Origin of the sequence: Enterobacter sp. NFIX58 (assembly GCF_900110475.1) — a bacterium.
Lineage (GTDB): Bacteria > Pseudomonadota > Gammaproteobacteria > Enterobacterales > Enterobacteriaceae > Enterobacter > Enterobacter quasiroggenkampii.
The window spans coordinates 229,696-282,697 of sequence record NZ_FODW01000001.1; the positions used below are offsets into that span (position 1 = coordinate 229,696).

Genomic DNA, 53,002 nt, shown 5'->3' on the forward strand with positions numbered 1-53,002 from the left:
TCATCGCGTCTGAGTCCATTACGGCCACCGTGCCGGTGGTGCTGGTGAAAGCCTCGGCCCGTATCACGCTCGATACGCCGGAGGTGGTTTGCACCAACAAGCTGACGACCGGCACGCTCGAAGTGAAGAAAGGCGGCATCATGCGCGGAAACATCGAGCACACCGGCGGGACACTGAAATCAAATGGTGTGCAGGTTGATAACCACGACCACGGCGGCGTCGAACGGGGCGGAAGCTGGACGGAGGGCATCAAATGACGGTGCGTTATCTGGGAATGAACAGCCAGACCGGGCTCAGTATCTCTGAGGTTGAGCATATCCGGCAAAGCGTGCGCGACATTCTGGTCACGCCCGTTGGCTCGCGCGTCATGCGCCGTGAATACGGCTCGCTCCTGTCGCAGATGATTGACCAGCCGCAGACCCCGGCGCTGCGCCTGCAGATTATGGCCGCGTGCTACTCCGCGATCCAGAAGTGGGAGCCACGCGTCAGCCTGACGACCATCACCTTTGAACTGTCAGACACCGACGGCGGGCTGTATGTCGATATCACCGGCACGCGCACGGAAACGAGCCTGCCGTTTTCTCTGACCATTCCAATGAGTTAAATCACTATGGCAACTGTTGACCTGAATCAGTTACCCGTTCCCGATGTGGTGGAGGAACTGGACTATGAAACCATACTTAGCGAACGAAAGGCGACGCTCGTCTCGCTGTACCCGGAAGACCAGCAGGAAGCTGTCGCACGTACGCTGACGCTTGAGTCAGAGCCGATTGTGAAGCTGCTGCAGGAAAACGCCTATCGTGAAGTTATCTGGCGTCAGCGTGTGAACGAGGCCGCCCAGGCGGTGACGCTGGCCTATTCAACCGGTCACGACCTTGACGTCGTGGCCGGGAACAACAATACCGAACGCCTGACCATCACCCCGGCTGATGACACCACCATACCGCCAACGCCTGCCGTTATGGAATCAGATGCTGACCTGAGGCTGCGCACACAACAAACTTTTGAAGGATTAAGTGTCGCGGGTCCGGTCGGTGCATATGAGAATCACGGCCGCAGCGCCGACGGGGGGGCGCTGACGTCTCGGTCGCGAGCGAGCGTGGCCGCTGATTGACGGAACGGGCATGATCCACGGCATGTATGTGATCGACAAAGTGACGCATACGCACACCGAGCTATTCAGCGACGGAGCGGCGAGAAAAATCGAGTTTAGCCTTTCGCTTAAGCGGGTCGATAAATCGCTGGCGGCCATTTATGGCGACCTGAAAACGCAGGCCGACAATCTGGTCACGTCTGCCGGTGACTGGCTGGGAGGGCTGACGGGATGATGACGGGTATGAATAATCAGGCCGGGGCGAAGATAGCCCCGGCGTTTATGCTCAAGCTGGATAACGACGATATCACGCAGGATTTGAGTGACCGCCTTATTAGTCTGACCATGACCGACAATCGCGGATTCGAGGCCGACCAGCTCGATATCGAGCTCGATGACACTGACGGTCAGATAGCTTTGCCACCGCGCGGCGGAACGTTGACGCTGTGGTTAGGCTGGCAGGATTCCGCGCTGATAAAAAAAGGGACGTTCACTGTAGACGAAATCGAGCACAGGGGCGCGCCTGATACGCTGACCATCCGGGGGCGAAGCGCCGATTTTCGCGGGACGTTGAACTCACGCCGGGAACAGTCATGGCATGACACCACGCTCGGGCAAATTGTCGAGACGATTGCGGCACGCAATAAACTGTCGGCCAGCGTGGCCGACACGCTGAAAGCCGTCGCAGTGCCTCACATTGACCAGTCGCAGGAATCCGACGCGGTGTTTCTGTCCCGTCTGGCTGACCGGAACGGGGCGGCGGTTTCGGTCAAAGCGGGTAAGCTGTTATTTCTGTGGGCGGGGAGCGGTAAGACGGCCAGCGGGAAGCCCATTCCGCAGATGACGCTAGAGCGCGGTGACGGTGATCGTCATCAGTTTGCCATTGCTGACCGGGAAGCCTACACCGGTGTTACGGCAAAATGGCTGCACACTAAAGACCCGAAACCGCAAAAGCAGAAGGTGAAGCTCAGGCGTAAGCCCAAAGAGAAGCACCTTCGCGCGCTGCAGCACCCGAAAGCGACCAAAGCCCCGGTAAAGGCCAAAGCCAAAAAAGAGGGGGAAGCGCGCGAGGGTGAGTATATGGCCGGTGAGGCTGACAACGTGCTGGAGCTGACGACCATCTACGCGACAAAGGCGCAGGCCATGCGCGCCGCTCAGGCGAAGTGGGACAAACTGCAGCGCGGCGTTGCGTAGTTTTCAATCTCGCTGGCGATTGGCCGGGCAGATTTATTTCCTGAAACGCCAATCGCGGTGAAAGGGTTTAAGCGCGTCATAGACGATCAGGCGTGGATAATCAGCCGGGTGGTGCATAACCTCAACGGGAAAGGCTACACGACGGGCTTAGAGCTTGAGGTTAGGGCCTCTGAAGTTGAATATGAGAGTGAGGAAATTGAATGAAGTTTTTGTTTATCTATTTGTTTTATATTAATAAAGTGAGTAATGTTAACGCACATAAATCGTTTAGAGGTGCACGCCATGTTTCACTGTCCCAAATGCCATCACTCCGCCCATGCGCGCACAAGTCGATACTTCTCTGATACCACAAAGGAGCGTTATCATCAGTGTACAAATATTAACTGCAGTTGCACCTTTGTTACGACTGAGACCCTTTCACGTTTTATCGTTTCACCGAGTGTGGTTGTGCCAGCACCACCTCGCCCAACAACGTCAGGACAGCAGCAGATTCAATGGATGTGACCAGCGAGAAAGCCCCACATAGGCGGGGCTTCAGAATAGCAAACTTCATCGTGTAGATTAAATGACCATGGGGAAGTGACTAGATCTACGTTGTATACATCACCTTGCTATGTTTTGAATAGCTCACCATCGAGCATGTTTAGTCGATCAACAGGTTACTAACTAATAAATTTATGCTAAGAGACTTACATATCACTATTTTTTTTGTTATATATTTAGTTGTCGATGCAAATTAATTTTTTGAGGGCGGTAGCTTTGTATAGTGAGTTTCTTTATGGGGAAAGTATTAAAACATTTTGGTGATAACGCTATATTAAAACTATTCTCCTCTAAATATATATTTATAAAAAAGACATTTCATGTCTTTTGATTTCTATTTACATAAAGGAGTTGGAAGTGAATTATTATTATTCGGAAACATTACAAATTGATAAATACCCAGGGATTCACTTGCTTCAGGACCATATAGGAACAAACTATAGTGTCCCATGGGATGATTTTGGGTATGTGATAACATTTAAATTATATTATGTAAGAGAAAGTGATAAAATAAAAATAGGCAATATGAAAATGCTTTCAAAGGAAAGCGAAAACACATCAAGCTATTTTAAAAAATATGGTGATGAAATCGAATCTAAAGTTATTTCTATTAATAAGTTATTGGATGAAAATAAGCTTGTTTCGATTGGTGAGGATATTGACTATTATAAAAAAATCAATTCTCTCTTTAAACCTGAACAAATAGATTCTATACTAGAGTCTTTATGTGATGCTGGGTATTTTCGCAGGAATCAAGAAAAATACTCTGAATGGGGCGGATACTCAGGAAGTTTAATGAGAGGAAGTTCCTCTGCTGCAATCTTGAAAAAAGGTTATCAGATAGCTGTTGGGAGATATAACCCCACAACTAAATTCGACTTAAATATTGAAAGTCTTGGAGACAGTTTTGACCCTTTAAGTTTTAAATTTGATTTGGATAGGAAGGTAGGTAAATCAAACATTTGCCTTCTGATAGGAAAGAATGGTGTTGGTAAAACACATATATTAAAGAAAATCAGCGAAGTTATAACAGGTGTTACCGATGGTGAAGAGCATCCTCCCTACTTTCATAAGTTAATAGTTATTGCGTATTCTCCATTCGAGGACTTCTATACTGAGAAAGAAATCTTTAATAAACTTACCCTGAAGTATTCTAGGGAAGGTGCCACATCTAATAAAAAAAGCTTAAAGCGGCAGCGTCTGCATGTGAATGAATACTCTTATATTGGATTTAGAAATCAAGAGGGTTTGTTTGAAGCTAAATACCCAGTTGTGAAAAGTGTTGAGTCTATTATTAAAATACTGACTTATGATGAAGAGAATAATTGGTGGAATGAAAACACAAGATTTAGACTACTAAAAGAAACATTATCAATTTCAATAGATTTTGATTCAATATCGATATTAGATAATGACGGAAAGGAGATTATTATAGATGAAAGAATTAAAGTTAATAACATTAAAGGAAGTATAAATCTAGAAAATGGATTGATTTTCAAAAAAGGAGAAGCAATTATTCCACTTAGCTCAGGCCAAAAAATTTACACATATATGCTGCCTGCAATCATATCTGAGCTTGAAGAAGAGAGTTTATTAATCCTTGATGAGCCTGAGCTTTATTTACATCCCGAGTTAGAAGTGGGATTGATAAATATGCTTAAATATATTTTAAACGAAACAAAATCCTTTTCCTTAATTGCAACACACTCATCAATATTGACGCGTGAAGTTGAGCGAAAGGCTGTGACTATATTGCGAAAAATTGAAGGGAATACCAAAGCATATCAATCTTCAGTTGAAACATACGGTGAATCAATTGATGTGATAGTTTCGGAAGTGTTCGATGATGAATATGTAAGAAAGCCTTATCAAAAAGAGATTGACAAGTATTTAGTTCATGACGGCTCATCTATTTCGGAAATAAAAAAATTCATTGGTAATGATGCACTTGCCTATGTGCTTTCGAAATCAGATGATGAAAAGATCTCTGTCGAGGATGAATAATGAAATACTTAGGATCTTTTATAAAAAATCAACCGTGCACATGGCTAGAGGCGGCAATAGAAAGTAAAAAAGAAAATGTTCAAGATCTTGAAGATATTGCTGATGATATAGCGGAACATTATGAGTTATATAATGGTTTTATAACCTCGTTTGATGAGGAGTTATCTGAAAGTTCATTTCTGCAATATTCCGATCTATTAGTTGAGTTTTACGAAAAGTCGCCGAGCAAATTAAATAAATTATTACTTGAAAGAAGAAATGAGCACGAACTTTCTTTTTGCCCTTATTGCGGTAACCCAATGATCCCTGATACTTTAGATCATTTTATTCCTAAAGGAAAATGGCCTGAGTTTTCAATTTTTCCTAACAATCTAGTTCCCCAATGCAGAGGGTGCGCACCAGTAAAAGGTGAGAATTACTATTGTACTAAAAGCAATTCAGCTATGTTTATTCATCCCATTTATTTTGATTTTTTGGAGAATTTCCGTTTTTCTATGAATGTTACATTAAATGGAGATGAAAATGAATTATCTGTGGAGGTTAAATTAAAAAAAGTCATGGCAACACGGATTGAAGATCAAAAAAGAGTTATTCTTCATGCGGAAAAATTGAAAATAAAATCACGTATTATTAATTATTGCAATAAGGATTTTAAACAGTGGAAGCGCAGATTGTCCAATGCCAGATTCGATATTGAAACGGCGTTGCAACAACGCTTATCGGAAGTTCCTCAATCTGAAATTGGTAAAGATTGGCAGAGTGCCTTTTATTTTGCTCTATTACAAAACCAAGATATTATTCTTTACTTGAATTCTTTGTGCCCTGTAGATAATCCTCATCAACAATTCGATAACGTGGAAGATTTAGATTTTTAATAATTAATTAAAATTTTTATTAGCTCTATGAAAATGATAGGCTAGAAATGTCATGACGATGGTCGTTAGTCTCTGAAAAAAACAACTATCATCCCTTAAAAGGCCGCACCTAATTAGGCAAACTAGTTTAATCAGTTAAAAAATAAGCCCCGAAAAGCGGGCTTCTTCTTTCGATGTGGTCAATCAGTGGACATGAACTAAAACAAATCCTTTTATTTCATTACGTTGAGTCATATAAAAAAGCTCCTGCGGGAGTCTTTTTTATTCTGTTTGACAATCCCTCATCATTTAGTTGTATAGTACAACTAAATGATGAGGACACAACATGCACAGCGAAACTCCGGTAGTCAGTGTTATTCGACGTTCCTCGCGCCTGATGGTGCGAGAGTTAGGATTTATGGGGTCTACCCTGGCCTCAACGAATTACTCGCCTTCGGCCGTCCATACTCTGGTCGAAATTGCTTTACGCAAAGAGATGACGGCGAGCCAGCTGGTGCAACTGCTGGGCCTGGAAAAGTCCAGCGTCAGCCGGATGCTGGCTCGCCTGATTGCCGCCGGCGAACTCGAGGAAGTCATTTCTGTTGAGGATGCGAGAGCAAAGAGCCTCAGGCTGACCGCGAAAGGTCACGAGACGGTCAGCAAAATTAATGCCTTCAGCAATGAGCGCGTGGTCACAGCAATAAAGCGTCTTGCTCCTGCCCAGCAGCAGACCATCTCTGAGGGGCTCTCCCTTTATGCCAACGCGCTGCTGGCATGCCGCGAGGCGGGCAACGATATGCAGCCCGACGAGCTGAAGATAGTGCAGGGGTATATCCCCGGCATGATTGGCCGTATCGCGGAGATGCATGGCAGCTATTATTCGCGGGAACATAACTTTGGTCGCTTCTTCGAGGCCAAAGTGGCTTCAGGGCTGGCCGAGTTCAGTGAAAGACTGGAGAAGCCCTGTAACCAGATTTGGCTGGCAGTACTCAACAACAAAATTGTCGGCTCGGTGGCAATCGATGGCGAGGATCTGGCGCCGGGTGAAGCCCATCTTCGCTGGTTTATTCTTGATGATGGCTGCCGGGGACACGGCGTGGGGAAAAAACTGCTGAATGAAGCGATGCGGTTCTGCGACAGTGTCGGTTTTTCTGCCGTGCACCTCTGGACATTCAATAAGCTGACCGCCGCCCGGCGTCTGTACGAGTCGTTTGGGTTTACGCTGGTAAAAGAGTGGGAAGGCGACCAGTGGGGGAGCCTGATTACAGAGCAGCAGTTTACCCGGTACAGAGGCGCGTAATCGCCGCCATAAAAAAGGCTCCTTTCGGAGCCGCTTTGGTATCAGAACACTTTCTTGTACGGTCTGACCGTCACTTTTGCATACACACCCGCTGCAACGTACGGGTCTGCGTCAGCCCAGGCCTGAGCAGCTTCCTGGGATTCAAATTCAGCAATAACCGTGGAGCCTGCAAAACCGGCAGCACCCGGATCGTTGCTGTCTACTGCGGGCATGGGGCCAGCGGTCAGTAATCGGCCTTCATCCTGAAGCAACTGCAAACGTGCCAGATGCGCAGGGCGCACAGACTGGCGTTTTTCGAGCGAATCAGCAACATCTTCTGAGTAAATCACGTAAAACACGGCGAAGCTCCTTAACCGGTAAAAGTGTCAGTTACGTTATGTGAAAGGGCAATCGACTGCAATGTAAAATAAAAACAATGTTAATACCCTGATCTGAATGCGCCTTTTTTGGCCTCTCAGGCGCTAAAGTTGCGCCAGAGCAAAGTGTCTTATTGAATATGATTGCTATTTGCATTTAAAATCAGGGTTCGGTTTTTTAACGTTGATGACTATGACTTCGATGACCCTTGATTTACCTCGCCGCTTTCCCTGGCCGACGCTGCTTTCTGTCGTGATTCACGGTGCCGTTGTGGCGGGTCTGCTGTATACCTCGGTTCATCAGGTTATTGAAATGCCCGCGCCCGCGCAGCCGATTTCCGTGACGATGGTCTCGCCAGCGGATCTTGAACCGCCGCAGGTTGCCCCTCCGCCGCCACAGCCGATGGCTGAACCGGAGCCAGAACCCGAACCCGTTCCGGAGCCACCGAAGGAAGCTCCGGTGGTGATCCACAAACCTGAACCGAAGCCAAAACCTAAGCCGAAGCCAAAGCCGGTGAAGAAGGTCGAGGAGCGTCCGAAACGCGAGGAACGTCCGGTTGAACCGCGCGCGACCCAGCCGGTCGAAAATGCAGCGCCTTCACGTCCGGTGATGAACAATACGGCAACGACGTCAAAGCCAACGGTTACCGCGCCAGCGGGCCCGCGAGCCGTAAGCCGCAATCAGCCTCAGTATCCGGCGCGAGCTCAGGCCTTGCGTATTGAAGGCCGCGTACGGGTGAAGTTTGATGTCACTGCGGATGGCCGCGTGGATAACGTGGAAATCTTATCTGCGCAACCTTCTAATATGTTTGAGCGCGAAGTGAAATCTGCCATGCGCAGATGGCGCTATGAGCCAGGCAAGCCGGGTAGCGGATTGATCGTCAATATTGTTTTCCGCCTGAACGGCGGGGCGCAGATGGAATAAAAAAAGCCTCCGAAAGGAGGCTTTTTTTTTGCCTGTCGATCAGGCCTGTGGAAGTTGACGAGGTTTACCCTCGCTGTCCACGGCGACATAAATAAACAGCGCTTCAGTGGCCTTATAACGTTGCCCAATCGGCTCAGAAGAGACTTTCTTCACCCAGACTTCGATGTTGATGGAAATGGAGGTATTACCGCGTTTCACGCAGCGCGCGTAGCAGCAAACCACATCACCCACCGCAACCGGGCGCAGGAAGGTCATGCCGTCCACTCTCACGGTGACCACGCGCCCGTGGGCAATCTCTTTTGCCAGAATTGCGCCGCCCATATCCATCTGCGACATCAGCCAGCCGCCAAAAATATCGCCATTGGCATTGGTGTCAGCGGGCATTGCCAGTGTGCGTAAAACCAGTTCGCCCTGAGGGGCGTTAGTTGTTGTCATTGTTTTAACTCGTAACGGAAGACTTCAGGCGGGATGCTACTATGATTCGCGTGCGGAGAGAATAGACCAGAACGCCCGTCGTTGACGTTCTGGTCAGTCAGTAATCAGTGGTTGTCGTCCTGCGGCATATGACGATAGATGTATACACCACTTAACAGCGTGAAAATAAGCGTCAGCGCAGTCAGGCCAAAGACCTTAAAGTTGACCCAGATATCCTGCGGCAGCCAGAAGGCGATATAGATATTAGCGAGACCGCAGAGAATAAAGAAGATTGCCCAGGCAGTATTCAGACGCGACCAGACTACCTGCGGCAGCGTGAGTTCTTTACCTAACATGCTCTGGATAAGGGGCTTTTTCATGAACCATTGGCTGAACAGTAATGCTGCTGCAAACAATGCATAAATAACAGTCACCTTCCACTTAATAAATTCAACATCATGCAAGGCAATGGTCAATCCACCGAACACCGCCACTAGGATGAACGTAATAAGCGCCATTTTTTCGACTTTGCGATAGCGAATCCAGCTATAGATCAGCACAACGGCGGTCACAACGATTAATGCTTTTGTTGCAGCAAAAATGTCGTACAACTTATAGACAGCGAAAAACACCGCGAGTGGTAAAAAATCAAGAAACTGCTTCATTCTGTGATTCCATCTTCTAGGCGGGGCGGGAGACATCGATGCCCCCCGCCTCGGGATTACTGACGAATTAACATATACAGGCGGAACAGATAGACGAGCAGTACCGCTGAAATGAGATTGCTCAGCGTATTCGCCACCACGGCGCCAACATTAGGCGTTAAAACCGCAAAATTCGGCGCAAACAATAACAGCAGCGTTTTGGCCAGCAGCCAGCCGATCACGGCGGGCGCCACCAGACGCATATTAGCCCATGCCAGTCTGATGCTGTTGCGCATCGCGGTAAAAATACCCATTTTATCCTGCACGACCATCACCGGGGCAAATGAGAGCACGATAGCCAGTAATACGCCCGGCACCACAACCAGCATAATCCCCATCTGCACCAGCAGGGTGGTCAAAAAGATCAGGATAAACAGCTTAGGTAAAACCGGCGCGCTGGCACCAATCGCCCGTAAGGCGCTGACCCGGTGACCCGCCGATACCAGCTGAATCATCAGCAAAACGCCGCCCGCCAGAACCGCATTACCAATCAGGCCTGAGAACGTGGACGCGGCAGAAGCGCGCAGCAGAATTTGCTGCTGCTCCGGCGTCATGTTTTGCACCAGCTCAAACAACCCCACGCTACCCGCAAGATGGTCGCCCTGGCTCAGGCTGGCAATCTGTTCTTCACTCGGTGAGAACGCATGACCCAGCACCACCGTGATAAAGGCGCAAAGCAACGCGATCAGTAAAAAGGTAATGAACTGATTGCGGAAAAAGTTTCCCGTGTCACGGTAGACAGACTTCGCCGTGATAGACATGCACTCTCCTTGAGTATTGCAGGTGTTAATTAGCCGGCAATTGTACACCGGATGCACCTGCTGTGGCAGCATCAAGGCTTGTATGGAAAAGCATATCTTTGTAAAGCGGCGGTAATCCAACGCGGGCGCGGGCGCGGTTACAGGCTTCGTTGACCTGCCCATCTTCCCCCGACATGGCAAATTCCCGGCACGGGCTGGGGCGATCCTCATAGATGGAACAGCGGGTCGCGACCCCAGGCTCACCCTGTAGCGCCACACAGCGGGCCTGCTTTTGGTTCGTGCCGCTCATGCAGCGCAGAAAGGGGGTTAACGGCTCGGTAAGATGAACCGGAACGGTACCGCCGCCATCGCTGGCTTCGGCCCAGTAGAAAGAGACTCGAAAATACGCACAACAGGCTCCACACGTCATGCACGGGTTAATATCACTCATAGCACACCTGCAAAAGAAGAACGCATCAAATCAACTTGTGAGAGCGATAAATTATCCAGCCGCCAGAGGAAGAGCAAGAGGGGGAAAAGGGAAAATTTTGTAACCGTGAAATGCCAAAAATTGACATGGAAACAACTTATTGGTTTTGGATGCGTAACAAAAAATTAATCCAGATCAATGAATGTTAAGTTACTGGTTTTAATGTGATCTGTGGCAGATCACTTATTACCCTTTTGTGAGTATATTCTCATCCGCGATTAAAACCACAACGATGGAGCGGATATGAAAAAATTAGCGGTGGCAGCCCTTGTATTAAGCAGTCTCTCTGGCGGCGCGTATGCGCATGAAGCAGGCGAATTCTTTATTCGTGCCGGTTCGGCTACGGTTCGCCCAACTGAAGGATCGGATAACGTGCTGGGAATGGGCGGTTTTAACGTCAGTAATAACACCCAGTTAGGTTTAACCTTTACCTGGATGGCGACGGATAACGTGGGCGTTGAGCTTCTGGCCGCAACGCCGTTCCGTCATCGCGTCGGTTTAGGACCAACCGGTGATATCGCCACGGTTCACCATTTACCGCCAACGCTGATGGCGCAATGGTACTTTGGCGACTCAAGCAGCAAGGTGCGTCCATATATTGGCGCCGGTGTGAACTACACCACCTTCTTTGATGAGAAATTTAACGATACCGGTAAAGAGGCAGGTCTGACGGACCTCAGCCTGAAAGATTCGTGGGGCATGGCGGGACAGGTCGGTCTGGATTACCTGATTAACCGCGACTGGCTGATCAACGCCTCGGTCTGGTATATGGATATTGATACGGACGTACGCTTCAAGGCGGGCGGCCAGCAGCAAAGTATCAATACTCGCCTGGATCCGTGGGTGTTTATGTTCTCTGCGGGTTATCGTTTCTGATCCCACGTCAAACTGGCCACAGGGTGGCCAGTTTGCTTTGCTCACTTCAAAACGACGGATAAACCGGCCGCTCATCAAGCTTTACGCAGTGCCTCAGGATCGTTTCCCCATCATATAAATAGCTGAAAGCGTCGCTGGACAGGGAATGGAAGAGAATATCGCCGTTGGCAAACGGGATAATTTCGGTGTCACCCGCACGTTTATGTCCCGCGCCGGTTTCAAAATGACCGTGCCACCGTTCCTGGGTATGGTCATAAACGTGCAGAATAACCTCGACAAGTCCTCTTTGCGGACAATTAAGGCGCAGGAAGGTAGAAGAGAAATTCAGGGACAGCGCATGGAAGGGAATCAATAAGGCGAAAACCAGTAAAGCTCGTAAATACATCAAACCGCGAAAACCTCCTTCAAAAGGGAAATGAGATTTTACTTAAGTCAAAAATCACGTTTTTGCCGTGGATCAAGATGTCTTATAATTCAATACGATAAAGGCCCCTGACGGGGCCCTTAACGATCATTTTTGAATCAGATAGCGAATGGTTGGGCCATCCTGCTGGATATCCAGCACCGTATAACCGTGGTTTTTCGCATCCAGCGGTATGTTGTTGATGGACTGCGGGCAGTCGCTGACTACCTCCAGAATTTCACCTTTCTTAAGCTGCGGCAGCGCTTCAAGCGTAGCCACCGCCGGATATGGACAGGGCTCGCCAACCATATCCAGACGATAATCAGGCACAATCTCTTTCATGCTGCATTCTCCTGCGTTTCTGTTTTAACGCTCGCACGGCGGAAGAAACGTCTTTCCTGTGCGACGACCAGTAAAAAAGCGACCAACAGCAGGGCGTAGGTGACGAGCAGTCCGCCGAGAGGCCCGAAGGTTTTCAGCAGGTTGACCTTATCCCAGTTGGTGGCCAGGACGGGAGACACGTCATCCCAGTAGTACGCCAGGATCGTCGAGCCAATCACATTTCCCAGACCCACCCACCAGTAGTGCACCTGGCCTTCGACGGCGCGATACATCCAGCCGGTTTCACACCCGCCAGCCAGCACGATCCCGAAGCCGAACAGCAGGCCGCCAATGACCGCGTTAGGACCGGCCCACATGATTTTTGGTTCGACGCCCAGTTGAACATAGCTGAAGATGCCGATGGCGCTGACCGCCATCCCGGCGATAATCGCCTTCGCCATCATCGTGCGCCCGGTGATCCACATATCGCGAAACGCGGAGGTAAAGCAGATCTGCGCGCGTTCAATGAGCAGACCAAAACCCACACCGAACAGCATCGCCAGACCGAGCTTAGGTTGGTTCAGGGCGGTGCAGAGCGCCCATGCCACCATGGCGAAAAAGACCAGCATCCCGAGGCGGAAACGGCGGCGGGCCTGAGAGGGCTTCTGGGTTAACGGAGATGCTGCGCTGACTTTTGTCATTTTCACTGGAATACGAAACAGCGGCAGCAGGGTGAATTTTGCGCCAAAGTAAGAGCCGATGGCCGTGGCGACGGCAAAGAACCAGGCGTGAAGCGAAAACTGCGGGATCCCGGTAAAGAAGGCGGCAAGGTTACACCCCATCGCCAGACGCGCGCCGAATCCGGCAATCATGCCGCCGACAACCGCCTGCACAATGCGGATCCGGCTTTTGGGCATACGCAACTTAACGTTGTTTGCCCACAGCGCGGCAGCGAAGCAGCCGCCGAACATGCCGATGATCATCATCCCGTCAATACGGGTGAGCGGCGTACCGTCGAGGTGGATGAGCTTAAAGTATCCCCACTCTTCGGCGTGCACGCCTGCGAGCTGCAGCAGCTGTCCACCCCAGCGGGTAAACTCGCCGGTCACGGCCCAGAAGGTACCGGTAATGCCAAAATAATAAGTAGAGAGAATGCCTGCCGCGATAACGGCCGGAACGGGTGACCAGAACTTAACCAGGTAAGCCTGTTTGAAGGATTGCCATGACATGAATAAGCCTCTGAACTCAGAAGGTGTATGTTGTTTTAAAGGGCTGGAATATATAACTTTTTTCCCTTCTCCAAAACCTCTCCAAAACTTTTCTCCAAAATACCTACCTTTTTTATGACCTCCATCAGTAATTAATCCGATCCCCAAGAGCACCGCAGCGAAAAATTAAATTGCAAGTTTGGTCCATTCCTTCCCGCGATCGTCGTTGTATCTGTCAGTGGTTGACTGTGTTTTATGGCCCAGCAAAATTTTCGTATCGATCCCCTGGGCGCGGTAAAGTCTTTCGGACAATGAACGCTGTTCGTGAAACGTTGTTGGTGTTTTTCCTGCTGGCGGTACGATACCGGCTGCATCACGTGCCGCGGCAAACTCTTTAGAAACCAAAATCAGATTCACAGGTTTTGCCTTAGTTTTCATCTTCCCGTGCAAGAGGTAGGGGCTGACAAACCTATCCCTACACTTCCGTATTACATCCTCAAGAGATAAGCCAATGGCTTCACAACGAAGGTTCAGCGGCAATGCAATACGGGCCCCCGTTTTGCTTTGCTCGATGTACAGATAGCCGTCCTTAATGTCTGAAAATTTCATGTTCGCAATATCCTCCCGGCGCTGACCAGTGACTAAAGCAAGCAGCATCGCTTTATGCGAGTACCGATCCTCCGGTATTTGCTCCAGTATTTTTTTCCATTCGTCCAGAGAGAGGCGCGCACGTGTAACCTTCACCGAAGGTTTTTTTGTTGCTGCTGGTGGATTCCATCCAGGAGGGACCTCTCCGGCATGTTGTGCTTCAGTGAAAATATCCACCCACACCACCCGGTTGCAGAGGGCGCTGCTGGCATGTCCTGCGTCCAGGTATTCATCCAGTAACACAGCAAAATCCTTTACCTCCAGACTCTTCATTGGCCGCGAGCCAAGCCGCCTGGAAAGCAACTCTGCCATGCGTTTTTTTTCTTTAAAGCGTTTCAGCGATAGCGAGCCAGCATCCAGACTTTGTTTCTGAATCTTCAGATAACGTTCTATCCATGTTTTGAGGCTGATCCCGCGCTGCGCTGCTGCTTTAGGACTTTCATCAATTTGACGCAAATAATGTTCGGCTTCTGCTGCTGCAATTCTCTGATTTGCTGTTATGGCTATTTTTTCCGCTTTCTCCCTGTCGGTGCCCAGACCATGGAACTTACCCGTTAAAGGGTTTTTATACTGGTAGTAGGTTTTTGCTGTGCGACGATCAAACCGGGCATACAGCCCGGAAATTGATACATTATTTTTTCGTGGCCTTGGTGACATCGCTAAGGATCTCCCGCAATATTTCGTCGTCGTCACTGTGAATTTCTGGTTCGACTCCCGTCGCTCCTGGTCCGATATAAATTGCTTGTTCGTCGATACACCAGCGATTTCCAATTTTAATCGGTCTCGGTTGTATGTATCCCAGTTTCCCGTGTTTCACCAGGCATGTGATTGTTATGGGGAAGTGCAATCTGCGAGCTTTCCAGTCCCGCAGCGGTATCAGACTTTGTTCACTCATAGCTATCACTCTCGATAGCCAGCTGCAATCATACGTGCGGCAGCTGGCGAATATTGAATCTCACGAATCAGCCAACCCTGGCAGGCGGCGAAGATGGCGGGCTCGGGTCATGGCCGTCGCCACATAACTACGGCTCCGGTTGACGACTTCGACCGTCACTTTTTGTTCGCCGATACGCACTGTGTAAATCGTCTGGGTGTAACGACGTCCATGCTCGCCATATTTCTCAAAATGGCATTTGAGCGCGGCGGCGCATGCTGGCCCGCCGATGCAGTCTCCCTTGCTACGGTTAATCAGACGCACAGGAGCCTTCCTGATGGTTGATCACGCTGAGGGCAAGCCCGGCGGCCATAGCCGGTAGTTCCTCATACTGATTGCAATATGCCGGGTTGGAACATAAGCCCTGCAGCGCTGCAATGGTCAGCTGTTGCAGGTAGGTAACCGACGATTGCTGAACGTTTGTTTCTGGTGCTGCCATGGGCTCGGCTTTAGGTTTTGCCATGACTGATGGCTTATCGAGTACAACCTGTTTTGGTGGTTCCGGGCGGCGGTATTCAACAATCGCATCGAGGGCAATTTTTTGGCGCACACTGATATCGTCGGACCAGCTATCCAGCATCGTGGTTGTCACGTCGTGGATTTCCTCGTCGGAGAACTCAGGAGACAGGCAGAATTCCGTGGTTGTGATATCTGCCAGTAGAAGCGGGATAACATCAGAAACCCGCAGGCCGGTGCATGCCACCACGCCCTCTGCCTCTTCTTTCCCCATGATGTCGGCGCGTCCCGAAATAAGGTCATTAAGAGCATGCAAAATCGCAAAGTCGCGATCATTTGGTACTGGTGGCACTTCCTGTTTTTCGACTTCATTTGAGGAGGGGGTATTTATCAGAGCATCAACAGAGAAGACGCCGCCGCCCAGGTTCTCCACTCGTGGCTGTTCACTTGCTTGCTTTTCTGAGGCTGAACTCTGAGCGAATGCATCGTTGAGTTCTTTGTCGAGCTGCGCAGCTTTTGCCGGGCAAACTGCTGGTAGATCAGTTTTGACCGGTACAGTCGATTCGGTTTCATCATTTTCTTTTTTCTCAGCATTAGTACGAGGTTTAGGGCGGCAGGCTATATCAACCGTTTTCTGGTCCGGGTTCGCATGGTCACGTTCAACCAGCTCGCGATTGATGTATTCACGCAAGGCAACAGGATCCATCCAAATGTCCTCCGGAGCGGATTTAATCAGGGCGATAATGGCCGCACGGGAATAGTCCAGAATGCCTGGGGTGCTGCGCAGTTTTTTCCACCACGCTGTGAAACGGGTGTCCTGTTCTGCTTCGGCCATGGCTTTCGCTGGAATCATGTATTTATTCGGGATCCAGTAAATGTCGATCTCGTCGTACATGCTCAGAATGGCAACAGCCACTTCGATACGCAGCGTAGAGAGGTTATGAACCAGATCCGGGCTGCGGTCTGTCTTGTTACCACCGCCCAGCGTGGAGCCGGTGTCTGTAAGGTTTTCTTCTGTGGTGGTAGACAGAGGACGCTTATCAACTGGTGTGTCGATCCATTTAGCGATCTGCTTTTTAATGTCCGGCCACTGTGCAGATTCTTTGATGTTCTCACGTAACCAGGAGAGTAATTGCGCCTGGCGTTCCGGCGCCAGTTCAAGCGCGCGTCGCTCTTTTGCCAGTGCTTCTGCAAGCTCGCGGGCAAAGCTGGGTTCATCGTCATTCTTCAAATCGACGATCTGGCCATACTGCGCTGTAGTGATTCCCGGGACCGGGCCGAACAGTGCCAGACAAGCCGCACGGGATGCTTGGTCGAGCTGCGCAACGATTTTAATTTCTTCCAGAGTCTTGTTGTCCTCCCATTCTTCCTTTACATCAGCTTCTGGCTGTGGCGCCGCAGCTGGTTCACCAGCATTCACATTCCATACGGCCACACTGTCGAAAAACTCAGATGAGAAGACGTCAAAATCAGGGCAGGGAAGACCTTCGCGGTGCTCCCAGATTTTCACCTTGAAGTAATCATCAATATGTTCAGGATGTTCTGCCGCCAGCTTGCCGAAAATAACGGCTTCAGCGATGGCTTTTGTGGCCGCATTAACTGCGGTGGCAAGTGGTTTTAAATCGGGATGTTTTTTTAATGCTTTATCTTTTGGGAAGTAAGCACCACCAAATACTTTTAACTCAACAGACATAATAACCTCGTTTAATATTTGAAAAATGATGTTGAATGAAATGGCCTGCGGATGCCGCGTTTTACCTTTCTTAAAGCGTCACGCTTTTCTCTTTTTTCATTGCATTGCTTACATAAATAAATCGTCCGCTTAAATGGATATATGTCTGTTTTCCTTTCGTGCATTTCCGGTTTTTTATATTCGTGGCAGCAAACAGCGCAATGACAAATGATGTCGTCCATATCAATTGAGTTGTTGGCGCTTATGGTCGTAATAGGACATGCCACAAGAGTTCCGCGCTTCTGCGAAATTCACAGACAGCAAGCTAATATGTTTAACAGCGCAGGCTGGGCAATCGAACTTCCCGAGTACGTAGCCACCATTAATCACAACGGTAACAGGGCCAGAGGATGACAAATGAACCACGCCTGAAATAGCACCGTTAACATTAAAGGTTGCAAGATCTTTATTTACGATTGTCAGGCTCAATTCTACGGTAGTAATAGTTGCTTTCATTTTATGATCCTTAATTTAAGGTGTGAAAATCCCTGCCGTGTAAGGCACGTTTTTTATCGTGTATAATTAAATGACAGTCAGGTTGTTGCGTTTATATCGACGCTATTAACCTTCAGAGTTCAGGGTTGCCTTTTTGAGCCAGCAAATAACAAAGTTGTCGAAGTTTTATTTCAAACCAGTTAAGGCGGACTGCCTGTTGCCGTGATGGTTGACGATTAAAGTCTGTCATAATGAATCCTCTATGAAGGTTATTAACAGCCATCTACAATATTCGATTGCTCACAACTGGAAGCACACTCCGCCAGCTAACAAACCAATCCCCATTAGTGAAAGGGTGGAATGCGCTTCCATATTGTGCGCCTGTCTTTTAACCACATCAGGCTCGGTGGTATGCTGGAGTTCTCACACAGCCAGCAAGGAAACTTACATGCGCGGAGTCGTAGTACATCATGAGCACCGCATTGGTTACATCGTTATCCGTGACCAAATCGGAGAATTCACAGTCGCTGAGTTGCTCGGTGGGTATGATGTTGAAAGGGGTCACGTCATTACCGGCAATCTTCACAGCCTTGGCAGTGAAACTTTTTACAATGAGACGGAGAGTGAAGAGCTCGATGTCATTGTTCAGAATCACGGCATGTCTGAGCAGCAGTCGATTCAGATGCTCCGAAATACTCGCTAATCCATTTGCGAAATAGAGCGCAGCTTTTCAGCGTTGCGTTGCAGTATTCAACGGAGATCACATGGCCTTGTGTTAAATGAGGCTTAATCTCTTCGTTTATCTGCAACCCTCGCTTGGCTGCCAGCTCCAGGCGCGCAATCTTTTCTAAAAGCGCTTCTAACTTCTCATCCATCGGTGTTCTCCACTTCACACTGGGGAATCATCCCGGTCTCCTTTTCCCTGGGCGGCTACTTCATGGGCATCCTGCCTGTTCGCTTTGTTCACCCTTATCGCCGGGTAGGCGGAACGTTTACCTGTCGCACCTGTTGTGCTTCGATGAGTAGAGAATACAACATAAAGTAGAAGTGTCAACACTAGAAGTAGAAATTGAAGAGGTTGGTGCTACTTGTGGTAGTGGTTGAGGGCGTAAAAAAACCCGGCATGTGCCGGGTTCTTAGGGATTTTTTTACTTCTGCGGGGTGTTGGCATACTTCAGAAAGAAATCATATAGCTGTTTATACCGCATTTCGAAAGCCAGTAGCATGTTCTTGGCTTCAACACTTGGGAACTGCCGATACACTCGAACCAGCCGCTTTTCGTCTTCGCTTAAATCCCTGAATTCCCCATTGCTGTCAGCGTCGGGTTCTGTCGCGGGGAAGACCGAAAAATCAGTTTCAGAAAGCTTAGCAGGCGTACTCTCACCTTCGCCGTAGTCAAGCCATGCCGCTTGGACATTTAGCCAGTCAGCTATCTTATGCAGTTTCTCATCGCGTGGCTTAGCCGTGCCCAGCGTATAACGACGAGCCATTTCGTATGTGACATCGCAAGCCTGGCTTAAATCCTTTACGGAACGGCGCTGTCTGCGCATTTCTTCGGTCAGCCGGTTAGCGAAATCCTGATGTTTATTCGCTTTTTCTACCATAGGTAGAAGAGTAAGGCACGGCGCGTTTATAGTCATTTCTATTTTTCGTAGTTGTATTTTCTACTTTATGTAGTATATTCCAATCATCGACTCATTCAGGAGAACACGATGACTACTTCATACAAGAACATAACTGAAAAGGCAGTGAGGTCGATTGGCTCTGTTTCGACCGTCGCCCGGAAATTCAACTTTAAGTCCTCACAGTCAGTTGCCAACTGGATTATCCGAAACCGAGTTCCAAGTGAGCGAGTGATAAAGCTCTGTGAATTTGGCGGTTGGACTGTAACCCCGCACGAGTTACGTCCTGATTTGCATCCAACCCCTACCAGTGGAATTCCTGTTCAGGATATCCCACGCGCGCAGAAGGAGTCTGACTGATGGAAATCAAAAAGCTGGCATGCGAGCTGGAGTCCTGGGCGCAGGAAAAAGGCTGGAAGACGGTCACGCAGCTGATAACTCCGCATCACTTTGGCCATCTGCTCCAGCCGCTGGACAACGTGACGGATCCTGACGAATACGCGCGCCGACTGCATAACAACAAGCAGATTATTCAGCGGGCATTTCGGAATGATACCCCGAACTATATTAAGCAGGCGCAAGCGCTGAGCTATGCCATCCGCACCGCCATTGATAACGAACTGGAGCAGAAGGACTGCATGCTCTACCGGGCTGCCAAGGTTAACAAAGAGTGCATCGAAGCCACCAACGCGGTATTCACCGGCAAACCGCAACCGGTTATCAGGCGGGAGACTCTGGAAGCGATCGATGCGCTGGCGCAGCTGGCTGGCGTGAAAGTCCAGATCATGAACAGCCATCGTGCGGCATAAGGGTCAGTGAAGCCATGAATCCATCTGACATCATTCGCGGGTTCGGTCGTCCGGTTGCGTATTACCCGGCGCTGGCCGAACACCTGGGCGGCGTAAGTGCCACCGTTCTGTTTTGCCAGATGACCTACTGGATGGACAAGCTCACCTCCGATCTGGGTGTGCATAAAACTTCAGAGGAAATCCAGGCGGAAACCGGGCTGAGCTACGAAGAGCAACTGACTGCACGGAAAAAGCTGAAACGCCTTGGGGTCCTGGTAGAAACCCACAAGCGGCTTGAGCATCGGATTTACTTCAAAGTTAATTTTGAGCGCGTGGATCAGGTACTAACGCAAGTCGTTGATAACAAACCAAATGGGCAAAACCCATTTCGGGAGAAAGGGAAAGCCCAATCCGGGAACAAGGGAATGCCTTGTTCGGGAACTGGGGAAAGCCCAGCCCGCGGAGACGGCAAAGCCCATTTCGATCCTACAGAGATTACTACAGAGACTACTACAGAGAATAAAAACACTTCTTGTCCGTACGCTTCGCTGTCGGACGAACAGCTGACCAAAGACGCGTTTTTAAATCGTCATCCAGAGGCCGTGGTTGCCCATGCAGGAAAGCGGCAGTGGGGAAGCAAGGAAGATCTGACCTGCGCTCAGTGGATGTGGCGCCGCATCGTCAAGCTTTATGAAAAAGCAGCTGAGACAGACGGGGAACTGGCGCGCCCTAAAGAGCCTAACTGGACAGCATGGTCCAACGAAATCCGGTTGATGTGTGCCGTTGACGGCAGGACACATAAGCAAATTTGCGAAATGTTTTCGCGAGTACAGCGTGATCCGTTCTGGTGCCGGAACGTGATGTCACCATCAAAACTGCGCGAAAAATGGGATGACCTGGTTCTTCGCCTCCCATCGCCGGGCACGGGGCAATACCAGGCTGGTGGTCGGGATATTAATCACATTTCCTGCCCGGATAACACTGTTCCGCCAGGATTCAGGGGGTAAGCATGCAAAACGCAGGTTCGATTCTCGATCGCCTTCGCCGTGTGATTCCGGCAGGCATTGAACCCAAATTCAAAAACGCAGCTGAGCTGATGGCCTGGCAGCGCGAAGAAGGGCAAAAGCGCGCAGCGGAGATCGACAAGATCAACCAGCAGGCGCGGGCAGAGAAAATTTTCGGGCGATCCGGAATCCAGAACCTGCACCGCAGCTGCAGCTTCGCGAATTACACGGTTGAGGGCGACGGCCAGCGGCATGCTCTGAGTTTGGCAAAGAGCTATGCGCAAAATTTTGGTACCGGGTTCGCCAGTTTCGTTTTCACCGGAAAGCCTGGTACCGGGAAAAACCACCTTTCAGCGGCGATCGGAAATTATCTGCTGAAACAGGGCCGAACGGTTCTGATTGTGACGGTGCCGGATCTGGCCCTGCGCGCCCGGGCCTGCTACGACGAAGGGCAGTCTGAAGCCGCGCTGCTGGACGACCTCTGCAAAGTGGATCTGCTGGTGCTCGACGAAGTCGGCATTCAGCGCGACAGCCGCGGTGAGAAAGTTTTATTGAACCAGATTATAGATCGCCGCCTGGCCGCAATGCGCCCGGTTGGCGTTCTGACCAACCTGAATTACAACGCGCTGGTAGAAACCCTGGGTGAAAGGGTTATTGACCGCCTGCGCATGGATAACGGCATTTGGGTGAATTTTGATTGGGAGAGCTATCGCGGAAACGTTAGCCACCTGAGACCTGTTAAGTGAATTTTGAGGAGAAAATTATGGAATCCGTAATCGACGCACTGAAAGCAATGGGTAAAGCAACCTACGTCGATGTAGCAGCCCGTCTGGATATCGAGCCGGTAGAGGCACTGAAAATGCTTCGCGAGCAGAAGGAAGAAGGGTTGTGTGATTTCTTCGATGGATCATGGTCGGTCGGTACCGCGAAGGAGCATAAGCCGAAGCGTATCAGACCCAAGCAGCCATCGCCGCTTGTGGAGAGAGTATTGGCAGCAATGCAGGGCCAGGGAGCTATGAGTGCTAATCAGGTCGCAGAAAAGCTGGGCAAAGGTTCCCGAGCCCTGAATGCATCGCTTGGTGCGATGTGCAAGGACGGTCTGGTTCTGCGCCATGTGGACGGTAAAAACATCACCTGGAGCCTGGCGGGTGAATCGGCAATACAGCCAGAGCAGCAGGAGCCCGCAGCAGCAGAATTCAAGGCCGCATCGGCTCCGGAAAGCAAAACCCTGGAAGAAATTATTGGGGATATCCCGGCTTTCGCCAGCCGTCCGGATGATCTGATTATTCCGTCATCGCGCTATATCTCGACCGAAATCCGCCGCACGAAAGCGAAGCTGGCAAACCTGCAGCGTCTGCAGAGTGCCGTTCGCGAGCTGCGCCGCCACAAACATCTGCTGGAGGGGCTGGGGAATGACTGATTTGCCGAAATGCCCTGAATGCGGAATGGCTCCTTCACTGAGGGTTCGCAGCCGGGGGATGAACTGGGGTTCGGCAGAGGTCCGCTGTTCTAACGGTTGCCCAGGAGTCCGCGCGGGATTTTCGTTCCCGCCTGATGGAGAGGCAGCGGCCCGGCAGCTGCTTCAAGAAAAATGGAAAGAGTTAGTGGAGGCCAAGTGAGCAACATCGACAAAAGCGCATTACGCAAGGCTGCGATGCATGCAAAGACGACGGATGACTGGGGCTGTGATGCTGATAACTTCCACGACAAAGCGACGCCTGATGCTGTGCTGGCGCTGTTGGATGAGCTGGAAGCCAAAGAAGAGCAGCGTGCTAATTGGTTCCAGATGGCGCAGAAATTAGGCGATGATTTGGATGCCGCAGAGAAGCAGATTTCTGAGCTGGAAAACGACGAAGTACGCCAACAGCTGGCTAACGCAGAGCATCAGCTGCACATGGCAGAACTGGCGAAGCGCAACCTGAGGGCCAGCCGTAAAGCTCAGTTCAGGAAACGGAAAGCAGCTGAGCTGAGGATTGCAGAGCTGGAGGCGCGAGAAGTGAAATTGCCTGAGCGCTACGAAATTGAAATGCAACCATTGCCTGCGCCAAACGGAGAATGGTATTCACGCGATGACGTATTGTCGTCCCTAGCCTCTGCTGGCATCCGCATCTGCGGGGGAGAGTGATATGTCTGAGCAAACAATCCTCGATATGTGCTGCGGTTCCCGCATGTTCTGGTTTAACAAACGCGATACACGCACGCTCTTCGCTGATATCCGCAGCGAAGAGCATGAATTATGCGACGGCCGCCGCTTGATAATCCATCCTGATTTGATTGCTGACTTCCGCGCGCTGCCGTTCGCAGATGCGTCGTTTCCGGTTGTTGTGTTTGATCCTCCACATCTTGAGCGTGTCGGTCAAACGGCATGGATGGGGAAAAAATATGGTCGATTGAACAAAAAAACATGGCGTTCAGACCTGCGCGCCGGTTTCAAGGAGGCGTTCCGAGTGTTGCGGCCACACGGTGTTCTCATTTTCAAATGGAATGAAACGCAAATCCCGGTGAGCCAGATTTTGGAGCTTACTGACGAGAAACCTGCGATCGGCCAGCGTACCGGGAAGAACGACAAAACCCACTGGATTATTTTCGTGAAGGAGCCTACAACACACTTGCATGAGGTGAAACAGTGTATCTGATGGAGCTGTTATCAGGGGCTATATAGCTGGTGGTTTTAATCCTGCTGGTGATGCTGGCTATGAGAAGAATTGATTACTGATTAAGCACTTACCAGCTTCGGCGGGTTTTTTGCGCCCAAAATCTTGACCCTCGTTTTTTTGGTGTTACTGTATAAATATACAGTTGATTGTCAGGGGGTGGTTATTATGGGTTTTCCATCACCAGCAGCAGACTATGCAGTACAGACTATCACTATCGCCAGCCTTTACGGCTATGACGGCAACTGCCGCACCATCGAAACATCAGCCGGGTACGCGATCATAAACGTCGCCAGAAAGCCGGAAATGGGTGATACCGTCCTGATTTCGTTCTGCGACAGTCTGGACTTCGCAAAAGTCCAGGTGAAAGCGCTGATCACTCAGGATGGAGAGGCTATTGAGGGCGATGCGCTGGATGATGCAACCGTAATGGGAGTGGTAACGCACCTCCTGAATCGTGTTACAGATACCGACAATCGGCCTGTGATTTAAAAGGCTGGATCTGATTCCTGTGTCTTGAAAGCAGATCGGTTACACAGACCAATTATGGCTAATTGGTCTATCTAACCTATTAGGCGTTCGCGAGAAGGGCTGCTTCAGAAACGTTCAATGCGCAGGGAGAAAAGGGCCGACCCCGGCGTTTCGGGGATGACTGAATTGAATAGGATTTTGCGTTATGAATGAGCAAGAATTAATAGCTGCCGTTCGCCCCGCTGGACGTTATGAGGTAGTGACCAATGACGATGGTTCTTTTATCGTGATACCTATCCCGCTCGAAGCAATATTGATTACCCGCGAATCTCTCCTGCAACATCCTGAGCGCTTCCGCAACCCTGACAACTGATTTATAATAATCAAGCTGGCCTGAACAACCAGCTCCTGTCGCACCATCACCGGAGAAAAGTGATGGCGCAAAGAACTACCCCGATTTACTTACGCCGCTCGTCTATGTGCGGTGTTTCTGCTTATGCTGGTGGTCCAGCATGAAGAAAGCAGATAGCCTCCATCTTTCGCGTGTGGCCGCACTGGGCTGCATCGTGTGCAGAAACCATAACCTGGGCGAGACGCCCGCGGAAATTCACCATATCCGAACCGGGCAGGGCACAAGCCAGCGCGCTGACCATCAAAAATCAATTCCCCTGTGCCATATGAATCATCGCAACGGCGGTTATGGTGTGGCGATTCATGCTGGCCGCCGCACCTGGGAAATGAAGCACGGCACAGAAGCTGAGCTGCTGGTGCAGGTGCTCTATCTGCTGGGCGAGGGCGCCGATGCCTAAATACATCATCACCCCAGTCGGAAAACCCCGCATGACCCGCTCTGATAAGTGGAAGCAGCGCGCGCCGGTGATGCGTTATCGCATGTTCTGCGATGAAGCCCGCCTTCATGGAATCCAGGTGCCGGAGAGCGGCGCCCATATCACCTTCGTTCTGCCAATGCCGCCGAGCTGGAGCAAGAAAAAGCGCGAATCTATGGACGGCCAGCCCCATCAGCAAAAGCCCGATCTGGACAACTTAACAAAATCTCTTTTGGACGCCTTGTTTGAGGATGACTCCAACATATGGGACGCCCGGACATCAAAAATATGGGGCGAAACCGGAATGATAATTATCGAAAACATTGGAGAGAAAAATGCGTGACATGTATGACGTAATGGACCGCTGGGGAGCATGGGCTGCAGCTGATAGCAGTGGAGTCGACTGGCAACCAATAGCTGCTGGTTTTAAAGGTCTACTGCCGCACGGTAAGAAATCGCGCCTGCAATGTGATGATGATGAAGGGATCATGATTGATGGTTGTGTCACGCGCCTGAAGAAGTATAAGCCAGAAGAATATGAGCTGATCATGGCTCATTTTGTAATTGGTATCTCGCTGCGTGCTATAGCGAAGAAGAGGAAATGTTCAGATGGGACAATAAGGAAAGAATTACAGACAGCTCTTGGATTTATTGATGGATGTCTTGCAATGCTACTTTTCTAATTTTTTACCAGTATAATGATACAAGGACACCCCCATATGTCTGACATAGTATGGTAGATCTGTTGCGGGGTGTTTAGATACTGACTTAAAACGAAGTGGAGTAGTCTCTGCCTCCAGAGAAACATCATGAACATTCGCAGAGAGATAGTTTTTCCAGTCGTTAAATTTGACAGCAGATTTATCTGCTTTAATATAAATCAGCATTCCTCCATGGTCATCTCGGTATGTACCTGTACCATATCGCTCAGTAAGCTGTATCCACCCATCATGGATATATTTTGGGCCATCCCATAGTTTAGCTTCACCGATCCATTCGAATTTACCACGTTGATGTTTCACTAAAATATCAACGTGTCCACCATGTTGTGTATCATGCTCAGCATCATACAGGCGACCTTTTAAAAACGTTATAATACAGGAGGTTAGTTCATCCTCCCCCCATTTTTTATCTTGGTAAAAATGTTTGTTGTTTTCTAAATCCTGAATGGCATCATCTAAATCAATATATAACTGATTAACAAAAATTTCTTTTGTGGCTGCAAGTTTTCTTTGAATCATACCACGAAAATCTGAATCGAATTTCATTAATGATTCAATATCAGCCAGGCTGAAATCATGTTCAACCATGGAGGGATTCCAAAAAATTGGACGGCGTGAAATAGGGGTAAAGATATTGGTTGAAATCATCGACCAACTCACCCGTTTCAGGGTGGTAAAATTTACCCGTATCTAAAGCATGTGAAATTAAGTCATCATCTACAGCCATTGGCTCTTCCAAGGTATCATCAATATACTGAAAGTGCATATTCAAAAGATGAGCTTTATAACTCGAAAAATAATCGGCAGCCTTAATTATAAGCACATATTCTTCCGGTGTGGTTATATCAAGCCCAGTACCATTAATTAGGGTTTTATAAGTAAAATGTTTTACCTTGCGAGCATCCTCACTTGTTAAAAAGAGAAAAAGCGTGCGACAAACATAACGAGCAGGATCTTTAAAATCCTGTTCGATCTGCCTAAAAATGTCGCACATCTCTATCTTTTTCATTTTACTCCTGCTTGCTTTGCCTTTTTAGCTTCACAAGATTTAACCGATTCCAGAATTCTTTCAACAATAAAAACAATGGAGTCAATATTGTTGCAATTGCTGGCAATTGCTTCATACAACCGCTGTTTTGGGTTGTCAAGCATTGTACGCTTGCCGGGTAATGTTAGTTCGACAGACAAGATTTGTGAAGCGCTTTGCTTAAGATCCCAAATCTTACCCAGCTTAAACTTTGTGAGAATCGGACTGGCAGCTTCACCTCCATGGTGATAACTGTCACGTCGCAAACACTGTTGGCTAGGCTTTAGCTTTAATGAGCTTGTGTTGCCATCGGCTGTGATGAACGAAACGTGAGAAACACGACCATCAATCTTTTCGTATAAATCCTGTATGGAGCCAAAAAGTTCTATGGGTTTGTTCAAATTTATTCCGGCATGCTCCTTCACGAATTTATGTACTAAATGCTGTTGATATTGGGATTCTGAGCGAGGCAAAACTGACAAATCAACCGTCTGTATGAGTAACTTTTCGGATGGAAGGAGCATTACGCTGTTAAAACACTGTGTTACTTGCCGAGTTTTGCATTTTATCTCCCCTCCGTTGGCGCGCAACTCCATTCCAGCATCGCTAAGATGGGTCTGATCAAGCTCAATAACCTCAGTGTAGTATGCTTTGGAAACCAGAACTGCAGTTTCAATTTGCTTTTCATTGATGATATCGAGTTTTAACTCAGCAAAATGTATGTCGGTATCCGCGGCCAAAAGCTCTTCTTTTGAAAGAGGAGCCGGATAGGCTTTAAGAAAGCTACTTTCGTCTTTTTTTAACAAGCTAAAAGCTGACTGAATCTTTGCGACATCGTTATCCTCAAGACGGTACATAGTAAGCAATCTTGTGCCGCTGAAGATCAGGCCCTTCCAAAATTCATCAATCACTAATTTCAGTGCAGCATCCTGTTGGACCGCGTGATTCATACGTTCAATGAATGGCGCTAAACCAGCCGCTGTAATGCCTAAGGAAGAGCCGAGCAATTTCCTTGTGTTTCTCCAGCCAAACCTTGAATTGATGTTTCTGACAGTTTGCTCAAGCATTAATTACACCTTAATCATATTAAAATATGGCTAAAACCCTCTAGTTACTGAGTCTACACAAAATACTAACGCGTACGCAAAAACTATCGTAAGCTGTTAAGAGTAGTCTCTTCGAAATCTGCTTAAGCACCTCTTGCAACTCCAAAAAAGCGATCTTTATCAAAGATATATCCACAGTGCTTTGCTATTGCTGTCCTTCAGTTAACGCAAGGAGAAGCTGTATGGGTATTTGTGCTGTCTGTGAATGTTCTTTAAACGATTCACAAGATGCTGTGCATAATGGTGTTGACTATAAGTCTTGCCCAAAGTGCTCGGCAGATGCAGGTGTGCATGTGTTTTATAAAACTGAAGACTTTGGGTTCAGGGATATGGGCGATGGTAGGCACATTGTTCAATCGTGGTGTCCTTCCTGCCGATCTGGAGAAAACCCATCTATCCCTGAAGCGTTCAGATGTAAGTGACTATAATTATTTTCACAAGGCTGCCAGTAGGCGGCCTTTTTTGTTTCCCATCGTTCTGAGAGGTCTCGCGACAGGCAATCATTGACTGTGGGAATGAATGAGACGTAATTTATTTGCGTGGTGAATCCTTTCTAAGCGAAAGGGCGTTCCAGTCAACTGCTATCTGCAGGTATGCGCGCGGCTTTGCTGCTGGGGTAGAGTCACCGGGAGGCACCCGGCACCATGAAAACAATAATACAAGCTTCAAATTCCTTGAGAGCCTGCCATAAAAAGCAGGCCTTTTTTTATGGTTTTGCAAACTGCTGCTACTCTTTGAGTTGTGGGAAGTAACTGAATGCCCTGTGGTTCTCTTGGACCGATAGTGAATCAGCCGATACAGCTTCACTCCTGAGCATAGGCCTTACTCACACCTACCTTACAAATAGTCAACTCATTAGCCCGCCTTCAAAAGCGGGCTTTTTTTATTCTCACGACAGCACCCGCATAGAGCGAGGTGAGAGCATGTATCGAATGGACAAAATAACTACTGGCATTTCCTACGGCGCATCGGGAGGTAGTGCCATTTACTGGTTTAGAAGACTTCTTGACGGTTACTCCCCTGAGCAGTGGGCGGCTATAGGTGTGATCGGTAGTTTACTGTTCGGCTTGCTCACCTTTCTCACCAACCTCTATTTCCAAATCAAAGCAGACCGTCGAAGAGCTGCGCGAGGTGAATGATGTCTAATAAATCAAAACTCAGCGCAGCAGTGTTGGCACTAATCGCATCAGGTGCATCTGCTCCACTCATTTTTGACCAGTTCATCAGCGAGAAAGAAGGCAATGCGCTGGTGGCCGTTGTTGATCCGGGTGGGGTCTGGTCTTTATGTCACGGCGTGACCGTTATCGATGGCAGGCGTGTTGTTAAGGGCATGACGGCCACTGAGGAACAATGCCGGAAGGTTAACGCTATTGAACGCGATAAAGCATTAGCCTGGGTTGATCGCAATATCAAAGTGCCTCTGACGGAGCCACAGAAAGTGGGTATCGCATCCTTCTGCCCGTATAACATCGGCCCCGGTAAATGCTTCCCATCGACCTTCTATAAGCGCATCAATGCTGGTGACCGTAAAGGGGCATGCGAAGCAATCCGCTGGTGGATTAAGGACGGTGGACGAGATTGCCGTCTGACTAAAGGCCAGAAGAATGGCTGTTATGGACAGGTCGAACGGCGCGATCAGGAAAGTGCGTTGACATGCTGGGAGCTTGACCAATGAAAATTAATCCGGGTCTTATCGGCGTTGTCATCATTGCTGGCCTTTCGGTCGCTCTCGTTAAGAGTTGTTCAAACGCCAGTAGTCTTCAGAGCGATAACGACGTTCTGCGAAGTGACAACTCTTTGCAGGGGCAAGTGATCGCCACTCAGGCATTCAACTTCAATCGATTCAATCAGGTTACAGAACAAGCCAACAGGCTTAACTCCCTGATCGACACCAGCACCGAAGAAACCGTAATCGAATACCGGGAGATTCTCCGCCGTGAAAAAACCTGTGATCTGCCTGTTCCTGCTGATGTCGCTGGTGGGCTGCTCGAATACGCGCACCGTTTACGTACCAGCGCCTTGCACACCGATACCAGAAGACCTGACGCAGCCGATGATCGTTCCGCTGCCTCCAGCTCAATGACGTACTGCCAGGCTGTTTTGTGGATTAAGCCGCTGCTGGCTGTGATTGAGAAGGGCAACAATAACTTTGCTGGCATAAGGCAGATAGAGCTGGAAAGGAAATACTAGCGATGGCTCGTCCTTGAGCACACGGGTATTCCTGAACGACGACTTTACCTGACATAGCAAAGCCTGCGTTAAAGTTTAGAAAATACAAGATATTTAGCAAGTAAAGTGCTGCAATTCAAAAAAAGCCCCCCATAAGGAGGGCTACCGGAGTCTCAGTTTCACTTGCTCTTTTTATCGATGTTTCCCTGGAGTTGGCAAATTCCACATCAGAGTCCTGTACAGCCTGGCAGCCAGTCAGTAATCAACAAGCGTAAGCGGAAAGGATTAAGATTTTACTTAGGTAGAAAGTGGTTTTTTAAAGCCAAAATACTTATCTGAACATGGCTTCAATGTTCTGGACTGCAAGATGCAGAAAGACATCCTCGTTAAGTCAAATGCAGCCAACAAAAAGTTAAAAGCTAAAGCGCATAGTTTAATCACACTCTTGCCGCTGCCGATCTAGTGTGTTAAGTGCCTTCATGTAAGCGCTATACGCTCCCTTAAATGTTTGTCCAGCCTGCTCAATTGCCGACTCTTGTAATTCTTGATTATCACCGGCGCTGTCTGCGAGATAAAAGGCCTTAAGAACGTTAGCCGCAACCATACCCAGCTCAGGAGGAGCGTAGGTCATTACTTCTGTAGCGCTTTGAACGACGGGTAACATATCTTTTCTCAGATCGCTTCTGGTCATTGGGTTGGTCAATGCAGGCGAAAAGCCAAACGAAGTAACTGAAACCATAAATTGATTATATTTTTCTCTCAATAATGACTCTTGCTTATCTAACCGAATAATGCAGGCTGTTTTGGAGGCATTGTGAGTTTGTAAATAGTTTCCATACAACCCCAAAAGCGCAGTAATGCTTACACCAAGTAAGGTACAGATTACGGGAAAAATGACATTAAACTGGTTTATCCGTGGGCGACTGCTCATGACCAAAGCTCCTTAGTTAAAAACTCAATTTTCACTAATTAGTAAGTCCATATTTGCTTGCCATGATTTTAACACCAAGCTACAGAACGTGGTTGGTAATCATTTTTAGATTTCCTCTACTTCCAGTTTTGACCGCTATTGTAAATTAATTACCTGTTGGAGATGTGAGGCTAACCGCCTTGATCAGCAATGGACCGGCAATTTTGGCGTCAAAACACACATGAGAATGAATCTCATAAGTAAAAGGTACTCCTGGCGATTATTAACACCGAGGGGGCGAGGACACGCGGAAAAAGCCAAATTTTTGCATTTTTATCGGCCATCACCACCACTTCAATTCATTGAAACATCGGGACAAAAATATTTCCGGTGTCGATTCTGTTTGTTTTTTGTTCATCACTGGAGCCATTCATGGATCATGAATTAAAGCGACTGCAGCTTAACGTCAGCCAGCTGGCGGCCTTGTCCGGTGTGCATCGCCAGACTGTGTCAGCCAGGCTGAAAAATGTCCGTCCGGCAGGTGGCAACGACAGCAACCTGAAACTGTATGGCCTGACAGATGTCCTTGCTGAGCTGATGAAAATGCCTGCCCCGGTAGCTGAAGGAGAAATGGAGCCTCAGGACCGTAAAGCCTGGTATCAGTCAGAGCGTGAAAGGCTGAAGTTTGAACAGGAAGTAGGAGAGCTTATTCCCGCTTCAGATGTTGCACGTGAGTTTGCCGAAATGGCGAAGGCCATGATTCAGGTTCTTGAGACGTTGCCGGATATTCTTGAGCGCGATTGTGCGCTTAATCCTGCAACGGTTTCCCGCGTCCAGTCGATTATTGACGATCTCCGCGATGAAATTGCCCGGCGGGTCATGAGTGACGAAGAAAAAGCAGAGGAGGACATCCCGGAGGAGGAATAATGTCGGCACTGGCGACCGCCCTCACATTGAAACGTGATACCGGACACCTGATTAAAGCGCCACGCAGAATGCCTGTATCAGTGGCGGTAGCAAAATATATGCGTGTCCCCACCTCCGGAGGTAATTCCGTCCCCTGGGATCCGATGGTGGCGCCTTATGTTCTGGAGCCTATGGACTGCCTGGCATCCCGTGAATACGACGCCGTGATATTCGTCGGACCTGCCCGAACGGGTAAAACAAATGGTCTGATTGACGGATGGGTGGTTTACAACATCGTCTGTGATCCGTCCGATATGCTGCTGGTGCAAATGACACAGGATAAGGCGCAGGAGCACTCAAAAAAGCGTCTTGCCCGAACATTTCGCTGCAGCCCGGAGGTCAGAAAAAACCTGAGCCCCCGGCGTAATGACAACAACGTTCACGATAAGTATTTCCTTTCAGGTAGCTTCCTGAAAATTGGCTGGCCATCCATCAATGTCATGTCGTCATCAGATTTTAAGTGTGTGGCGCTGACGGATTATGACCGATTCCCTGAGGATATTGATGGCGAGGGCGACGGCTTCTCACTGGCCTCCAAACGTACAACCACCTTCATGTCCGCCGGGATGACGCTTGTAGAGAGTTCTCCGGGGCGTGATATTCGTGACAGCAAATGGCGCCGCAAGTCTCCTCATGAAGCTCCACCTACGACCGGTATTCTCTCCCTGTACAACCGTGGCGATCGCCGCCGCTGGTACTGGCCTTGTCCGCACTGCGGTGAATATTTTCAGCCTGCGATGGAGTCCATGACCGGCTACCGAGATGAACCGGATCCGGTTAAAGCCAGTGAGGCGGCACACCTGCTTTGCCCGCACTGCAGCGGAATTATCACTGCGGATAAAAAGCGCGAGCTTAACGGCGCAGGAGTCTGGTTGCGGGAAGGGCAGAGTATTGACCGTGACGGCAATGTATCCGGCGAACCGCGGCGATCGCGCATAGCCAGTTTCTGGATGGAAGGACCCGCAGCCGCTTATCAGACCTGGGCGCAGCTGGTGTACAAGCTGCTGACAGCTGAGCAGGAGTATGAGGCCACTGGCAGCGAAGAAACCCTCAAGGCGGTAATCAATACCGACTGGGGGCTACCATACCTGCCGCGCGCAGCCAGCGAACAGCGGCGCGCCGATGTGCTGATGCAGCGGGCGGAGGATTACGGTAAACGCCTGGTCCCGCCTAAGGTGCGTTTCCTGCTGGCGGCCGTTGACGTCCAGGGCGGCAAAAAGCGCCGTTTCGTCGTGCAGATTATCGGTTATGGCGAAAACGGTGAACGATGGCTGGTGGATCGCTACAACATCCGCCAGTCGCTGCGCTGCAATGAGCATGGCGAGGCGGAGCCGATCCACCCGGGCGCGTATCCGGAGGACTGGCAACTGCTGGTCTCCGATGTGCTGGAAAAAACGTATGCGCTGCAGTCTGACCCGGCGCGGCGTATGCCGGTGCTGGCGATGGCCGTCGACAGCGGCGGTGAAGAAGGCGTGACGGACAACGCGTATAAATTCTGGCGACAGTGTCGGCGTGACGGCCTGGGTAAACGTGTTTACCTGGTTAAGGGCGACAGCACAAAGCGTCAGAAAATCATTACCAAAACCCACCCGAATAATACCGAACGCAGCGACCGTCGCGCCGACGCGCGCGGCGAGGTGCCGGTGTATCTGCTTCAAACCGACCTGCTTAAGGACCAGCTCAGCAACAACCTGGACCGCGAAACCCCCGGTGGCGGATACATCCATTTTCCTGACTGGCTGGGGGAGTGGTTCTACGAGGAACTGACCTATGAAGAACGCGGTGTTGATGGCAAATGGCGAAAACCCGGCAAGGGCGCCAACGAAGCCTTTGACCTGTTCTGCTATGCGCACGCCGTGGCGGTTCTGCGCGGGTACGAAAAAATTCGCGACTGGGAAAAACCTCCTGCATGGGCTGAGCCGCAGGATCTCAATCCAAATATTCATGAAGGGGAACGCCCCCGGGAGATAACCGTGATAAAAACAAAACCCGTTCAGTCGCCTGTCCAAGCTGAACCTGAAAAGGACACAGCCCTCTCCGGCAGTTGGCTCGGTTCTTCCGGTAAGGGAGGCTGGTTGTAGTGACGAAAGGTGATATCTGGAAAACGCTGCTGATGGTGCGTCAGGCCTACCAGGACTCGCTGGACGGCAAGAGCATTTCTTTCACAGGCGTGAATGGTCGCGCCATTACCAACCACGATCCGAAAGCGTTGCGCGACGAGCTTGATTACTGGGAGCGGCGCTGGCGAGCGGTCAACCGCCGCGGCGGTTCGTACAAACTCGCTAACTTTCTGTAAGGCGTTCTATGGGCATTCTTGAAAGAACACTGGGGGCTATTTCCCCCGGGTGGGCTGCGGCACGCGCGCGGGACCGTCTCCGGCTTAATGCTTATGAAGCGGCAAACCCGTCGCGCCTGCACAAGGCGAAAAAACAAAGCCAGTCAGCGGACACCTCAGTGTTTGCTGCAGGTCAGTCCCTGCGGGAGCAGGCCCGCTGGCTCGACGAAAACCACGATCTGGTGATTGGCCTGTTCGACAAAATGGAAGACCGGGTTATCGGTGCCCACGGTATCCATGTTGAGCCCCAGCCCCTCGATCTGGAGGGAAACCTTCATTCCGATTTCGCCGGGCAGCTTTCGGCGCTCTGGGCTGAGTGGTCCGTGCGTCCTGAAGTGACCGGCATGTTTACCCGTCCGGAAGCCGAGCGCCTGCTATTGCGTTCTGCGCTGCGTGACGGGGAAGTGTTCACGCAACTGGTAAGGGGGAATGTGCCGGGCCTGCAGCATGCCACCTCGGTACCGTTCTCGCTGGAAATGCTGGAGGCGGATTTTGTGCCGTTCAACCTCAACAGCACCGCCGGCCAGCAGGTTCGCCAGGGCATCATCGTGAACGACTGGGGGCGTCCCGTCGGCTACCGCGTTTACAAATATCATCCGGCGAACATGACGCGGTTCAGCGCGGAACTTAAAACCGTCTCTGCTGACAATATGCTTCACCTGGCGCAGCGCAAGCGACTGCACCAGCTGCGGGGTATCAGCCTGATCCACGGAGTCATTACCCGTCTTTCGGACATCAAGGATTATGAAGAGAGCGAGCGCGTGGCCGCCCGTATTGCCGCTGCACTGGGCTTTTACATCAAGCGCGGGGATGCACAGTCACTTGGTGATGACGGTGAGTTTTCAACCCCCGGCGGGCAGCGTCACTTCGATATCGCGCCGGGCATGATTTATGACGAACTCCGCCCCGGCGAAGACCTTGGCATGGTGGAGTCAAACCGGCCGAACGTTCATCTCTACGAATTCCGAAACGGGCAGATGCGGGCCGTGGCCGCCGGTACGCGCGGCAGTTATTCCAGCATTGCCCGGGACTATAACGGCACTTACAGCTCCCAGCGTCAGGAACTGGTTGAGAGCTTCGAAGGGTACAACGTCCTCCAGCAGTGGTTTGTCGGCCAGCACAGCCGGCCCGTTTACCGCGCATGGCTGGCGATGGCGTTGCTGAGCGGCGTTGAAGTCCCGCCGGATGTGGATCCGAATTCTCTCTATAACGCACTTTATCTCGGGCCGGTGATGCCGTGGATTGATCCGGGCAAAGAGGCGAACGCCTGGAAAGCCATTGTGCGTGGCGGCGCGGGGACCGAAGCGGAATGGGCGCGGGCCAGGGGGAAAAATCCTCAGGAGGTTAAGCGCCAGCGACTGCGTGAAACTGAATTTAACCGTAAACACGGGCTGGTGTTTGATTCCGACGCCGCCAACGACAAAGGAGCGATGCCAGATGCAACGGCAAAACCAGACGATAAACGGCGTGAGCCGGACGATGATGATTAACCCCCGCGCCAGCCTGGCCGGTGTCGATGCGGCCAACGGTCAGTGCTGGTACGAAATCCGCGCGCTGGCTGCCGGACGGGTCGAAATCTTCCTTTATGACGTGATCGGCGGCTGGGGCATTACTGCCCAGCAGTTCGTCACTGACTGTAAAGAGGCGGGGGTGTTTGAGGCCAGCGCGGTGGATCTGCATATCCACAGTCCCGGCGGCGATGTCATGCAGGGCTTTGCCATCTACAACACCCTGTCTCGGTTGAAAGCGAAGATCGATATCTGGGTGGATGGCGTGGCGGCCAGCATGGCCTCAATGATTGTCTGCCTGCCGGGCGCCACGGTGCACATGCCGGAAAACGCCTGGATTATGGTGCACAAACCGTGGGGCGGTATCGCCGGGGATTCTGACGACATGCGCGATTACGCCGCATGGCTTGATCGTAACGAAGCCCTGATGCTCAGTGCGTACATGAACAAAACCGGACTGGGGCAGGAAGAGCTGGAAGCGATGCTGAAAGCGGAGACCTGGCTTAACGGTGCCGAGGCGGTGGAAAAAGGTTTCGCCGACACGCTTGAACCTGAACTGCAGGCCGCGGCCTGTGTGAATGAAAATAAACTGAAGGATTACCAGAATATGCCAGAACAGATTAAATCTCTTTTCACGCCGCGCGCCGAAGCCCCGGTGAATCAGCCACCGCAACCTGCTCCGGTACAGGCAAACCTTACCCCGCCAGCGTCACAACAGCCTGCACCGCAGATGACCAATATCGATATCACCGCGCTGGCCCAGCAGCTGCAGCAGCAGATGCAGACGGCGAACGCAGAGCGTGTGAATTCCGTCTCAGCCGTATTTGAGACGTTCCCGGCCTTCGCGACGCTGAAGGCTGAATGCCTGGCCGACTTCACCTGCAACGCTGAAAAAGCCCGCGATAAACTGCTGCAGGCGCTGGCGGCGGGCACCACTCCGAGCGCTGGTCCGGGCGCGATTCATCTTTATGCCGGTAACGGCAATCTGGTCGGTGATTCCATTCGCGCTGCAGTAATGACCCGAGCGGGTTATGCGCAGGCTGAGAAAGATAACGCCTACAACGGCTACACCCTGCGCGAACTGGCGCGTGCCTCGCTGGTTGATCGCGGCATTGGCATTTCCGGTCACGCGGCGCCGCTGGCGATGGTCGGCCTGGCGTTCACCCACAGCAGCAGCGATTTCGGCAATATCCTGATGGATGTGGCGCATAAAGCCGCGCTGCTGGGCTGGGATGAGGCCAGCGAAACCTTTGACCAGTGGACCCGTAAGGGCACGCTGACCGATTTCAAAACCGCTCACCGCGCCGGCCTGGAATCTTTCCCGACCCTACGTAAGGTCCGTGCAGGGGCGGAATATAAGTATGTCACCCTGAAAGACCGCGGCGAGCCGATTGCCCTGGCGACTTACGGCGAGTTGTTCAGCATTGACCGCCAGACCATCATCAACGACGACATGGATATGCTGACCCGTATCCCTATGGCGATGGGCAGCGCGGCGCGCGCCACCATCGGCGATCTGGTTTGGGCGGTGCTGACCAGTAATCCGAAAATGTCGGACGGTAAATCTCTGTTCCACGCCGATCACGGTAACCTTGTTGCCGCCGATCTAAGCATTGATGGCCTGGACAATGCTCGCAAGGCCATGAAGTTACAGAAGTCCGGAGAGCGGCATCTTAATATCCGTCCTGAGTTTGTGCTGACGCCAGTGGCTATTGAGTCACGAGCAAATCAGTTGATCAAATCTGCCAGCGTGCCGGGCGCTGACGTCAATAGTGGTATTGATAACCCGATCCGGAACTTCGCCACGGTACTTTCAGAGGCCCGACTGGATGACAGCAGCCCTACGGATTATTACCTGACGGCTGCGAAGGGGCGTGACACCATTGAGGTGGCCTATCTCGATGGCATCGACACCCCATATCTGGAGCAGCAGCAGGGCTTCACCGTTGACGGCGCCGCGTTTAAGGTGCGTATCGATGCAGGTGTGGCACCGCTTGACTGGCGCGGCATGGTTAAAGTCACCAAAAAATAACGACCGTCTTCTGACGGTTTTTTTATATCCGGGGCGGCGCGTGCTGCTCCTTTTTTGTCTGGAGAGAAAAATGGCGAAAAATTATCAGCAGGACGGCAACACCCTTGATTTTCAGAATACCGGTGTGACCGATATTCATTCGGGGGATGCTGTGCTTTCGGGGGCGCTGGTGGGCGTCGCTCATGATGACATTCCGGCAGGGTTGTGGGGCGTGCTGCATACTACCGGCGTGTTCACTCTGCCAAAGGCTGCGGAAGCGGTCACTGTTGGTCAGAAGCTTTATCTGGCAGACGGTAAACTGACGGTGGAAGAGGGTGAGGCGGCTGCACCGAATCCCCTGGCAGGTACGGCATGGGCAGACGCCGCGGCTGATGTCGATGCCGTTCCGGTACGGCTGGGTTATTGATGAACCGCTTTCGCCAACGCCTGTTAAACGCGGATGCCAGGATCTCCCGGGCATTTGCCGAAGAGATTCCGGCAGTCCTCTCCATCGGCAGTGAGTTGCGTCCTGTCACCGTGATTTTTGAGACGCCAGACGCACCCGTGGACGTACCGGGCGGAGGTCAGATTCAGGATCGGGCCCCGGCGTTCAGCGCGATGACTGCCGATATCGCGGGGCTTGAGAAGCACCACGAGGTGGAAATTAACGGTACCACTTACCGCGTAACGCATGTTGGTGCAGATGAAGAAGGCCGCACCCGCGTCACCCTGGCTTATGGTGCCCCGGGCAAACCGCAGCCGGAAATCAACAAGTGGAGCTGATATGGCACGTGAGTCCAGACTGCGACGGGACCTGCCCGTCGATATCGATGTGGATGCCATCTGGCGGATAGCGGAACAGATCGGAGCCACCCAGAAACAGTTTCGGGCAGCATACTCCCGCGCGCTGAGGCGTACGGCGACCACCCTGCGCAAGAAAGCCGTTGCTGACATGAAGGACGCCCTGGCGCCGCGCAGTCTGGACCTGGTGCGCCGGCGCCTGCTTTCCTTTCGTCTTGATCGTGCTTCACAGTCAAAACTGGATAACTTTCGTCTCTGGTTCGGCCTGAATGCCATCAAGGTGAAAGACCTTAAAGGCCGGATAAACGGCCGCGTGAGGCCTCACCATACCCGACGGGATAAATCCACAGGGCGGTTTATTAAAGCGCGGCGCCAGGCGGAAAACGCCGGATTTACGCCTAAGGGCAGTCTGCTTTCTGCACGCACGTTTGAAAACGGTGAGGTGACTCGCTCCCGCAGGGAGAACAGGCGGACGGTGGTTATTCGCGATCCGGATACCCGGCGGACCCGCGAAGCGGAAGTCGATATTTATGAGCCGATGCTGAACTACATCGAAGATAACGCCTTTGCCGAGGCGATGGAGATTTTTATGCATCATTTTGAAATCGATCTGCGCGGGCGCGTGAAAGCCCGAATATCTGTCTGAGGTGGACCATGGCTGAGCCATTACTGCTGGGGCAGTATCACGATGCGGTCACCGGCGCGCTGAAAAACATTGCGTGGGTACGCGACGCCGATGCCTACCCGGAAAAAAACGTGCCCCGCTTTACCGGGCTGACCACTCCGGCGGTGTATTTCTCCATTAATGGCTGGGAGCAGGACGGAGGTAACGAAGGGCAGCTCAACGTCACCCTGTCCTGCGATTTGTATGTGGTGGTGGATGCGGCTGGCGCAGGCGTCAGCAGGCCGGAAATTTTCCTGCGTACGGCGGCCGCCGATATCACCCAGTGGATTGACGGCCAGCTGTTCGGCCTGACCAGTCTGGCGCCCGCCGTGTTTATCGATGCATCACGTGATGAGTTTGATCCGCGCATGGACGATTACCTGGTGTGGCGCATTTCCTTCACACAGTCAGTGGCCTTTGGTGCGGATCCGTTTGCGCAGTTCAATGCCCCGCTGAATGCCGTCTGGCTCGGTAAGGCACCAGATATCGGCCGGGCACATGTGGACGATTATCAGTTGATTTACGAGGCGAAACCCGATGAGTGATATCGAGGGCGATTTACAACGCCGCCTGGCAAACATTGTCCGGCGCGGGGTTATTCATTCCGTTAAGCATGACGGTATACCGAAATGCCGGGTGGACCTGGGCGACATCACCACCACCTGGCTGCCGCTCTGCCAGGGCTTTTCGGGGACTAACCGGGCTGACTCCAATCCGTATGCGGTCGGGGATGCGGTCACGGTACTGTCGGAGGCGGGCGAGCTCAATAATGGTCGGGTGTTTCCCGGCTGGAATACCGGCGGGCTGCCGGTACCGGAGGGCAGCGGCAGCGAGCATATCACCCGCTACGGCGACGGTACCGAGATCCGCTATGACCGTGCCGCGCATGCCCTGACCATCACCCTGGCGGAAGGCGGGACCTACAAAATTATCGGCAAAGGCACGCTCGATGGTCCGGTGGAAATTACCGATACCCTGACCGTACAGGGGAAAACGCAGATAAACGCCGACACGAACGTGGCCGGAAATATCGGTGCGACCCAGGAGATTTCGGACGGTACCGGGAAAATGAGCGGGATCCGTCAGACGTTCAATGGCCATGATCACCGGGGAGACAGTGGCGGTACGACCGGAAAACCCAATCAGAAAATGTGACCTGCTTCAGCAGGTTTTTTTATGCCTGGAGAAAATGAATGTCGAATTTACATGGTGTTGAAACGATCGAACTGACATCCGGCACGGTCGCGGTCATGACGATCCAGACGGCCATTATCGGCCTGGTGGGCACTGCGCCTGATGCCTCTGCCGGTACGCCAGCCAGTGCCAGCACGGGGACGCCAATCCTGGATAACGTTGTGGATTTTGCCGCGAAAATTGCCGGCAGGGCAGGGAACGTGGTGGTGGTTGAAGCTGTAGCCGGTATTCCCGATGCGGGGGATCCAGCGGAGGTGGGAACTTCCGCCATCTGGGATGCTACGGGGCTTAAGCTGACCATCACGCTTGGCTGTGATGAAGCTGGCAAGCTGACGGCTACTCCCGCAACTGTTGTTGCTGCCGTGAGGGCAGTCGCAGACGTGAAAGTAACCGCAACGGGGGACGGTAGCGGTATTGTCTTACCGTTCAGTCTGCAGCTCGCTGGTGGCGAGGATGAGCCATTCCCCCTGAATACCCCGGTGGCAATTGTCGGTACCTCGATGCTCTCGCGTCTTGGGGACAAAGGCACGCTTAAGCAGGCGCTGACGGAAATCAACGACCAGCGAAATGCCCTGACCGTGGTAGTGCGTGTGGCGGAGGGGGCAGATGAAGCTGAGAAACGTGCGGCGGTGCTGGCCGGGATTGGCGCGCTGTCGTCGGCAAAATCCGTGACAACGTACCAGCCACGTATCGTCATCGCACCGGGATTCAGTGAGGATGATGCGGTAGGCAAGGCGCTGGAAACCGTTGCCGGCAAGCTGCGGGCTGTGGCGTATGTTGACTGTGAGTCCGGTGCCACGCTGCAGGAGGTTGTGCAGCGTCGGCAGTCTTATGGTACCCGCACCGAGCTGCTGCGTCCGCGTGTGCAGGTCAGCAACGCTGACGGTCAACTTGTCTATCGTCCGTATTCTGCGTTTGCGGCGGGGCTGCGTGCCCGTATCGACTTTGAGAAGGGCTGGTGGTGGAGTAAATCCAACCAGGACATTAACAACATCCTCGGCGTGGAGCAGATTGACGAGTTCATTCTGGGCGATGAAAACTGTGACGCGAATCTGCTCAACATGCAGAACGTGTCCACCATTATTCGCCGTGCCGGGTTTAAGCACTGGGGGAACCGCCTGTGCGGAACCAACCCGCAGTGGCGCTTTGAATCTGTTCGCCGTACCGCCGACGTCATCGAGGACAGTATCCAGGAAACGATGCTGGAGTACGTTGACCGTCCGCTGGACCGGGAAAACGCCGATGACATTATCGGCACCATCAATGCCTATATGCGCCAGCTTGTCGGGCTCGGTGCCATCTTCGGCGGACGTGCCTGGCTGGATGAGGAGCTTAACACCGCTGAGAGCATGGCGGCGGGCGTGCTGTACATCAACTATGACTTTGGTCCGAAATCGCCGACTGAGCTTATCAGCCTGCGCGTCCGGGTGAATAACAACTATGCGCTTGAGGAGATGCTGGCAGCATGAGCGAAAAAAACACATTACGCGTCTGGACCTTCTTCCGGCAGGGGGTCCGCATACAGGGGGCGCATGAATTCACCCCACCGACACTGTCCATTGTCAAAACTGATTTGCGTACCGGCGCGCAGGATGCGCCGTCCCCCGTGGATGACGGCATGGAGGCCCTGACCTGTCAGCTGAAATTCTACGGTATGGATACGGACATGCTGACCGCCTTCGGTTTTGTTAGCGGCAGCCGCCCGCGCTTTACGGCCTATCAGGGCTATCTGGCGAACGGTACCGCGCTTGGCACCGTCGAGGAGATCGAAGGCTTTGTGCAGACCGTTACGCCGGATGCGCGGGGCAAGGACAATTTGTCCGAGAACGCCATCACGGTGGAAATCGCTGTGAGCTATTACCGCCAGACCAAAGACGGCAGGGAGCTTTTTGCTATTGATACCGAGCGCTTCGCGCGCCGGGTGAATGGTGTTGATGTACTGTCTGGACTGGCGGCGAAGGTCCGCCTCTGATTTTTCAACTGAACATACCAACGGCCTGCGGGCCGTTTTTACTTTTTAAGGATTATTTATGAGTTTTCCCGGTGAAACCCGCGTGATCAAACTGTATTCCCCTGTTTCGATTGAGAACGGTGGCTTACTCGAACAGGTGACGATACGCGAACCGCTGGTGCGTGACCGCATCGCTTTTTCCAAAGACCACGGCAGCGAAGAAGAAAAAGAAGCGCGCATGATTGCGTTATTGTGCAACCTCAGCGAGCAGGATATCTGGCAGCTCACAGCGGCGGATTATGCGCAACTGCTGGACGCATTTAATGTTTTTATGCTCCCGCCCGCGGATCGACCGAAAGAGGCCTGATGCGGGCGATACGCTTTCTCGGGCGGCGCCTGCATTTTCCCATGGCGGAATACCTGGACATGCCATTCAGTGTGTTTTCTGATTTTCTCACCGACGAAGTGGAGGCGGTAAATCGTGGCCGGATTAAGCCAGAACCTTAAGGCCGTCATAACCTTTGGCGGCAATATCGACAGCTCCTGGAGCCGTTCAGCGAACGGTCTGCAAAAAAGCCTGAAGGATGTCGGGAAGCAATCAGAAAAACTGACCAAAGACCAGGCGAAGCTGGCGGCGGAAATTAAGAAAGCAAAGCTTGCCGGGCAGAGCCTGGGCGATCTGAAACGCCGTTACAACGATGTGTCCCGTGAAATCCGTAAAACGGAGTCGGAACAGCAGAAGCTAAACCAGCAGATGCAGAAGGCGCAGAGGCTGGCGTCATTTAAGGGGGCAGGTAAAGGATTGTTTCGCCGCGGTCTGGGTATCGCCGGACAACTGGGCGGCATGGTGGCACCGGGACTGGCGATCGGTGGCGGCGGGGTTGTGGCCTCCGCACTGGGCACTCTGATTGCCCCGGCGGCCACCAACGCGGAAACGGCCAGACGCGCCGGCGTGGCGAAAAGCTATGGCGTCGATATCCCGACGTTTGATGCATGGGACACCCTCGCAAAACAGTACGACATGAACGGAGAGAATATCGGCGATCTGTTTGAGGAGTATCTGCACAAGGCGGGGGAGTACAAGCAGAACGGCAAACAGGGCTCGCTGCAGGATGCGTTTGAAACGCTCGGTTTTAAGGCGGGAGATTTAGCGGGGCTCAGCGATATGGCGCAGTTTGAAAAAATCGTCGAGCGTGCGCTCAGTCTGCAGGATGAGTCAAAAGCCTCGTTTGCTCTTGATTCGCTGTTTGGCGGCGAGGCCAGCAAGCTGCTGATGCTGCTGAAGCAGTCTGGGAAAAGTTACCGCGATCTGATGGACGAGCAGCGTCGGTATAACCTCGTCACGAAAGAGGGGGCTGAAGGCGCGATGGCGGGCAATCGTGCCATTACTAATCTGCAGACCGTTTTCTCTTCTGCACTGGCGGAAATCTCCGGCCAGCTCGGTAACGAACTGGCGCCGGATATCCGACGCCTGACTGACGATATGGCGGAGTGGTTTAAAGGCGGGGGGATCAAACGCATCGTCAGTTTTCTACGCAATGATCTCTATCCAGGCGTGCTGACGTTCGGGCAGGGGATAGTTTTCGTCGGGAAAGTGGCGTATGCGCTGGCGAAAAAACTGTCCTGGCTGTTGCCGGATGAGCGAAGCGATCAGCGTGATGTGCTCAAATCGCTGGCCATGACCGGCTCGGTCGATATCGCCCGCATGACGGCGCAGCGTAACGGCCAGGGAGAGTGGTTCGAACAGCAGCTCAAAGAAAAACCGGGTCTGCCGGACGATGTGAAAAAATCGTACCGGGATACGCGTGGTATCTTCAGTGATGACAATGAAAGCTTTGATAAGTCACTGGATAAATATATGACACCGGAAAACAGCGGACCGCTGTTTGGCCTGGATAGGGCACAGCGTAATAGCGCGTCGGCTTCCGGCGACGGAGGTTACTGGGATGCACTTCTCCAGCGCCTTGATACAGCCGACCAGCAGCCACAGGCAAGGCAGCTTACTGACAACCGGAAATTCGAATACCGTTTCGAAATTAACGGAGCACCCGGACAAAGCGAGCAAGGTATAGCTGATGCGGTCGAGGGGGTGACGAAAACCAGCCCGGCGTTTACGGGTAACAGCAGCATGATGGACGGAGGACAAATCTGGTGAGTGAAATCGTTCCGGTCTATGAAGACTTCGGACAGTCGCGGTCCGGCGCTGTCCGTGGCGCACAGGCCGCCCGAGTGATGATGATGCTGGGCGACTTTGCCTTTTCGATTGATACCACCGCGTACAGCCAACTGACCCGTGAGGCCAGCTGGCGCTGGAGTGAGCAGGAGCGGATCGGTAAACAGGATTTACTGCAGTATACCGGCAAGCCCGGGCGAACGGTTCGGCTTGAAGGGGAGTCGCATGCTTTCTTCCGCAAGGGGGTGGATGCTGTCAACGATCTCTTCGACCTCGCAAATCAGAATAAGCCACAACAACTGGTCAGCGGCGAAGGGGATGTGCTTGGCTGGTGGGTGGTTATCGACTTCTCCGACACAACCAGCCGTTTCCTGCCAGGCGGTGGCCACCGAAATAAAAACTGGACGATGACGCTGAAACATTATGCCGACGACATATCAAACCCGTGACGGTGATGTGCTTGATGCAGTCTGTGCGACACATTACGGCACGGAAAACCTTTCTTATATTGTGACTCAGGTGCTTGAAGCGAATCCGGGACTGGCTGACATCGGTGCCGTTTACCCGTCTGACCTCTTTATCATCCTGCCTGATCTGGCGCCGCCGGTTCAGGATTCTGCATTTAGTCTGTGGGATTAATATGACTGAACAGATTGTTAAACCGGAATATGCACCTGCTTTCAGCATCAACGCGGAGGGAAAAGATATTACCCGCACGCTGCAGCAAAGCCTGTCGGAGTTGACGCTGACGGATTATGGCGGCGCTACGGCAAAGGCGGATGAACTGAAAATCACGCTGCTGTCCGAAACGTTGCCTCTGCCGGTGAAAGGGGCACGGTTACGCGTGGCGCTGGGTTTTAACGACCAACTGGTGGATAAGGGCTGGTTTGTGGTGTCTGGCGTGGGCAGTAGTGGCCCGCCACGTCGTATTGAGATTTATGCCACTGCCGCGCCCATGAATGCGCAGAAACAGCCTGGCGATGTGCTCAGCCAGAAAACGCGCAGCTGGGATAACCTGCGACTTGCGGATCTGGTTAAAACCGTGGCCACCGAAAACGGTCTGGTGCCGAAAGTGGCCACAGAGCTTGCCGACATCCACATTGACCATGTTGATCAGGTTGCAGAATCCGACGCGAACCTGCTGACCCGCCTTGCCCGAACGTGGAACGCTGTCAGCAAACCCTCAGGTGGTTACTGGCTTTTTTTGCGCCAGGGTGCCACCGCGAAAGCCTCCGGAGAGCAGACCGGCGCTATGATTATCACACCAGAACAGGTATCAAACTGGTCGTACAGCGAAGGTGAAAGGGGGAGTTCGACAGGAAAGGCCACCGGCAGTGGCGGCAAGTCCTCGGGTAAAATTGGCGTTCGGTATTACGATGAGGCTGACGGAAAGACCAAAACCACCACAGTCGATCATGACGGTCCCTCAATGGCGAACCCGTATACCCAGCCGGTGAAGGACACCGCTGACCAGCAGGCAAAGTCAAAAAAAACGCAGGCAAAGCGCAATGAGCAAAAAATGACGGTTACTGGTCCTTGCCGCCCTGAACATGTCCCTCTCACCGCAGAATCGGGCGTATCCACTTCCGGCTTTGGTGAGCGGGAAGATCGTGCCTGGGTGGTGGAGTCGCTGGTTTACTCCCTGACACCCGCCGGGTTCAGCTACACGTACAACCTGGTGGTTGATATTCGCAATCCTGCGAAATCCTCAAAAAAATCCGGCAGCAAGGATAAAACTGGTCCGGATTACTTCGGCTAACGTACCGCCACCCGGCGGACCCGATACGGAAAAATACTATGAACGGCGTAAACAGCTGGACGGGTAAACGCCTGTCCGGTACCGACCATTTGCGTCAGTCGGTCAGCGACATCCTCTCAACCCCGGTAGGTAGTCGGGTGCTTGTCCGTGATTATGGCAGCAACCTGTTTTCGCTGGTGGACAACCCCCGAGATGACCTTACGCGGCTACGTATTATCGCAGCGACCGCCTCGGCGCTGGCGAGATGGGAGCCCCGGCTGAAGGTCACGCGCGTGGTCGTCTCTTTCCCGGCAACTGAAACGGGGTGTGTGGTGGATATTGAAGGGATCAACAAAGAGAACAATCTTCCTATCAGCACCGGAGGCATACCTATATATGGCAAGTAGTTATGACGTAATTAACCTGTCCGCCCTGGCGGTGCCGGATGCCATCGTGGTTCCGGATGCTGCAGATATTTTTACCCGCTGGCTGGCACGCCTGCGCGAACTGGATCCGGTATTTGATGCGCTGGTGGAATCTGATCCGGCGTTTAAACAGGGTGAAATCAATGCCTACCAGCTCGCTCTGGCGTTTCAGCGAGTCAATGACGCGGTACGCGCAGTTTTCCTTGCCAGCGCAAGAGGGGCCGATCTCGACCAGATTGGCGCGGGCTTTAACGTTTCCCGTCTGGTGATAAATCCCGGAGATCCGAATGCTGTGCCACCTGTTGATCCTGTTTATGAAGATGATGACGCTTTTCGTGAGCGTATACAGCTTTCATGGGCACAGCTGAATACGGCAGGCGCGCGCAATGCATACCGCTTCCATGCCAAATCAGCAGATAACGATGTGCTGGATGCGGATGCTTACGGACCGGAGACACATAACCGACCGGGGGAAGTAGACGTCTACGTCCTGTCGCGAACCGGAAATGGTGAGGCCAGCCCCAGCCTGACAGAAAAAGTGAAGAGCGAACTGAGCGCCGATGAGGTCAGGCCTCTGACTGATTATGTAAGCGTAAAAAGCGCCACCATTGTCAGCTATGCGGTAACGGCTGAACTGGATATACCAGACGGACCGGATGCGCAGACGGTGCTGGAACATGCCATCAGCACGCTGACAAGCTACACCCGGCTTTCGCATCGCATAAACGGCCTCGTACCGCTTTCCGCGATTTACGCTGCACTCCAGCAGCCCGGCGTCACAAGAGTAAGGCTGATAAGTCCGGTCGCAGATCTGGAAGCAGCTGCGGGGCAGGCCCCTTGGTGCAGTGCGATAAACGTCACCCGCAAAGGAGGGTCCGGTGGATAAATTTCGCTCCCTGCTACCGCCCTCCGCCCTCCAGCCAGAGCGGGCACTGGAGCAGGCCAGTTCGGAGCAGATCACAGCGCTGGATACGGGCCTGGTGCGTAAGGTGAAAGACCCCGATACCTGTCCGGCGCATTTGTTGCCCTGGCTTGCCTGGGAATTTTCGGTTGATTCCTGGGAAGACGCCTGGACTGAGGCTGAAAAGCGGCAGGTGATTAAGGATGCCGCATATGTTCATCAGCATCGAGGTACTGCCGGCGCTGTCAGGCGGTCACTGAGCGCTGTCAGTCTCCCAACTACCGTGGTGGAGTGGTGGGAGGATCTGCCGCGTAAGGCTCCCTACACCTTCCGCATTGAGGTTTACAGCCTTCAGGAAGTTGATGACGCGCTGTATCAGCGTATCCGGCGGCAGGTCGATAAAGCGAAGAACCTGAGGAGTCTGTTGACCTCTATTGACGTGATTGCCGATCTGGGCGCCATGGGAACTTATTACACCGGCGGTGCTGTCACCGCCTGGATTGATATTGATATTGAGGCAGGAGTTTAGCCATGGCTGAGAAGTATTACAGTATTCTGACCAACAGAGGCAAAGAGCTGGAGGCGCAGTCTACTGCGACCGGGAAGCCCGTCATAATTAAAGATTTTGTAGTAGGTGATGGTAACGGCCAGCCGGTTAAGCCTGACCCGGCATTAACAGCCCTTGTTCGCGAAGTTTATCGTGCGGCGGTTTCAGCATTGCAGGTCTCACCGGAACAGGATAATCAGTTTATTGCGCAGCTTGTACTGCCTGCCGATGTGGGCGGCTTTGTAGTCAGGGAGGTCGGGCTGTTGACCGATGCAGGCGAGCTTTATGCTGTAGCGAACTGTGCCGCGATCGAGAAGCCAGTAAGTGGTATCAGCGTTAAACTCCAGTTTAGACTCGCCGTGTCTGAAACGGCTAATATCGAGCTGAAGGTTTCAACGGGCGATGGGTTTTTTCTGCGACAGGATGCAAACCTGAGTGATGTGATGGATATAGTCAGGGCACGGAAAAACCTTGGGCTGAAAGAGGCAGCAGTTCTGGATGTTGGGACAAAAGCTGGCACTGTGGCGGCAGGGGATGACGAACGCATTACCGGCGCTGTGCAGCGCGCTGGTGACGAAATGGCGGGATCTCTTGCTATCACTGACTCAACCGCACTCCGCTTAAAGCAGAAAGATGTGAGTACCCTTTTCCGCTTTGACGGTACAACGTTTTACCTGATGTTTACTAAAAAAGGTGATCCGAATGGCGGGTATAACAATTTACGTCCTTTTTATGTTGATGCAAATACCGGGGCTGTAACCTTAGGTAATGTAGTTAAGGCCCCTGCGGGAATTACTGCAAATTCAATTACGTCGAATACAAGTGTTTTCATCGAGAGTGACGACCGTCAGCATATTATTTTTCAAAATAAAGATGGCACCCCGAGAGCATATATTTATAAAGACCGTAATTCCGATCTTCGTCTTAATAACGGTAACGAGGGGGGCGGAGATTTTGTTATCTCCCGTACCGGTGACATCTTGTGGGGCCCGAATGGAGCGAGACTGAGCTATGACGGGAATCTCTACGGCTCTGTATGGGGCGGTTGGCTGTCAAACTGGCTAACTGGGCGGCTTGGGGCGAAGGCGGAAATTAACTGGGTGCAGTCAAATTTCATCACTGATGTCGCGCTGGGTGCCGAGGGGTCATTCATCATTGCTAAAAATGCATGGCAGCGCGCGCCTGCTGGATGTGTCCTTACTGGTTACAACGCCGAGGGTAACGAACCTGTAAACGATACATTATTTTACCGCCCCATTCAGAAATATGTTCCGACTGTCGGCTGGATGGTCATTGGTCACACTGCATAGGACACATGGTATGGCATTAACACTTAAAAATTTAACGATTTACACACCTGAATATTACGACCTGATGATTCAGGCGATTTATCTTCAAACAGAAGATGGTCTGGACTGGTACCTACATTTGAACCGCTTCCAGCCCGATACGCTGAAAATCTGTTTTGATGAAAAAGGGGTTATCCGATCATGCCATACTGACGCGTCACGCCTTTATCCGTTGAATCTTTCGGTAACTGAGGTCAATACCGCCGATGTGCCGGATGGCCTGAATATTTACGGTGAATGGATGTGGAACGGCGAAAAAATAATTCCGCGCGAGTTTACCCGGCAGGAAAAAATCGACCAGGCGGAAGCCCATCGTTCAGAATTGATCGCCGCTGCAGGGGAAAAAATTGCACCACTCCAGGATGCCAGCGATTTGGGTATTGCTACAAAAGTGGAGGCGGATCAACTGATGGCGTGGAAGTCCTACCGGGTGAAACTAAACCGCCTGGTGTTCACAAATGATCAGGAGATCAGCTGGCCGTCACCACCAGAAACATAAATAGTTAGCCTCAAGCCTTTACCCGGCGGGCTTTATGTTGCTGCTGGCTCATGTTATTGCACTATTTTGAAAATTTACAAACGCAATAATTCTAAAGCCAAGAGAAACTTAGAAACGAAACGGTGAAGCTTTAAACAGTCATGATAGAGCCTCTCTCTTGCGTGCATACCCAAATGAAACTACTGTATATAAAAACAGTATTCAGGGTGTGCAATATGGAATTTATCAGGCCTGCAGAACTGCGAGAAATTATCGCTCTCCCGCTTTTCAGTGACTTAGTGCAGTGTGGTTTCCCGAGCCCCGCGGCTGATTACGTAGAACAGCGCATCGACCTCAATGAGTTACTTGTTGCTCACCCGAGCTCAACATACTTCGTCAAAGCCGCGGGTGATTCAATGATCGAAGCCGGGATCAGCGACGGCGATCTGCTGGTGGTCGATAGTTCGCGCACGGCTGAGCATGGGGATATCGTCATTGCGGCGGTGGAAGGGGAGTTTACGGTTAAACGCCTGCAGCTGCGCCCGACAGTCCAGCTCATTCCGATGAACAGCGCTTACTCACCGATCATCGTCGGCAGCGAAGATACGCTGGACGTGTTTGGCGTCGTGACTTTCATCGTTAAATCTGCGAGCTGAATATGTTTGCGCTCTGTGATGTTAATTCGTTCTACGCATCATGCGAGACTGTATTCAGGCCGGATCTGAGAGGGCGGCCGGTTGTCGTTCTCTCAAATAATGATGGCTGTGTAATCGCACGCAGCGCAGAAGCAAAAGCTGCAGGAATCACCATGGGGGAGCCGTTCTTTAAGCAAAAGGATCTATTCCGACGCGCTGGTGTGGTTTGCTTCAGCAGTAACTACGAGCTGTACGCAGACATGTCGAACCGGGTAATGACGACGCTTGAGGAAATGAGCCCCCGCGTCGAAATTTACAGTATCGATGAAGCTTTTTGCGACCTAACAGGTGTTCGCAACTGCCGGGACCTGACCGAGTTCGGCAATGAGATTCGCGCTACGGTTCTGAAGCGTACGCACCTTACCGTTGGTGTTGGCATTGCCCAAACGAAGACCCTCGCTAAGCTGGCAAATCACGCCGCCAAGAAATGGCAGAGGCAGACGGGCGGAGTGGTTGATTTGTCCAATATCGATCGCCAGCGTCGGTTGTTGTCTATTGTGCCGGTTGAGGACGTATGGGGCGTTGGCCGCCGCATCAGTAAGAAGCTTAACGCCTTGGGTATTAAAACTGCTCTGGACTTATCAGAACAAAGCACATGGATTATTCGCAAACACTTCAATGTCGTGCTGGAGCGAACAGTCCGGGAGTTGCGCGGCGAGCCTTGTCTTGAGCTGGAAGAGTTTGCGCCGCCAAAGCAGGAAATCGTCTGCAGCCGTTCTTTCGGTGAACGCGTTACAGAATATGAGCAGATGCGTCAGGCCATCTGCAGCTATGCGGCCCGTGGCGCGGAAAAGCTTCGTGGTGAGCACCAGTATTGCCGTTTTATTTCTGCATTCGTGAAAACATCTCCCTTTGCCCTTAACGAGCCATATTACGGTAATATAGCGTCCATGAAGCTTCTTATTCCCACTCAGGATTCACGCGACATCATTAACGCCGCGGTAAAGTGCCTGGACAAAATCTGGAAGGATGGCCAAAGGTACCAGAAAGCCGGCATTATGTTGGGTGATTTGTTCAGTCAGGGGGTAGCCCAGCTCAACTTGTTCGATGAAAACGCACCGCGGCCCGTTAGTGATAAACTGATGGAGGTTCTTGATCAACTCAATGCCAGAGACGGCAGAGGAACGCTCTACTTTGCTGGCCAAGGCATACAGCAGCAATGGCAGATGAAGCGGGATATGTTATCTCCACGATATACTACGAGGTATTCAGACCTAATAAAAGTTAGATGATTCTTTAAATGGTATATTCATTCGAACCTAATTATCGGCTATGAATATTAAGAGTAATATGTCTACTACTATGCTTTTGTAATGTAAAGAAGCCCCTGCAATTATACAGGGGCTTATGGATATGATGCCGGGTGCCTCCCGGTGAGTCATTGAATTAACCACTCGTGACTCGCTGCTTCAGAAATTCACGATGAGCCGCTTGATATACAAATCATCAGGTTAATTAGCCCTGCCGCTGAGGAGGATTCATCATGAAATCGAATGTAACAGCAATGCTTAGCAAATGATACAATATTTACTGATGTGCCTCATGATTTTCTTTCGCAGTTTTCACTGTCACGGCATTTTCAGATAGTGAAGGTTAAAATATCGAAGTTCATTTTTTTACTTTAAGTCTTGAAACAAAGGTTAAGGTTTTATCTTCTGGGCAAATCATTAGTAAAACTGCTGTGGGAAATTCTTCAAAACGTGTAATTCCATGCAGCATTTGGTAGAGTCTTTTTTTTAGCTTTTCTGCTCCATCTTTTTCAGACTCCCACTCTAAAACTGCCTGACCCTCTGAACCAATGAATGCATGGGATGGAAATTTAACGCCTCGGTTTGACTTGCTTGAATAGTTTCGGTCATGTAAGAGACCCATGATAAGAGGGTTGATATTATTATCTGAGGATGAGGCTTCAATAACTATTAATACTGTGTAATGTAGGATTTTCATGGAAGCCTTATGGTTGCCTCATTATTAATAAAGTCATATTGCCATGGTGTAGGATGTACATGTCTTAATTATAAATGTTTGCGTGTGTGTTAAAAAAAGCCTGCGTTAAGCAGGCCACAATAATAAAACGTAGTTATAATAATGATTTCATGAATGTTGGCGTTAAATCCCTGGCGTCAAAGATACTTCTGTGCCGCATCTAATATTTCCTGAGAGGTAAGCTCTCGATCTGATGCCACATAGACCACTTCATGGTCACCTGTTAAAGAGGGGAAACCTGCTGACATTATCTGAAGGTTTATCACTTCTCCATTAGGATATTCTTCGCGTATTGATGTCACCCCTTTTAGCACAGTGATAACTTTACTTGGCTTACCATTAAAAAAAAT

General features: G+C 51.3%; 69 protein-coding genes and 3 pseudogenes (2 of these 72 running past the window's edge). 51 read left to right on the forward strand and 21 right to left on the reverse strand.

Annotated elements, in window-relative coordinates:
- The 9 genes and pseudogenes from BMW97_RS01090 to BMW97_RS01130 all read left to right on the forward strand — a co-directional run.
- Positions 1–257: the end of a phage baseplate assembly protein V gene (locus BMW97_RS01090; RefSeq protein WP_045908961.1), read on the forward strand. 385 nt of this gene lie to the left of the window's left edge; 257 of the gene's 642 nt are visible here — the last part of the coding sequence; its start codon lies beyond the left edge, outside the window; the stop codon is at positions 255–257.
- Positions 254–604: a GPW/gp25 family protein gene (locus BMW97_RS01095; protein ID WP_021240319.1), complete on the forward strand. Its 351-nt coding sequence runs from the start codon at positions 254–256 to the stop codon at positions 602–604. The genes BMW97_RS01090 and BMW97_RS01095 overlap by 4 nt, the downstream gene beginning before the upstream one ends.
- A 6-nt stretch (positions 605–610) precedes the next feature.
- Positions 611–1,069 (forward strand): annotated as a pseudogene (locus BMW97_RS01100) (baseplate assembly protein); the annotation flags it as partial.
- A gap of 25 nt (positions 1,070–1,094) precedes the next feature.
- Positions 1,095–1,328: pseudogene (locus tag BMW97_RS01105) on the forward strand (phage tail protein); the annotation flags it as partial.
- Positions 1,325–2,491, forward strand: a pseudogene (locus BMW97_RS01110) (phage late control D family protein). The pseudogenes BMW97_RS01105 and BMW97_RS01110, both read left to right, overlap by 4 nt.
- Positions 2,492–2,569: 78 nt before the next feature.
- Positions 2,570–2,791, forward strand: a complete 222-nt coding sequence (locus BMW97_RS01115; RefSeq protein WP_072052273.1) for a DNA-binding transcriptional regulator — start codon at positions 2,570–2,572, stop codon at positions 2,789–2,791.
- 396 nt (positions 2,792–3,187) lie between these two features.
- Complete coding sequence (locus BMW97_RS01120) at positions 3,188–4,834, forward strand: AAA family ATPase (RefSeq protein WP_090392348.1); 1,647 nt, start codon at positions 3,188–3,190, stop codon at positions 4,832–4,834.
- A complete protein-coding gene (locus BMW97_RS01125; RefSeq protein WP_045908959.1) occupies positions 4,834–5,709 on the forward strand; it encodes an HNH endonuclease in 876 nt (291 codons plus the stop codon). The genes BMW97_RS01120 and BMW97_RS01125 overlap by 1 nt, the downstream gene beginning before the upstream one ends.
- 325 nt (positions 5,710–6,034) lie before the next feature.
- Positions 6,035–6,988 carry a bifunctional helix-turn-helix transcriptional regulator/GNAT family N-acetyltransferase gene (locus BMW97_RS01130; RefSeq protein ID WP_045908958.1) on the forward strand — a complete coding sequence of 318 codons (954 nt, stop codon included), beginning with the start codon at positions 6,035–6,037 and terminating at the stop codon, positions 6,986–6,988.
- Between the two features lie 41 nt (positions 6,989–7,029).
- Here BMW97_RS01130 and BMW97_RS01135 read toward each other — a convergent pair whose 3' ends face one another.
- Positions 7,030–7,326 (reverse strand): YciI family protein, encoded by a 297-nt coding sequence (locus BMW97_RS01135; protein ID WP_023327637.1) that lies wholly within the window; start codon positions 7,324–7,326, stop codon positions 7,030–7,032.
- Positions 7,327–7,546: 220 nt separating this feature from the next.
- On the opposite strand from BMW97_RS01135, the gene tonB reads away from it, so the two are divergent.
- The gene (gene tonB, locus BMW97_RS01140) at positions 7,547–8,269 is read left to right on the forward strand and encodes a TonB system transport protein TonB (RefSeq protein ID WP_045908957.1); all 723 of its coding nucleotides are present in this window, start codon (positions 7,547–7,549) and stop codon (positions 8,267–8,269) included.
- A gap of 39 nt (positions 8,270–8,308) precedes the next feature.
- Here the strand turns inward: tonB and yciA are convergent, their stop codons facing one another.
- The 4 genes from yciA to BMW97_RS01160 form a co-directional block, all read right to left on the reverse strand.
- Positions 8,309–8,704: an acyl-CoA thioester hydrolase YciA gene (yciA, locus tag BMW97_RS01145; protein ID WP_008502796.1), complete on the reverse strand. Its 396-nt coding sequence runs from the start codon at positions 8,702–8,704 to the stop codon at positions 8,309–8,311.
- A gap of 104 nt (positions 8,705–8,808) precedes the next feature.
- On the reverse strand, positions 8,809–9,348 hold the full coding sequence (locus BMW97_RS01150) for a septation protein A (RefSeq protein ID WP_028018783.1): 540 nt from the start codon (positions 9,346–9,348) through the stop codon (positions 8,809–8,811).
- 56 nt (positions 9,349–9,404) lie between these two features.
- Positions 9,405–10,148: a YciC family protein gene (locus tag BMW97_RS01155; RefSeq protein WP_045908900.1), complete on the reverse strand. Its 744-nt coding sequence runs from the start codon at positions 10,146–10,148 to the stop codon at positions 9,405–9,407.
- Positions 10,149–10,173: 25 nt separating this feature from the next.
- Positions 10,174–10,578 carry a YkgJ family cysteine cluster protein gene (locus tag BMW97_RS01160; RefSeq protein WP_032674935.1) on the reverse strand — a complete coding sequence of 135 codons (405 nt, stop codon included), beginning with the start codon at positions 10,576–10,578 and terminating at the stop codon, positions 10,174–10,176.
- 282 nt (positions 10,579–10,860) lie between these two features.
- Between BMW97_RS01160 and ompW the strand changes: the two genes are divergently transcribed.
- A complete protein-coding gene (ompW, locus tag BMW97_RS01165; protein WP_032674934.1) occupies positions 10,861–11,493 on the forward strand; it encodes an outer membrane protein OmpW in 633 nt (210 codons plus the stop codon).
- A gap of 46 nt (positions 11,494–11,539) precedes the next feature.
- On the opposite strand, the gene BMW97_RS01170 is transcribed toward ompW, so the two are convergent.
- The 8 genes from BMW97_RS01170 to BMW97_RS01205 form a co-directional block, all read right to left on the reverse strand.
- Positions 11,540–11,878 carry a hypothetical protein gene (locus BMW97_RS01170; RefSeq protein WP_063621876.1) on the reverse strand — a complete coding sequence of 113 codons (339 nt, stop codon included), beginning with the start codon at positions 11,876–11,878 and terminating at the stop codon, positions 11,540–11,542.
- Between the two features lie 126 nt (positions 11,879–12,004).
- Positions 12,005–12,238 (reverse strand): sulfurtransferase-like selenium metabolism protein YedF, encoded by a 234-nt coding sequence (yedF, locus tag BMW97_RS01175; RefSeq protein WP_003856774.1) that lies wholly within the window; start codon positions 12,236–12,238, stop codon positions 12,005–12,007.
- On the reverse strand, positions 12,235–13,446 hold the full coding sequence (gene yedE / locus BMW97_RS01180; RefSeq protein ID WP_045908898.1) for a selenium metabolism membrane protein YedE/FdhT: 1,212 nt from the start codon (positions 13,444–13,446) through the stop codon (positions 12,235–12,237). The genes yedF and yedE overlap by 4 nt, the downstream gene beginning before the upstream one ends.
- A gap of 165 nt (positions 13,447–13,611) precedes the next feature.
- Complete coding sequence (locus tag BMW97_RS01185; RefSeq protein WP_090392350.1) at positions 13,612–14,730, reverse strand: phage integrase Arm DNA-binding domain-containing protein; 1,119 nt, start codon at positions 14,728–14,730, stop codon at positions 13,612–13,614.
- Positions 14,705–14,968, reverse strand: a complete 264-nt coding sequence (locus BMW97_RS24235; RefSeq protein ID WP_032663346.1) for a hypothetical protein — start codon at positions 14,966–14,968, stop codon at positions 14,705–14,707. Before BMW97_RS24235 ends, BMW97_RS01185 begins: the two co-directional genes overlap by 26 nt.
- A 60-nt stretch (positions 14,969–15,028) precedes the next feature.
- Positions 15,029–15,271, reverse strand: a complete 243-nt coding sequence (locus BMW97_RS01195; RefSeq protein ID WP_032663348.1) for a DUF4060 family protein — start codon at positions 15,269–15,271, stop codon at positions 15,029–15,031.
- Positions 15,258–17,156: an exodeoxyribonuclease VIII gene (locus BMW97_RS01200; RefSeq protein ID WP_090392352.1), complete on the reverse strand. Its 1,899-nt coding sequence runs from the start codon at positions 17,154–17,156 to the stop codon at positions 15,258–15,260. The genes BMW97_RS01195 and BMW97_RS01200 overlap by 14 nt, the downstream gene beginning before the upstream one ends.
- A 222-nt stretch (positions 17,157–17,378) precedes the next feature.
- Positions 17,379–17,651, reverse strand: a complete 273-nt coding sequence (locus tag BMW97_RS01205) for a hypothetical protein (RefSeq protein WP_090392355.1) — start codon at positions 17,649–17,651, stop codon at positions 17,379–17,381.
- 427 nt (positions 17,652–18,078) lie between these two features.
- On the opposite strand from BMW97_RS01205, the gene BMW97_RS24240 reads away from it, so the two are divergent.
- A complete protein-coding gene (locus BMW97_RS24240; protein ID WP_047074732.1) occupies positions 18,079–18,333 on the forward strand; it encodes a hypothetical protein in 255 nt (84 codons plus the stop codon).
- On the opposite strand, the gene BMW97_RS24075 is transcribed toward BMW97_RS24240, so the two are convergent.
- Positions 18,269–18,505: a hypothetical protein gene (locus BMW97_RS24075; RefSeq protein ID WP_175481425.1), complete on the reverse strand. Its 237-nt coding sequence runs from the start codon at positions 18,503–18,505 to the stop codon at positions 18,269–18,271. The two genes, BMW97_RS24240 and BMW97_RS24075, sit on opposite strands and share 65 nt — an antisense overlap.
- Positions 18,506–18,778: 273 nt before the next feature.
- Positions 18,779–19,270: a helix-turn-helix domain-containing protein gene (locus BMW97_RS01215; protein WP_090392357.1), complete on the reverse strand. Its 492-nt coding sequence runs from the start codon at positions 19,268–19,270 to the stop codon at positions 18,779–18,781.
- Between the two features lie 72 nt (positions 19,271–19,342).
- Between BMW97_RS01215 and BMW97_RS01220 the strand changes: the two genes are divergently transcribed.
- From BMW97_RS01220 to BMW97_RS01270, 12 genes are all read left to right on the forward strand, one after another.
- The gene (locus tag BMW97_RS01220) at positions 19,343–19,612 is read left to right on the forward strand and encodes a transcriptional regulator (protein WP_090392359.1); all 270 of its coding nucleotides are present in this window, start codon (positions 19,343–19,345) and stop codon (positions 19,610–19,612) included.
- The gene (locus BMW97_RS01225) at positions 19,612–20,061 is read left to right on the forward strand and encodes a hypothetical protein (RefSeq protein ID WP_090392361.1); all 450 of its coding nucleotides are present in this window, start codon (positions 19,612–19,614) and stop codon (positions 20,059–20,061) included. Before BMW97_RS01220 ends, BMW97_RS01225 begins: the two co-directional genes overlap by 1 nt.
- 14 nt (positions 20,062–20,075) lie before the next feature.
- Positions 20,076–21,047, forward strand: coding sequence for a hypothetical protein (locus BMW97_RS24405; protein ID WP_090392363.1), 972 nt, complete (start codon positions 20,076–20,078; stop codon positions 21,045–21,047).
- 2 nt (positions 21,048–21,049) lie between these two features.
- Positions 21,050–21,790 (forward strand): ATP-binding protein, encoded by a 741-nt coding sequence (locus tag BMW97_RS01235; RefSeq protein WP_090392364.1) that lies wholly within the window; start codon positions 21,050–21,052, stop codon positions 21,788–21,790.
- A 17-nt stretch (positions 21,791–21,807) separates the two neighbouring features.
- The gene (locus BMW97_RS01240; protein WP_090392366.1) at positions 21,808–22,464 is read left to right on the forward strand and encodes a DUF1627 domain-containing protein; all 657 of its coding nucleotides are present in this window, start codon (positions 21,808–21,810) and stop codon (positions 22,462–22,464) included.
- 195 nt (positions 22,465–22,659) lie between these two features.
- Complete coding sequence (locus tag BMW97_RS24250; protein WP_254783035.1) at positions 22,660–23,169, forward strand: ead/Ea22-like family protein; 510 nt, start codon at positions 22,660–22,662, stop codon at positions 23,167–23,169.
- A gap of 1 nt (position 23,170) precedes the next feature.
- A complete protein-coding gene (locus BMW97_RS01250) occupies positions 23,171–23,680 on the forward strand; it encodes a class I SAM-dependent methyltransferase (protein WP_090392368.1) in 510 nt (169 codons plus the stop codon).
- Positions 23,681–23,866: 186 nt separating this feature from the next.
- On the forward strand, positions 23,867–24,190 hold the full coding sequence (locus BMW97_RS01255; protein WP_090392371.1) for a hypothetical protein: 324 nt from the start codon (positions 23,867–23,869) through the stop codon (positions 24,188–24,190).
- A gap of 184 nt (positions 24,191–24,374) precedes the next feature.
- The gene (locus tag BMW97_RS24080) at positions 24,375–24,542 is read left to right on the forward strand and encodes a hypothetical protein (protein WP_175481426.1); all 168 of its coding nucleotides are present in this window, start codon (positions 24,375–24,377) and stop codon (positions 24,540–24,542) included.
- 139 nt (positions 24,543–24,681) lie between these two features.
- Entirely contained in the window at positions 24,682–24,978 is a 297-nt protein-coding gene (locus BMW97_RS01260; RefSeq protein ID WP_090392373.1) for a Ref family recombination enhancement nuclease, read from the forward strand.
- Complete coding sequence (locus BMW97_RS01265) at positions 24,971–25,339, forward strand: RusA family crossover junction endodeoxyribonuclease (RefSeq protein WP_090392375.1); 369 nt, start codon at positions 24,971–24,973, stop codon at positions 25,337–25,339. The genes BMW97_RS01260 and BMW97_RS01265 overlap by 8 nt, the downstream gene beginning before the upstream one ends.
- Complete coding sequence (locus BMW97_RS01270; RefSeq protein WP_090392377.1) at positions 25,332–25,679, forward strand: antiterminator Q family protein; 348 nt, start codon at positions 25,332–25,334, stop codon at positions 25,677–25,679. Before BMW97_RS01265 ends, BMW97_RS01270 begins: the two co-directional genes overlap by 8 nt.
- Here BMW97_RS01270 and BMW97_RS01275 read toward each other — a convergent pair.
- The 3 genes from BMW97_RS01275 to BMW97_RS01285 are packed head-to-tail and all read right to left on the reverse strand — an operon-like array spanning position 25,668 to position 27,812.
- The gene (locus BMW97_RS01275) at positions 25,668–26,306 is read right to left on the reverse strand and encodes a hypothetical protein (RefSeq protein ID WP_254783036.1); all 639 of its coding nucleotides are present in this window, start codon (positions 26,304–26,306) and stop codon (positions 25,668–25,670) included. The genes BMW97_RS01270 and BMW97_RS01275 overlap by 12 nt on opposite strands.
- Entirely contained in the window at positions 26,299–26,727 is a 429-nt protein-coding gene (locus BMW97_RS01280) for a hypothetical protein (protein WP_090392379.1), read from the reverse strand. The genes BMW97_RS01275 and BMW97_RS01280 overlap by 8 nt, the downstream gene beginning before the upstream one ends.
- Complete coding sequence (locus tag BMW97_RS01285) at positions 26,724–27,812, reverse strand: hypothetical protein (RefSeq protein ID WP_090392381.1); 1,089 nt, start codon at positions 27,810–27,812, stop codon at positions 26,724–26,726. Before BMW97_RS01285 ends, BMW97_RS01280 begins: the two co-directional genes overlap by 4 nt.
- Positions 27,813–28,774: 962 nt before the next feature.
- Between BMW97_RS01285 and BMW97_RS01295 the strand changes: the two genes are divergently transcribed.
- The 3 genes from BMW97_RS01295 to BMW97_RS01305 are packed head-to-tail and all read left to right on the forward strand — an operon-like array spanning position 28,775 to position 30,041.
- Complete coding sequence (locus BMW97_RS01295; protein WP_023292747.1) at positions 28,775–28,990, forward strand: class II holin family protein; 216 nt, start codon at positions 28,775–28,777, stop codon at positions 28,988–28,990.
- On the forward strand, positions 28,990–29,526 hold the full coding sequence (locus tag BMW97_RS01300; protein WP_090392384.1) for a lysozyme: 537 nt from the start codon (positions 28,990–28,992) through the stop codon (positions 29,524–29,526). Before BMW97_RS01295 ends, BMW97_RS01300 begins: the two co-directional genes overlap by 1 nt.
- Complete coding sequence (locus tag BMW97_RS01305) at positions 29,523–30,041, forward strand: hypothetical protein (protein ID WP_090392386.1); 519 nt, start codon at positions 29,523–29,525, stop codon at positions 30,039–30,041. Before BMW97_RS01300 ends, BMW97_RS01305 begins: the two co-directional genes overlap by 4 nt.
- A gap of 412 nt (positions 30,042–30,453) precedes the next feature.
- Here the strand turns inward: BMW97_RS01305 and BMW97_RS01310 are convergent, their stop codons facing one another.
- Positions 30,454–30,951 (reverse strand): hypothetical protein, encoded by a 498-nt coding sequence (locus tag BMW97_RS01310; protein WP_090392388.1) that lies wholly within the window; start codon positions 30,949–30,951, stop codon positions 30,454–30,456.
- A 411-nt stretch (positions 30,952–31,362) separates the two neighbouring features.
- Between BMW97_RS01310 and BMW97_RS01315 the strand changes: the two genes are divergently transcribed.
- From BMW97_RS01315 to BMW97_RS01430, 24 genes are all read left to right on the forward strand, one after another.
- Positions 31,363–31,857 (forward strand): DUF1441 family protein, encoded by a 495-nt coding sequence (locus tag BMW97_RS01315; protein ID WP_047074766.1) that lies wholly within the window; start codon positions 31,363–31,365, stop codon positions 31,855–31,857.
- Complete coding sequence (locus BMW97_RS01320) at positions 31,857–33,977, forward strand: phage terminase large subunit family protein (protein WP_090392390.1); 2,121 nt, start codon at positions 31,857–31,859, stop codon at positions 33,975–33,977. The genes BMW97_RS01315 and BMW97_RS01320 overlap by 1 nt, the downstream gene beginning before the upstream one ends.
- Complete coding sequence (locus BMW97_RS01325; protein ID WP_090392392.1) at positions 33,977–34,192, forward strand: hypothetical protein; 216 nt, start codon at positions 33,977–33,979, stop codon at positions 34,190–34,192. The genes BMW97_RS01320 and BMW97_RS01325 overlap by 1 nt, the downstream gene beginning before the upstream one ends.
- Before the next feature lie 8 nt (positions 34,193–34,200).
- A complete protein-coding gene (locus tag BMW97_RS01330; RefSeq protein ID WP_090392394.1) occupies positions 34,201–35,721 on the forward strand; it encodes a phage portal protein in 1,521 nt (506 codons plus the stop codon).
- On the forward strand, positions 35,711–37,771 hold the full coding sequence (locus BMW97_RS01335; protein ID WP_090392396.1) for a ClpP-like prohead protease/major capsid protein fusion protein: 2,061 nt from the start codon (positions 35,711–35,713) through the stop codon (positions 37,769–37,771). Before BMW97_RS01330 ends, BMW97_RS01335 begins: the two co-directional genes overlap by 11 nt.
- 70 nt (positions 37,772–37,841) lie before the next feature.
- Complete coding sequence (locus BMW97_RS01340) at positions 37,842–38,177, forward strand: DUF2190 family protein (RefSeq protein WP_090392398.1); 336 nt, start codon at positions 37,842–37,844, stop codon at positions 38,175–38,177.
- Positions 38,177–38,533, forward strand: a complete 357-nt coding sequence (locus BMW97_RS01345) for a head-tail joining protein (protein ID WP_032663389.1) — start codon at positions 38,177–38,179, stop codon at positions 38,531–38,533. Before BMW97_RS01340 ends, BMW97_RS01345 begins: the two co-directional genes overlap by 1 nt.
- A 1-nt stretch (position 38,534) precedes the next feature.
- Positions 38,535–39,197, forward strand: a complete 663-nt coding sequence (locus BMW97_RS01350; protein WP_090392400.1) for a hypothetical protein — start codon at positions 38,535–38,537, stop codon at positions 39,195–39,197.
- Between the two features lie 8 nt (positions 39,198–39,205).
- A complete protein-coding gene (locus BMW97_RS01355; protein ID WP_090392402.1) occupies positions 39,206–39,760 on the forward strand; it encodes a hypothetical protein in 555 nt (184 codons plus the stop codon).
- Positions 39,753–40,370: a phage baseplate assembly protein V gene (locus BMW97_RS01360; RefSeq protein ID WP_069598403.1), complete on the forward strand. Its 618-nt coding sequence runs from the start codon at positions 39,753–39,755 to the stop codon at positions 40,368–40,370. Before BMW97_RS01355 ends, BMW97_RS01360 begins: the two co-directional genes overlap by 8 nt.
- A gap of 38 nt (positions 40,371–40,408) precedes the next feature.
- Positions 40,409–41,878, forward strand: coding sequence for a phage tail sheath C-terminal domain-containing protein (locus tag BMW97_RS01365; RefSeq protein WP_032663396.1), 1,470 nt, complete (start codon positions 40,409–40,411; stop codon positions 41,876–41,878).
- A complete protein-coding gene (locus BMW97_RS01370) occupies positions 41,875–42,381 on the forward strand; it encodes a phage major tail tube protein (RefSeq protein ID WP_032663397.1) in 507 nt (168 codons plus the stop codon). Before BMW97_RS01365 ends, BMW97_RS01370 begins: the two co-directional genes overlap by 4 nt.
- Positions 42,382–42,439: 58 nt before the next feature.
- A complete protein-coding gene (locus tag BMW97_RS01375) occupies positions 42,440–42,727 on the forward strand; it encodes a phage tail assembly protein (protein ID WP_090392403.1) in 288 nt (95 codons plus the stop codon).
- 114 nt (positions 42,728–42,841) lie between these two features.
- A complete protein-coding gene (locus BMW97_RS01380; protein ID WP_090392407.1) occupies positions 42,842–44,515 on the forward strand; it encodes an AAA family ATPase in 1,674 nt (557 codons plus the stop codon).
- Complete coding sequence (locus BMW97_RS01385; RefSeq protein ID WP_254783037.1) at positions 44,512–44,982, forward strand: phage tail protein; 471 nt, start codon at positions 44,512–44,514, stop codon at positions 44,980–44,982. Before BMW97_RS01380 ends, BMW97_RS01385 begins: the two co-directional genes overlap by 4 nt.
- Positions 44,957–45,172, forward strand: a complete 216-nt coding sequence (locus BMW97_RS01390) for a tail protein X (RefSeq protein ID WP_032663402.1) — start codon at positions 44,957–44,959, stop codon at positions 45,170–45,172. Before BMW97_RS01385 ends, BMW97_RS01390 begins: the two co-directional genes overlap by 26 nt.
- A gap of 1 nt (position 45,173) precedes the next feature.
- Positions 45,174–46,292 carry a contractile injection system protein, VgrG/Pvc8 family gene (locus tag BMW97_RS01395; protein WP_090392408.1) on the forward strand — a complete coding sequence of 373 codons (1,119 nt, stop codon included), beginning with the start codon at positions 45,174–45,176 and terminating at the stop codon, positions 46,290–46,292.
- Positions 46,293–46,330: 38 nt separating this feature from the next.
- Positions 46,331–46,678 (forward strand): GPW/gp25 family protein, encoded by a 348-nt coding sequence (locus BMW97_RS01400; protein ID WP_069598398.1) that lies wholly within the window; start codon positions 46,331–46,333, stop codon positions 46,676–46,678.
- The gene (locus BMW97_RS01405; RefSeq protein WP_090392410.1) at positions 46,668–47,582 is read left to right on the forward strand and encodes a baseplate assembly protein; all 915 of its coding nucleotides are present in this window, start codon (positions 46,668–46,670) and stop codon (positions 47,580–47,582) included. The genes BMW97_RS01400 and BMW97_RS01405 overlap by 11 nt, the downstream gene beginning before the upstream one ends.
- Positions 47,575–48,126 carry a phage tail protein I gene (locus BMW97_RS01410; RefSeq protein ID WP_090392412.1) on the forward strand — a complete coding sequence of 184 codons (552 nt, stop codon included), beginning with the start codon at positions 47,575–47,577 and terminating at the stop codon, positions 48,124–48,126. Before BMW97_RS01405 ends, BMW97_RS01410 begins: the two co-directional genes overlap by 8 nt.
- Before the next feature lie 2 nt (positions 48,127–48,128).
- Positions 48,129–49,454, forward strand: a complete 1,326-nt coding sequence (locus BMW97_RS01415; protein WP_090392414.1) for a phage tail protein — start codon at positions 48,129–48,131, stop codon at positions 49,452–49,454.
- A gap of 10 nt (positions 49,455–49,464) precedes the next feature.
- Positions 49,465–49,992 (forward strand): tail fiber assembly protein, encoded by a 528-nt coding sequence (locus BMW97_RS01420; protein ID WP_175481427.1) that lies wholly within the window; start codon positions 49,465–49,467, stop codon positions 49,990–49,992.
- Between the two features lie 215 nt (positions 49,993–50,207).
- Complete coding sequence (locus BMW97_RS01425; RefSeq protein WP_062936140.1) at positions 50,208–50,627, forward strand: translesion error-prone DNA polymerase V autoproteolytic subunit; 420 nt, start codon at positions 50,208–50,210, stop codon at positions 50,625–50,627.
- A 2-nt stretch (positions 50,628–50,629) separates the two neighbouring features.
- On the forward strand, positions 50,630–51,898 hold the full coding sequence (locus tag BMW97_RS01430) for a Y-family DNA polymerase (RefSeq protein ID WP_090392418.1): 1,269 nt from the start codon (positions 50,630–50,632) through the stop codon (positions 51,896–51,898).
- A gap of 376 nt (positions 51,899–52,274) precedes the next feature.
- On the opposite strand, the gene BMW97_RS23750 is transcribed toward BMW97_RS01430, so the two are convergent.
- Positions 52,275–52,613, reverse strand: a complete 339-nt coding sequence (locus BMW97_RS23750; RefSeq protein ID WP_139177168.1) for a hypothetical protein — start codon at positions 52,611–52,613, stop codon at positions 52,275–52,277.
- 176 nt (positions 52,614–52,789) lie between these two features.
- Positions 52,790–53,002: the 3' portion of a hypothetical protein gene (locus BMW97_RS01435; RefSeq protein ID WP_025910815.1), read on the reverse strand. 15 nt of this gene lie beyond the right edge of the window; the window shows 213 of its 228 coding nt (coding positions 16–228); its start codon lies off the right edge, out of view; it ends in the stop codon at positions 52,790–52,792.

Excerpts from the sequence above, each read along its gene's own strand:
- BMW97_RS23750 (WP_139177168.1), bottom strand. The coding sequence starts at position 52,613 with ATGAAAATCCTACATTACACAGTATTAATAGTTATTGAAGCCTCATCC.
- BMW97_RS01160 (WP_032674935.1), bottom strand. The coding sequence starts at position 10,578 with ATGAGTGATATTAACCCGTGCATGACGTGTGGAGCCTGTTGTGCGTAT.
- BMW97_RS01395 (WP_090392408.1), top strand. The coding sequence starts at position 45,174 with ATGACTGAACAGATTGTTAAACCGGAATATGCACCTGCTTTCAGCATC.
- BMW97_RS01345 (WP_032663389.1), top strand. The coding sequence starts at position 38,177 with ATGAACCGCTTTCGCCAACGCCTGTTAAACGCGGATGCCAGGATCTCC.
- BMW97_RS01400 (WP_069598398.1), top strand. The coding sequence starts at position 46,331 with ATGAACGGCGTAAACAGCTGGACGGGTAAACGCCTGTCCGGTACCGAC.
- BMW97_RS24405 (WP_090392363.1), top strand. The coding sequence starts at position 20,076 with ATGAATCCATCTGACATCATTCGCGGGTTCGGTCGTCCGGTTGCGTAT.
- BMW97_RS01425 (WP_062936140.1), top strand. The coding sequence starts at position 50,208 with ATGGAATTTATCAGGCCTGCAGAACTGCGAGAAATTATCGCTCTCCCG.
- BMW97_RS01405 (WP_090392410.1), top strand. The coding sequence starts at position 46,668 with ATGGCAAGTAGTTATGACGTAATTAACCTGTCCGCCCTGGCGGTGCCG.
- BMW97_RS01390 (WP_032663402.1), top strand. The coding sequence starts at position 44,957 with ATGCCGACGACATATCAAACCCGTGACGGTGATGTGCTTGATGCAGTC.
- BMW97_RS01415 (WP_090392414.1), top strand. The coding sequence starts at position 48,129 with ATGGCTGAGAAGTATTACAGTATTCTGACCAACAGAGGCAAAGAGCTG.
- BMW97_RS01330 (WP_090392394.1), top strand. The coding sequence starts at position 34,201 with ATGGGCATTCTTGAAAGAACACTGGGGGCTATTTCCCCCGGGTGGGCT.
- BMW97_RS01185 (WP_090392350.1), bottom strand. The coding sequence starts at position 14,730 with ATGTCACCAAGGCCACGAAAAAATAATGTATCAATTTCCGGGCTGTAT.
- BMW97_RS01375 (WP_090392403.1), top strand. The coding sequence starts at position 42,440 with ATGAGTTTTCCCGGTGAAACCCGCGTGATCAAACTGTATTCCCCTGTT.
- BMW97_RS01225 (WP_090392361.1), top strand. The coding sequence starts at position 19,612 with ATGGAAATCAAAAAGCTGGCATGCGAGCTGGAGTCCTGGGCGCAGGAA.
- ompW (WP_032674934.1), top strand. The coding sequence starts at position 10,861 with ATGAAAAAATTAGCGGTGGCAGCCCTTGTATTAAGCAGTCTCTCTGGC.
- BMW97_RS01310 (WP_090392388.1), bottom strand. The coding sequence starts at position 30,951 with ATGAGCAGTCGCCCACGGATAAACCAGTTTAATGTCATTTTTCCCGTA.
- BMW97_RS01260 (WP_090392373.1), top strand. The coding sequence starts at position 24,682 with ATGAAGAAAGCAGATAGCCTCCATCTTTCGCGTGTGGCCGCACTGGGC.
- tonB (WP_045908957.1), top strand. The coding sequence starts at position 7,547 with ATGACCCTTGATTTACCTCGCCGCTTTCCCTGGCCGACGCTGCTTTCT.
- BMW97_RS01255 (WP_090392371.1), top strand. The coding sequence starts at position 23,867 with ATGGGTTTTCCATCACCAGCAGCAGACTATGCAGTACAGACTATCACT.
- BMW97_RS01350 (WP_090392400.1), top strand. The coding sequence starts at position 38,535 with ATGGCACGTGAGTCCAGACTGCGACGGGACCTGCCCGTCGATATCGAT.
- BMW97_RS01250 (WP_090392368.1), top strand. The coding sequence starts at position 23,171 with ATGTCTGAGCAAACAATCCTCGATATGTGCTGCGGTTCCCGCATGTTC.
- BMW97_RS01150 (WP_028018783.1), bottom strand. The coding sequence starts at position 9,348 with ATGAAGCAGTTTCTTGATTTTTTACCACTCGCGGTGTTTTTCGCTGTC.
- BMW97_RS01235 (WP_090392364.1), top strand. The coding sequence starts at position 21,050 with ATGCAAAACGCAGGTTCGATTCTCGATCGCCTTCGCCGTGTGATTCCG.
- BMW97_RS01365 (WP_032663396.1), top strand. The coding sequence starts at position 40,409 with ATGTCGAATTTACATGGTGTTGAAACGATCGAACTGACATCCGGCACG.
- BMW97_RS01360 (WP_069598403.1), top strand. The coding sequence starts at position 39,753 with ATGAGTGATATCGAGGGCGATTTACAACGCCGCCTGGCAAACATTGTC.
- BMW97_RS01285 (WP_090392381.1), bottom strand. The coding sequence starts at position 27,812 with ATGCTTGAGCAAACTGTCAGAAACATCAATTCAAGGTTTGGCTGGAGA.
- yciA (WP_008502796.1), bottom strand. The coding sequence starts at position 8,704 with ATGACAACAACTAACGCCCCTCAGGGCGAACTGGTTTTACGCACACTG.
- BMW97_RS01370 (WP_032663397.1), top strand. The coding sequence starts at position 41,875 with ATGAGCGAAAAAAACACATTACGCGTCTGGACCTTCTTCCGGCAGGGG.
- BMW97_RS01420 (WP_175481427.1), top strand. The coding sequence starts at position 49,465 with ATGGCATTAACACTTAAAAATTTAACGATTTACACACCTGAATATTAC.
- BMW97_RS01320 (WP_090392390.1), top strand. The coding sequence starts at position 31,857 with ATGTCGGCACTGGCGACCGCCCTCACATTGAAACGTGATACCGGACAC.
- BMW97_RS24240 (WP_047074732.1), top strand. The coding sequence starts at position 18,079 with ATGCGCGGAGTCGTAGTACATCATGAGCACCGCATTGGTTACATCGTT.
- BMW97_RS01240 (WP_090392366.1), top strand. The coding sequence starts at position 21,808 with ATGGAATCCGTAATCGACGCACTGAAAGCAATGGGTAAAGCAACCTAC.
- BMW97_RS01430 (WP_090392418.1), top strand. The coding sequence starts at position 50,630 with ATGTTTGCGCTCTGTGATGTTAATTCGTTCTACGCATCATGCGAGACT.
- BMW97_RS01315 (WP_047074766.1), top strand. The coding sequence starts at position 31,363 with ATGGATCATGAATTAAAGCGACTGCAGCTTAACGTCAGCCAGCTGGCG.
- BMW97_RS01305 (WP_090392386.1), top strand. The coding sequence starts at position 29,523 with ATGAAAATTAATCCGGGTCTTATCGGCGTTGTCATCATTGCTGGCCTT.
- BMW97_RS01155 (WP_045908900.1), bottom strand. The coding sequence starts at position 10,148 with ATGTCTATCACGGCGAAGTCTGTCTACCGTGACACGGGAAACTTTTTC.
- BMW97_RS01130 (WP_045908958.1), top strand. The coding sequence starts at position 6,035 with ATGCACAGCGAAACTCCGGTAGTCAGTGTTATTCGACGTTCCTCGCGC.
- BMW97_RS01205 (WP_090392355.1), bottom strand. The coding sequence starts at position 17,651 with ATGAAAGCAACTATTACTACCGTAGAATTGAGCCTGACAATCGTAAAT.
- BMW97_RS24075 (WP_175481425.1), bottom strand. The coding sequence starts at position 18,505 with ATGGATGAGAAGTTAGAAGCGCTTTTAGAAAAGATTGCGCGCCTGGAG.
- BMW97_RS01295 (WP_023292747.1), top strand. The coding sequence starts at position 28,775 with ATGTATCGAATGGACAAAATAACTACTGGCATTTCCTACGGCGCATCG.
- BMW97_RS01200 (WP_090392352.1), bottom strand. The coding sequence starts at position 17,156 with ATGTCTGTTGAGTTAAAAGTATTTGGTGGTGCTTACTTCCCAAAAGAT.
- BMW97_RS01355 (WP_090392402.1), top strand. The coding sequence starts at position 39,206 with ATGGCTGAGCCATTACTGCTGGGGCAGTATCACGATGCGGTCACCGGC.
- yedF (WP_003856774.1), bottom strand. The coding sequence starts at position 12,238 with ATGAAAGAGATTGTGCCTGATTATCGTCTGGATATGGTTGGCGAGCCC.
- yedE (WP_045908898.1), bottom strand. The coding sequence starts at position 13,446 with ATGTCATGGCAATCCTTCAAACAGGCTTACCTGGTTAAGTTCTGGTCA.
- BMW97_RS01115 (WP_072052273.1), top strand. The coding sequence starts at position 2,570 with ATGTTTCACTGTCCCAAATGCCATCACTCCGCCCATGCGCGCACAAGT.
- BMW97_RS01095 (WP_021240319.1), top strand. The coding sequence starts at position 254 with ATGACGGTGCGTTATCTGGGAATGAACAGCCAGACCGGGCTCAGTATC.
- BMW97_RS01275 (WP_254783036.1), bottom strand. The coding sequence starts at position 26,306 with ATGGTTGAACATGATTTCAGCCTGGCTGATATTGAATCATTAATGAAA.
- BMW97_RS01125 (WP_045908959.1), top strand. The coding sequence starts at position 4,834 with ATGAAATACTTAGGATCTTTTATAAAAAATCAACCGTGCACATGGCTA.
- BMW97_RS24235 (WP_032663346.1), bottom strand. The coding sequence starts at position 14,968 with ATGAGTGAACAAAGTCTGATACCGCTGCGGGACTGGAAAGCTCGCAGA.
- BMW97_RS01335 (WP_090392396.1), top strand. The coding sequence starts at position 35,711 with ATGATGATTAACCCCCGCGCCAGCCTGGCCGGTGTCGATGCGGCCAAC.
- BMW97_RS01170 (WP_063621876.1), bottom strand. The coding sequence starts at position 11,878 with ATGTATTTACGAGCTTTACTGGTTTTCGCCTTATTGATTCCCTTCCAT.
- BMW97_RS01215 (WP_090392357.1), bottom strand. The coding sequence starts at position 19,270 with ATGACTATAAACGCGCCGTGCCTTACTCTTCTACCTATGGTAGAAAAA.
- BMW97_RS01280 (WP_090392379.1), bottom strand. The coding sequence starts at position 26,727 with ATGAAAAAGATAGAGATGTGCGACATTTTTAGGCAGATCGAACAGGAT.
- BMW97_RS01300 (WP_090392384.1), top strand. The coding sequence starts at position 28,990 with ATGTCTAATAAATCAAAACTCAGCGCAGCAGTGTTGGCACTAATCGCA.
- BMW97_RS01265 (WP_090392375.1), top strand. The coding sequence starts at position 24,971 with ATGCCTAAATACATCATCACCCCAGTCGGAAAACCCCGCATGACCCGC.
- BMW97_RS24080 (WP_175481426.1), top strand. The coding sequence starts at position 24,375 with ATGAATGAGCAAGAATTAATAGCTGCCGTTCGCCCCGCTGGACGTTAT.
- BMW97_RS01220 (WP_090392359.1), top strand. The coding sequence starts at position 19,343 with ATGACTACTTCATACAAGAACATAACTGAAAAGGCAGTGAGGTCGATT.
- BMW97_RS01340 (WP_090392398.1), top strand. The coding sequence starts at position 37,842 with ATGGCGAAAAATTATCAGCAGGACGGCAACACCCTTGATTTTCAGAAT.
- BMW97_RS01270 (WP_090392377.1), top strand. The coding sequence starts at position 25,332 with ATGCGTGACATGTATGACGTAATGGACCGCTGGGGAGCATGGGCTGCA.